The 43,983-nt window shown below is 70.4% G+C and carries 41 protein-coding genes; 20 read left to right on the top strand and 21 right to left on the bottom strand.

Annotated elements, in window-relative coordinates:
• From OF819_RS25875 to OF819_RS25860, 4 genes are all read left to right on the top strand, one after another.
• On the top strand, positions 1-3,508 hold a 3,508-nt coding region (locus OF819_RS25875), incomplete at its 5' end, for a multifunctional oxoglutarate decarboxylase/oxoglutarate dehydrogenase thiamine pyrophosphate-binding subunit/dihydrolipoyllysine-residue succinyltransferase subunit (RefSeq protein ID WP_267246049.1).
• Positions 3,509-3,662: 154 nt separating this feature from the next.
• Positions 3,663-3,842: a DUF6104 family protein gene (locus OF819_RS25870; RefSeq protein WP_152776632.1), complete on the top strand. Its 180-nt coding sequence runs from the start codon at positions 3,663-3,665 to the stop codon at positions 3,840-3,842.
• Positions 3,843-3,994: 152 nt separating this feature from the next.
• Positions 3,995-4,861 (top strand): DUF4097 family beta strand repeat-containing protein, encoded by an 867-nt coding sequence (locus tag OF819_RS25865; protein WP_267246048.1) that lies wholly within the window; start codon positions 3,995-3,997, stop codon positions 4,859-4,861.
• Between the two features lies 1 nt (position 4,862).
• Positions 4,863-5,771 carry a PadR family transcriptional regulator gene (locus OF819_RS25860; protein ID WP_267246047.1) on the top strand — a complete coding sequence of 303 codons (909 nt, stop codon included), beginning with the start codon at positions 4,863-4,865 and terminating at the stop codon, positions 5,769-5,771.
• Positions 5,772-6,109: 338 nt separating this feature from the next.
• On the opposite strand, the gene OF819_RS25855 is transcribed toward OF819_RS25860, so the two are convergent.
• From OF819_RS25855 to OF819_RS25825, 7 genes are all read right to left on the bottom strand, one after another.
• Positions 6,110-6,673, bottom strand: a complete 564-nt coding sequence (locus tag OF819_RS25855) for a Clp protease N-terminal domain-containing protein (protein ID WP_267246046.1) — start codon at positions 6,671-6,673, stop codon at positions 6,110-6,112.
• Positions 6,673-6,882 (bottom strand): helix-turn-helix domain-containing protein, encoded by a 210-nt coding sequence (locus OF819_RS25850; protein WP_240134920.1) that lies wholly within the window; start codon positions 6,880-6,882, stop codon positions 6,673-6,675. Before OF819_RS25850 ends, OF819_RS25855 begins: the two co-directional genes overlap by 1 nt.
• Before the next feature lie 33 nt (positions 6,883-6,915).
• Positions 6,916-8,373 (bottom strand): glycoside hydrolase family 5 protein, encoded by a 1,458-nt coding sequence (locus OF819_RS25845; RefSeq protein WP_267246045.1) that lies wholly within the window; start codon positions 8,371-8,373, stop codon positions 6,916-6,918.
• A gap of 60 nt (positions 8,374-8,433) precedes the next feature.
• On the bottom strand, positions 8,434-9,399 hold the full coding sequence (locus OF819_RS25840) for a zinc-binding dehydrogenase (RefSeq protein WP_267246044.1): 966 nt from the start codon (positions 9,397-9,399) through the stop codon (positions 8,434-8,436).
• A gap of 77 nt (positions 9,400-9,476) precedes the next feature.
• The gene (locus OF819_RS25835; RefSeq protein ID WP_267246043.1) at positions 9,477-11,048 is read right to left on the bottom strand and encodes an alkaline phosphatase D family protein; all 1,572 of its coding nucleotides are present in this window, start codon (positions 11,046-11,048) and stop codon (positions 9,477-9,479) included.
• Positions 11,045-11,632 (bottom strand): phosphoesterase, encoded by a 588-nt coding sequence (locus OF819_RS25830; protein WP_267246042.1) that lies wholly within the window; start codon positions 11,630-11,632, stop codon positions 11,045-11,047. The genes OF819_RS25835 and OF819_RS25830 overlap by 4 nt, the downstream gene beginning before the upstream one ends.
• A gap of 876 nt (positions 11,633-12,508) precedes the next feature.
• Positions 12,509-13,765: an NAD(P)-dependent malic enzyme gene (locus OF819_RS25825; protein ID WP_267246041.1), complete on the bottom strand. Its 1,257-nt coding sequence runs from the start codon at positions 13,763-13,765 to the stop codon at positions 12,509-12,511.
• 669 nt (positions 13,766-14,434) lie between these two features.
• Here OF819_RS25825 and OF819_RS25820 point away from each other — a divergent pair.
• Genes OF819_RS25820 through OF819_RS25810 form a run of 3 tightly spaced genes read left to right on the top strand, consistent with a single transcriptional unit; the run spans position 14,435 to position 17,249 of the window.
• Entirely contained in the window at positions 14,435-15,403 is a 969-nt protein-coding gene (locus OF819_RS25820; protein WP_267246040.1) for an ABC transporter substrate-binding protein, read from the top strand.
• Positions 15,404-15,459: 56 nt separating this feature from the next.
• On the top strand, positions 15,460-16,458 hold the full coding sequence (locus OF819_RS25815) for an amino acid ABC transporter permease (RefSeq protein WP_416370625.1): 999 nt from the start codon (positions 15,460-15,462) through the stop codon (positions 16,456-16,458).
• Positions 16,455-17,249, top strand: coding sequence for an amino acid ABC transporter ATP-binding protein (locus OF819_RS25810; protein WP_323748966.1), 795 nt, complete (start codon positions 16,455-16,457; stop codon positions 17,247-17,249). Before OF819_RS25815 ends, OF819_RS25810 begins: the two co-directional genes overlap by 4 nt.
• Before the next feature lie 121 nt (positions 17,250-17,370).
• On the opposite strand, the gene OF819_RS25805 is transcribed toward OF819_RS25810, so the two are convergent.
• Positions 17,371-18,138: a class I SAM-dependent methyltransferase gene (locus OF819_RS25805; protein WP_267246039.1), complete on the bottom strand. Its 768-nt coding sequence runs from the start codon at positions 18,136-18,138 to the stop codon at positions 17,371-17,373.
• 92 nt (positions 18,139-18,230) lie between these two features.
• On the opposite strand from OF819_RS25805, the gene OF819_RS25800 reads away from it, so the two are divergent.
• Positions 18,231-18,860, top strand: a complete 630-nt coding sequence (locus OF819_RS25800) for a CGNR zinc finger domain-containing protein (RefSeq protein WP_267246038.1) — start codon at positions 18,231-18,233, stop codon at positions 18,858-18,860.
• Here the strand turns inward: OF819_RS25800 and sodX are convergent.
• A complete protein-coding gene (gene sodX / locus OF819_RS25795) occupies positions 18,764-19,183 on the bottom strand; it encodes a nickel-type superoxide dismutase maturation protease (RefSeq protein ID WP_267246037.1) in 420 nt (139 codons plus the stop codon). The two genes, OF819_RS25800 and sodX, sit on opposite strands and share 97 nt — an antisense overlap.
• A gap of 192 nt (positions 19,184-19,375) precedes the next feature.
• Here sodX and sodN point away from each other — a divergent pair, with 192 nt between their 5' ends.
• On the top strand, positions 19,376-19,771 hold the full coding sequence (sodN, locus tag OF819_RS25790) for a superoxide dismutase, Ni (protein WP_267246036.1): 396 nt from the start codon (positions 19,376-19,378) through the stop codon (positions 19,769-19,771).
• Positions 19,772-20,021: 250 nt separating this feature from the next.
• Here sodN and OF819_RS25785 read toward each other — a convergent pair whose 3' ends face one another.
• Entirely contained in the window at positions 20,022-20,825 is an 804-nt protein-coding gene (locus OF819_RS25785; protein ID WP_267246035.1) for a putative protein N(5)-glutamine methyltransferase, read from the bottom strand.
• 206 nt (positions 20,826-21,031) lie between these two features.
• Complete coding sequence (locus tag OF819_RS25780) at positions 21,032-21,994, bottom strand: LysR family transcriptional regulator (protein ID WP_267246034.1); 963 nt, start codon at positions 21,992-21,994, stop codon at positions 21,032-21,034.
• Positions 21,995-22,193: 199 nt separating this feature from the next.
• Here OF819_RS25780 and snpA point away from each other — a divergent pair, with 199 nt between their 5' ends.
• Positions 22,194-22,853, top strand: a complete 660-nt coding sequence (gene snpA / locus OF819_RS25775; protein ID WP_267246033.1) for a snapalysin — start codon at positions 22,194-22,196, stop codon at positions 22,851-22,853.
• 131 nt (positions 22,854-22,984) lie between these two features.
• On the opposite strand, the gene OF819_RS25770 is transcribed toward snpA, so the two are convergent.
• The 3 genes from OF819_RS25770 to OF819_RS25760 all read right to left on the bottom strand — a co-directional run bounded on the left by OF819_RS25770 (position 22,985) and on the right by OF819_RS25760 (position 26,178).
• Positions 22,985-23,431, bottom strand: a complete 447-nt coding sequence (locus tag OF819_RS25770) for a DUF6304 family protein (RefSeq protein ID WP_267246032.1) — start codon at positions 23,429-23,431, stop codon at positions 22,985-22,987.
• A gap of 126 nt (positions 23,432-23,557) precedes the next feature.
• Entirely contained in the window at positions 23,558-24,592 is a 1,035-nt protein-coding gene (locus tag OF819_RS25765) for a family 2 encapsulin nanocompartment cargo protein polyprenyl transferase (RefSeq protein ID WP_267246031.1), read from the bottom strand.
• Positions 24,593-24,759: 167 nt separating this feature from the next.
• Complete coding sequence (locus OF819_RS25760; RefSeq protein ID WP_267246030.1) at positions 24,760-26,178, bottom strand: family 2B encapsulin nanocompartment shell protein; 1,419 nt, start codon at positions 26,176-26,178, stop codon at positions 24,760-24,762.
• Positions 26,179-26,357: 179 nt separating this feature from the next.
• Between OF819_RS25760 and OF819_RS25755 the strand changes: the two genes are divergently transcribed.
• The 5 genes from OF819_RS25755 to OF819_RS25735 all read left to right on the top strand — a co-directional run bounded on the left by OF819_RS25755 (position 26,358) and on the right by OF819_RS25735 (position 30,479).
• On the top strand, positions 26,358-26,801 hold the full coding sequence (locus OF819_RS25755) for an RrF2 family transcriptional regulator (protein ID WP_267246029.1): 444 nt from the start codon (positions 26,358-26,360) through the stop codon (positions 26,799-26,801).
• A 63-nt stretch (positions 26,802-26,864) separates the two neighbouring features.
• Positions 26,865-27,710 carry a globin domain-containing protein gene (locus OF819_RS25750; RefSeq protein WP_267246028.1) on the top strand — a complete coding sequence of 282 codons (846 nt, stop codon included), beginning with the start codon at positions 26,865-26,867 and terminating at the stop codon, positions 27,708-27,710.
• A gap of 74 nt (positions 27,711-27,784) precedes the next feature.
• Positions 27,785-28,729, top strand: a complete 945-nt coding sequence (locus OF819_RS25745; protein WP_267246027.1) for a 1-aminocyclopropane-1-carboxylate deaminase/D-cysteine desulfhydrase — start codon at positions 27,785-27,787, stop codon at positions 28,727-28,729.
• A gap of 326 nt (positions 28,730-29,055) precedes the next feature.
• Positions 29,056-29,469 carry an anti-sigma regulatory factor gene (locus tag OF819_RS25740; protein WP_240134896.1) on the top strand — a complete coding sequence of 138 codons (414 nt, stop codon included), beginning with the start codon at positions 29,056-29,058 and terminating at the stop codon, positions 29,467-29,469.
• Complete coding sequence (locus OF819_RS25735; protein WP_416370624.1) at positions 29,466-30,479, top strand: RNA polymerase sigma factor SigF; 1,014 nt, start codon at positions 29,466-29,468, stop codon at positions 30,477-30,479. Before OF819_RS25740 ends, OF819_RS25735 begins: the two co-directional genes overlap by 4 nt.
• Positions 30,480-30,558: 79 nt before the next feature.
• Here the strand turns inward: OF819_RS25735 and OF819_RS25730 are convergent, their stop codons facing one another.
• Positions 30,559-31,008, bottom strand: coding sequence for a hypothetical protein (locus OF819_RS25730; protein ID WP_267246026.1), 450 nt, complete (start codon positions 31,006-31,008; stop codon positions 30,559-30,561).
• A 94-nt stretch (positions 31,009-31,102) separates the two neighbouring features.
• On the opposite strand from OF819_RS25730, the gene OF819_RS25725 reads away from it, so the two are divergent.
• Together OF819_RS25725 and OF819_RS25720 are read left to right on the top strand one after the other, a co-directional pair.
• Positions 31,103-32,071: a diacylglycerol/lipid kinase family protein gene (locus OF819_RS25725; protein WP_267246025.1), complete on the top strand. Its 969-nt coding sequence runs from the start codon at positions 31,103-31,105 to the stop codon at positions 32,069-32,071.
• Positions 32,072-32,385: 314 nt separating this feature from the next.
• Positions 32,386-32,643: a WhiB family transcriptional regulator gene (locus OF819_RS25720; RefSeq protein WP_003953983.1), complete on the top strand. Its 258-nt coding sequence runs from the start codon at positions 32,386-32,388 to the stop codon at positions 32,641-32,643.
• A gap of 186 nt (positions 32,644-32,829) precedes the next feature.
• On the opposite strand, the gene OF819_RS25715 is transcribed toward OF819_RS25720, so the two are convergent.
• The 6 genes from OF819_RS25715 to OF819_RS25690 form a co-directional block, all read right to left on the bottom strand.
• Entirely contained in the window at positions 32,830-34,314 is a 1,485-nt protein-coding gene (locus tag OF819_RS25715; RefSeq protein ID WP_267246051.1) for a PAS domain-containing sensor histidine kinase, read from the bottom strand.
• Between the two features lie 386 nt (positions 34,315-34,700).
• Positions 34,701-35,783: an SIS domain-containing protein gene (locus OF819_RS25710; RefSeq protein ID WP_267246024.1), complete on the bottom strand. Its 1,083-nt coding sequence runs from the start codon at positions 35,781-35,783 to the stop codon at positions 34,701-34,703.
• A gap of 30 nt (positions 35,784-35,813) precedes the next feature.
• The gene (locus OF819_RS25705) at positions 35,814-37,361 is read right to left on the bottom strand and encodes a glycoside hydrolase family 3 protein (RefSeq protein WP_267246023.1); all 1,548 of its coding nucleotides are present in this window, start codon (positions 37,359-37,361) and stop codon (positions 35,814-35,816) included.
• 9 nt (positions 37,362-37,370) lie between these two features.
• Positions 37,371-38,207, bottom strand: a complete 837-nt coding sequence (locus tag OF819_RS25700) for a carbohydrate ABC transporter permease (protein ID WP_267246050.1) — start codon at positions 38,205-38,207, stop codon at positions 37,371-37,373.
• Between the two features lie 119 nt (positions 38,208-38,326).
• Complete coding sequence (locus tag OF819_RS25695; RefSeq protein WP_267246022.1) at positions 38,327-39,337, bottom strand: carbohydrate ABC transporter permease; 1,011 nt, start codon at positions 39,335-39,337, stop codon at positions 38,327-38,329.
• A gap of 133 nt (positions 39,338-39,470) precedes the next feature.
• Positions 39,471-40,769: a sugar ABC transporter substrate-binding protein gene (locus OF819_RS25690; protein ID WP_267246021.1), complete on the bottom strand. Its 1,299-nt coding sequence runs from the start codon at positions 40,767-40,769 to the stop codon at positions 39,471-39,473.
• A gap of 302 nt (positions 40,770-41,071) precedes the next feature.
• Here OF819_RS25690 and OF819_RS25685 point away from each other — a divergent pair, with 302 nt between their 5' ends.
• The 3 genes from OF819_RS25685 (at position 41,072) to mctP (ending at position 43,934) form a co-directional block, all read left to right on the top strand.
• On the top strand, positions 41,072-41,845 hold the full coding sequence (locus tag OF819_RS25685) for a GntR family transcriptional regulator (RefSeq protein WP_267246020.1): 774 nt from the start codon (positions 41,072-41,074) through the stop codon (positions 41,843-41,845).
• Positions 41,846-42,066: 221 nt separating this feature from the next.
• Positions 42,067-42,309: a DUF3311 domain-containing protein gene (locus OF819_RS25680; RefSeq protein ID WP_267246019.1), complete on the top strand. Its 243-nt coding sequence runs from the start codon at positions 42,067-42,069 to the stop codon at positions 42,307-42,309.
• Complete coding sequence (gene mctP / locus OF819_RS25675; RefSeq protein WP_267246018.1) at positions 42,306-43,934, top strand: monocarboxylate uptake permease MctP; 1,629 nt, start codon at positions 42,306-42,308, stop codon at positions 43,932-43,934. The genes OF819_RS25680 and mctP overlap by 4 nt, the downstream gene beginning before the upstream one ends.
• Positions 43,935-43,983 lie beyond the last annotated feature (49 nt).

Genomic DNA, 43,983 nt, shown 5'->3' with positions numbered 1-43,983 from the left:
AGCGCCGGCCGCCAAGCCCGCCGCCGCGACCCCGGCTCCCGCGAAGGCCGCGCCCGCCCCGGCGAAGCCCGCCGCCGCGAAGGCCGTGCAGGCCGCCAAGCCGGCCAAGGCGGAGAAGCCCGCCGCCGAGGCCCCGGCCGGCCCGGAGTTCATCACCCTGCGCGGCCCCTCCGCCGCCGTCGCGAAGAACATGGACGCCTCGCTGGAGGTGCCGACCGCCACCTCGGTCCGCGCCGTCCCGGTGAAGCTCCTCTTCGACAACCGCATCGTCATCAACAACCACCTCAAGCGCGCCCGCGGCGGGAAGGTCTCCTTCACCCACCTCATCGGGTACGCGATGGTGCAGGCCATCAAGGCCATGCCGTCGATGAACTGGTCCTACGCGGAGAAGGACGGCAAGCCGACCCTGGTCAAGCCGGAGCATGTCAACTTCGGCCTCGCCATCGACCTGGTGAAGCCGAACGGCGACCGCCAGCTGGTCGTCGCCGGCATCAAGAAGGCCGAGACGCTCAACTTCTTCGAGTTCTGGCAGGCGTACGAGGACATCGTCCGCCGCGCTCGGAACAACAAGCTGACGATGGACGACTTCACGGGCGTCACCGTCTCGCTGACCAACCCCGGCGGTCTGGGCACCGTCCACTCCGTGCCGCGGCTGATGCCCGGCCAGTCCGTGATCATGGGCGTCGGCTCCATGGACTACCCGGCCGAGTTCCAGGGCACCTCCCAGGACACCCTGAACAAGCTGGGCATCTCCAAGGTCATGACGCTGACGTCGACGTACGACCACCGCGTCATCCAGGGCGCCGCCTCCGGCGAGTTCCTGCGCATCGTGGCGAACCTCCTCCTCGGCGAGGACGGCTTCTACGACGACATCTTCCAGTCGCTGCGCATCCCGTACGAGCCGGTCCGCTGGCTCAAGGACATCGACGCCTCGCACGACGACGACGTCACCAAGGCGGCGCGCGTCTTCGAGCTGATCCACTCCTACCGGGTCCGCGGCCATGTCATGGCCGACACCGACCCGCTGGAGTACCGCCAGCGCAAGCACCCCGACCTGGACATCACCGAGCACGGGCTCACCCTGTGGGACCTGGAGCGCGAGTTCGCGGTCGGCGGCTTCGCCGGCAAGTCGATGATGAAGCTGCGCGACATCCTGGGCGTGCTGCGTGAGTCTTACTGCCGCACCACCGGCATCGAATTCATGCACATCCAGGACCCCAAGCAGCGCAAGTGGCTGCAGGACCGGGTGGAGCGTCCGCACACCAAGCCGGAGCGCGAGGAGCAGCTGCGCATCCTGCGCCGGCTGAACGCCGCCGAGGCGTTCGAAACCTTCCTGCAGACCAAGTACGTCGGCCAGAAGCGGTTCTCGCTGGAGGGCGGCGAGTCCGTCATCCCGCTGCTCGACGCGGTGATCGACTCCGCGGCCGAGTCCCGTCTCGACGAGGTCGTCATCGGCATGGCCCACCGCGGCCGCCTCAACGTCCTGGCGAACATCGTCGGCAAGTCGTACGCGCAGATCTTCCGGGAGTTCGAGGGCAACCTCGACCCGAAGTCGATGCACGGCTCCGGCGATGTGAAGTACCACCTGGGCGCCGAGGGCACCTTCACCGGCCTCGACGGCGAGCAGATCAAGGTCTCCCTGGTCGCCAACCCCTCCCACCTGGAGGCCGTCGACCCGGTCCTGGAGGGCGTCGCCCGCGCCAAGCAGGACGTCATCAACAAGGGCGGCACGGACTTCACCGTCCTGCCCGTCGCCCTGCACGGCGACGCGGCCTTCGCCGGCCAGGGCGTCGTCGCCGAGACGCTGAACATGTCGCAGCTGCGCGGCTACCGCACCGGCGGCACCGTCCACATCGTGATCAACAACCAGGTCGGCTTCACCGCCGCCCCGGAGTCCTCGCGTTCGTCCATGTACGCGACCGATGTGGCCCGCATGATCGAGGCCCCGATCTTCCATGTGAACGGCGACGACCCGGAGGCCGTGGTCCGCGTGGCCCGGCTCGCCTTCGAGTTCCGCCAGGCGTTCAACAAGGATGTCGTGATCGACCTCATCTGCTACCGCCGCCGCGGTCACAACGAGGGCGACAACCCGCAGTTCACCAACCCGCAGATGTACAACCTGATCGACAAGAAGCGCTCGGTGCGCAAGCTGTACACCGAGTCGCTGATCGGTCGCGGCGACATCACGCTGGAAGAGGCGGAGCAGGCGCTCCAGGACTTCCAGGGCCAGCTGGAGAAGGTCTTCGCGGAGGTCCGCGAGGCCACCTCGCACCCGGCCCCGGCACATGTCCCGGACGCCCAGCCCGAGTTCCCGGTGCACGTCGACACCGCGGTCTCCCAGGAGGTCGTCAAGCGGATCGCCGAGTCCCAGGTGAACATCCCGGACGGCATCACCGTCCACCCGCGGCTGCTGCCGCAGCTCCAGCGCCGCGCCGCCTCCGTCGAGGACGGCACGATCGACTGGGGCATGGGCGAGACGCTGGCCATCGGCTCGCTGCTGATGGAGAACATCCCGGTGCGGCTCGCGGGCCAGGACTCCCGCCGCGGCACCTTCGGCCAGCGCCACGCCGTCCTGGTCGACCAGGAGACCGGCGAGGAGTACACCCCGCTGCTCTACCTGAACAACGAGGAACAGGCCCGCTACAACGTCTACGACTCGCTGCTCAGCGAGTACGCGGCGATGGGCTTCGAGTACGGCTACTCGCTTGCCCGCCCGAACGCGCTGGTGATGTGGGAGGCGCAGTTCGGCGACTTCGTCAACGGCGCGCAGACGGTGGTGGACGAGTTCATCTCCTCCGCCGAGCAGAAGTGGGGCCAGACCTCCGGCGTCACCCTGCTGCTGCCGCACGGCTACGAGGGCCAGGGCCCGGACCACAGCTCCGCCCGCCCGGAGCGCTTCCTCCAGCTCTGCGCGCAGAACAACATGACGGTCGCGATGCCGACCCTGCCGTCGAACTACTTCCACCTGCTGCGCTGGCAGGTCCACAACCCGCACCACAAGCCGCTCGTCGTCTTCACCCCGAAGTCGATGCTGCGTCTGAAGGCCGCGGCGTCGAAGGCGGAGGAGTTCACGGTCGGCGGCTTCCGGCCGGTCATCGGCGACGACTCCGTCGACCCCGCGGGCGTGCGCAAGGTCGTCTTCTGCGCCGGCAAGGTCTACTACGACCTGGAGGCGGAGCGTAAGAAGCGCGGCGTCACGGACACGGCGATCATCCGGCTGGAGCGGCTCTACCCGCTGCCGGGCGCGGAGCTGCAGGCCGAGATCGCCAAGTTCCCGAACGCCGAGAAGTACCTGTGGGCGCAGGAGGAGCCGGCGAACCAGGGTGCGTGGCCGTTCATCGCGCTGAACCTGATCGACCACCTGGATCTGGCGGTCGGCGCGGACATCCCGCACGGCGAGCGTCTGCGCCGGATCTCCCGGCCGCACTCCTCCTCCCCTGCGGTCGGCTCGGCGAAGCGCCACCAGCAGGAGCAGCAGCAGCTGGTCTCCGAGGTCTTCGAGGCCTGACCTGCGCGGATGCTGCGCTGATCCACCGCGTCTGAGGGCCCGGGCTGCACTGCGGTGCGGTCCGGGCCCTCTGCGTTGCCCGCCATACTTGTATGTGCATCTACGCACTTGTACGTACAAGCACGTAACCCGTTTTTGCCTACTGGAGCTGGACGTGTACTTCACCGACCGAGGCATCGAAGAGCTGGAGAAGCGGCGCGGCGAGGAGGAGATCACCTTTGAGTGGCTCGCTGAGCAGCTGCGCACGTTCGTCGATCTGAACCCGGACTTCGAGGTGCCGGTGGAGCGGCTGGCCACCTGGCTGGCGCGGCTGGACGACGAAGACGAAGAGTGACGGGAGACGGCGTGACGGCGTGACGGCGTAACCCGGGTGACGGCAGAGACGGTGGAGCGCACCACCCGCCTTGACACCCGGCAACCGCGATATATCGTGTTACCAGGAGACGCGATATGTTGCGTTGCTACGGCTGCCGAGGAGGCCCCGTCATGCCCCACTCGACCTGGGAAGTCGCCGAGCCTGCCAAGCTTGTCTTCGACGATCCCGTGACCGCCCTCAACGTCCGCATCGTCAACGGCACGGTCAATGTCGTCGGCACGGACAAGGGCCCCGCCCGGCTCGAGGTCTCGGCGCTGGACGGCCCGCCGCTGATCGTGACCCAGCAGGGCTCCACCCTCACGGTCGCCTATGAGGACCTCCCCTGGAAGGGCCTCCTCAAATGGCTGGACCCCAAGGGCTGGCGGCGCGAGGCGGTCGTCTCCCTCACCGTGCCGGCGGACGCCGCCGTCGAGGTCGGCGTCATCGGGGCCGGGGCCGTCGTCTCCGGCATCCGCGGCGACGCCACTGTGCGCGGCGTCAGCGGCGACACCACGCTGGTCGGCCTGACCGGCGCCGTCCGCGCCGAGTCCGTCTCCGGCAGCCTGGAGGCCCAGTCGCTGGCGGGCGATCTGCGCTTTGAGTCCGTGTCCGGCGACCTCACGGTGATCGAGGGCCTGGGCCGGTCCGTGCGGGCGGAGTCCGTCAGCGGCGACATGGTGCTGGACCTCGCCCCGGCCGCCGGCGCCGCACCGCCCGACATCCGGCTCACCACCGTCTCAGGCGAGGTGGCGATCCGGCTGCCCCAGCCCGCGGACGCACAGGTCGGCATCAACACCACGGGCGGCGCCGTCTCCAACGCCTTCGACGACCTCCGGGTCAGCGGCCAGTGGGGCGCGAAGAAGATCACCGGCACGCTGGGCGCGGGCACCGGCTCCCTCAAGGTGACGACCGTCTCCGGCTCCATCGCCCTGCTGCGCCGCCCGCCGGCCGACCCCGGCAGCGAACCGTCCGACGCCGCTGCCGGGAAGGTGCTCTGACATGCCCCCCGTCTTCGCCCACGGCCGGCTCCGCCTGTATCTGCTCAAGCTGCTGGACGAGGCGCCGCGCCACGGCTACGAGGTCATCCGGCTGCTGGAGGAGCGCTTCCAGGGCCTGTACGCGCCCAGCGCGGGCACCGTCTACCCGCGGCTGGCCAAGCTGGAGGCCGAGGGCCTGGTCACCCATGCCACGGAAGGCGGCCGCAAGGTCTACTCGATCACGGACGCGGGCCGCGAGGAGCTCGCCGGGCGCACCGGCGAACTCGACGACCTGGAGCGGGAGATCCGCGAGTCGGTCTCCGAGCTGGCCGCCGAGATCCGCGACGACGTCCGCGGCGCGGCGGGCAAGCTGCGCAGCGAGATGCGGGCCGCGGCGACCGAGACCCGGCAGACGCCGAAGGACGCGACGGGCGAGCAGTCGTGGCAGGCCGCCAAGGAGGAGCTGCGCCGCGCCAAGCAGGAGTGGAAGGAGCAGACGCGCCGGGCGAAGGACGAGTCGCGCCGGGCGCGGGAGGCGCAGGAGACGGCGCGTCAGGAGATGCAGCGCATCGCACGCCAGGTGCAGGAGCAGGTGCAGGACCACTTCGCGCGGGGCGACTGGCCGACCGGCGTACGGGAAGGGCTCAGCGAACTCAGCGCGCAGCTGGGCGGCCTGGCGAAGAGCGCGGCCTGGCCGCCGTACGTCCGGCCGGAGCCGGCGGAGGAGACGGTCCCGGAGTGGGCGAAGGACACCCGGGACTCGGGTGATCCGGCGCGGGACCTGGACCGGCTGCTCGACCGCTTCCGCGACGACATCCGCGATGCGGCGCGGGACCACGGGGTGACGGCGGCGCAGCTGACCGAGGCGCGCCGCCATCTCTCGACGGCCGCGGCCCACATCTCGGCGCTCCTCAGAGCCCCCAAGCCGTAGGCCCCTGGGGCTCCGCCCGCACCCCGCACCCCGCGCCTCAGAGGCCGGCGAGGCCGGATGTGCAAGTCCTTGCGCCTCGGACGCCGCGGGGCCGGGATGCCCAGGCCCCCGCGTCTCGAACTCCCCCAGCTACCTCCCCCAGACTCCTCCCCCAGCTACCGCTGGGAGGTGCCCCCAGGGGCACCCCCACGGAGGCGCCCCCAGGCGGGGCTGGATTCGGCTGCGCCGGAACAGCCCGTCTGAAAGGCGCATCCCGGAAGGAGTCTGGGGGAGTTTGCGGACGGGGGGGTCCGGGGGCGGAGCCCCGGTTTCGGGAAGGGCCCGGCGGGGGCGGCCCGTCACGAGCCGCGTGGACCGGACCCGAACATCGCACGCTGCGCGGACTCATACGTCGCCCCGTGGTCCGCGAGGACCTCCGCCACCACCCCCGGCATGGCCGTCAACGCCAGCAGCAGGTGCTCGCCGCCGATATGGCGGTCGCCGCGGGCCACAGCGATGCGAAGAGACTTCTCCAGGGCGTCTTTCGCGGCAGGGGTGAAGCCGCGGCGTCCTGACGTCCACCGCCGTCTCGGCCTGCCGCCAGACCGCAGCGCTCCCTCCCCGTGCACGGCCTCGACCTTGGAGACGACCTCGGTCACATCGATGCCGAGTCCGGCCAGCGCGTCCGCGTCCGCGCGGGAGAGCCCGCCGCGGCGTCGGGCCGCCGCGAGGGCCGCCTCCACCGAGGCGCGCCGGTCGGCGACGCCGAGCGCCGCGAAGGCGAAGGCCGCACGCGTGCCCTCCTGGTCCAGCATGGCCAGCAGCAGATGCTCCTCGGTGACGGAGTCCGCCCCGGTCCGCTCCGCCAGGGCCACGGAGCAGGTCACCACATCGCGCGCGTCCTTGCTGAAGCGTTCAAACATCACTGCCTCCCGTACTTCTTGTGGACGGCCTGCCGGCTGACGCCCAGCTCCCCCGCGATCTCCTGCCAGGACCAGCCCTGATTGCGCGCGCTGCGCACCTGCACCGCTTCGAGCTGCTCCAGCAGCCGGCGCAGCGCGGCGACGGCACGCAGCCCCACCCGTGGATCGCGGTCGCCCGCACGCTGGGCGAGATCGGTTGCCTCACTCATACCTGTCAACCTACATTGACAGGCCGAAGACCGTCAACCCTGGTTGACATCGCCACGGGTGACCATGACCTCGACCTCGGCCCCCGGCGCCGCGAGCACCCACACCGTGCACGCCCTCCCCGGCGCCGCGGCCTCAGTCGGCGTCCAGGCGCGGCCCGTCACCGCGATCCGCCATCCGGCCGGAGCCGGGGGCAGTGAGAGCTCGCTGACGCCGGCCCCGCGGCCCGTCGCCCGGTATCGCAGCCGGTACGTCCCGCCCCCGGGGTCGTACGCGTCGACGGCGACCCGCCCCGCGACCGCCGCCGCGTACGGGGCCGCCGTCTGCTCCTTGTTGGCACGGAAGCGGCCCTCGGCGTCGACCGCGCAGTAGCCGCCGCCGTAGCACCACACATAGCCCGCCCAGCCGGAGCTGTAGCGGCTCAGCGAGGCGAGCGCGTCACGGTAGAAGCGGGACATATTGGGCAGCGCGTTGTTCAGCGGCCCCCACTCCCCCACCACCACCGGGATGCGCTGCCGCGCGGGGTAGACCGTGACGGCTGCCTCGTACGCCTCGATCCAGCCCGCGTCCGGGTCGTAGTCCGCCCCCGCCTCCATGGCGGTGTTGTAGAAGTGGGGCGCGTAGACGACCTTCGGATCCTCGATCCGGCCCAGGCCCGTCGGCACACCCTCGCCGACGATCGGCGTCGGCTCGACGAAGAGCCAGCTGTCGCGGTCGACCGAGCGGACCGCGTCCGCGAGGCGGTTGTACATCGGCGTGAGCTGCTCGCGCTCGATCCGGCGGGCCGCGGTCGCCAGGTCCTCGCCGTCCCGCAGCTCCCCCATCGGCTCGTTGATCAGGTCATAGCCGAGGACGGCCGGATGGCCGCCGAAGCGGGCCGCCAGAACGCGCCACATCCGCGCCTGGGCGCGCCGGAGGTCCGGGTCCTCGTAGAGATGGGTGAAGGCCCGCTGCACGGCGGGCTCGAAGTACTCGGAGAACCAGTCGTCGGGGTGCGGGGTGAAGGGCAGGCCGTCGGTCCTGGCAGCCCACTCGGGGATGCCGCGGCGCCCGAAGGCCGGTCCGAAGACGTCCTGGTGGGCGTCCAGCACCACCTGGATGCCGTGCCGGTGCGCCCAGTTCAGGATGCGTTCGATCCGGCGCAGATACTCCTGGCTGTACCGGCCGCGCCGCGGCTCCAGATCGTCCCAGAAGACCAGCAGCCGGGCGGCGTTGAACCCCTTCGCCCGCATATCGCGGAAGTGCTTCTCGGTGACGGCCGTCAGGGCCGACTCGCCCCGGCCGGTCTTGTCCTCGACGTTCCAGCCACGCAGGGTGATCACCCGGCCGCGGTCGTCGGTCAGCGGCGGGATGCCGTCCGGGCGGTCCGCGGCGCGTGCGGCGGGGGCGGGGCCGCGGGCGGCGGGGGCCGCGGCGGCCGGCGTCAGCCCCGGCACGGCCAGACAGGAGCAGAGTGCCAGGGCCGTCACCAGCAGACGGAGAATCCGGCTCATACGCGGGTTCACCCGCACCAGTCGCATGAGCCGGATCCCATCAGCAGAACTGACGGCCCATCAAGAGGTCGTCAGCACGATCTTTCCGAACAGCTCGCCGCTCTCCATCTTCTCGAAGCCTTCCCGCGCCCGGTCCAGCGGCAGCACCTCGTCGATCACCGGCCGCACCCCCGTGGCCGCGCAGAAGGAGAGCAGGTCCTCCAGTTCGTCCTTGGTCCCCATGGTGGAGCCGACGACCTTGAGCTCCAGGAAGAAGATCCGGGTCAGCTCGGCATGCGCGGGGCGGTCGCCGCTGGTCGCGCCGGAGATCACCAGGGTGCCGCCGGGGCGCAGCGACTTGACCGAGTGGGACCAGGTCGCCGCGCCCACGGTCTCAATGACGGCGTCCACCCGCCGCGGCAGCCGGGCCCCCGGCTCGTACGCCTCCTCCGCGCCCAGCTCGACGGCGCGCCGCCGCTTGGTCTCGTCGCGGCTGGTGGCGTACACCCGCAGCCCGGCGGCCTTGCCGAGGACGATCGCGGCGGTGGCGACGCCGCCGCCCGCGCCCTGGACGAGCACCGAATCCCCCGGGCGCACCCCGGCGTTGGTGAAGAGCATGCGGTACGCGGTGAGCCAGGCGGTCGGCAGACAGGCGGCCTCCTCGAACGACAGCTCCTTCGGCTTGGGCAGGATGTTCCAGGCGGGGACGGAGACCTGCTCGGCGAAGGTGCCCTGGTAGCGCTCGGTGAGGATGGAACGGGGCTCGTCGGGGCCGACGCCGTGCCCCGTCTGGCCGATGACGGAGTGCAGCACCACCTCGTTGCCGTCCTCGTCGACGCCCGCGGCGTCACAGCCGAGGATCATCGGCAGCTTGTCGTCGCCGAGGCCGACGCCCCGCAGCGACCACAGGTCGTGGTGGTTGAGGGAGGCGGCCTTGACGGTGACCGTCCGCCATCCGGGGCGGGCTTCAGGCGCGGGGCGTTCGCCCAGTTCAAGTCCCTTGAGCGGGTTCTCACGGTCGATGCGGGCAGCGTAGGCAGCGAACATGCGCCTGAGAGTAGGCCGGGCCGGTGCGCGGCGGTACCGCGCACCGGTGTGATGTGCGTCCTGGCGTGACCGTCCCGTCAGTCCCGGCGGTACTGGGCCGGGGAGTTCTTCGTCGCGGGGTCCTCGTACGAGCCCGCCCTGCCCCGGTCCACATGGAACGTGGTCAGCGTGGACACCGGCGAGGCGGGGTCGCGGCGGTCGGCGATGACCCGCATATGGGCGCTGAACCGTTCCGGCGTGACGGTGTAGACGTCATAGCCGTAGCGGTTGCCCTCGAAGTACTGCAGATGGGGGTTGGCCGCGCCCATGACCGGGCCGTTGGTCTTGTTCCAGTCCGCGGAGTACGCGCCGGAGGTCACCGAGTGCGCGGTGAACTCCGTGCCCACGACCGGCGACGACGTGTCGTCGAAGTCCGGCCGGAGGTCGTCCACGAACGCGGAGTGCCAGTCGCCGGTGACCACGACCAGATCCTCAAGACCGGAGCTGTGCACATGTCCGAGGACCTCCTTCCGCTCGGCGAGGAAGCCGTCCCACTGGTCGGTGAACATGTACCAGCCGCCGGGGCTGCGGCGGAGCTGGCTGAGCATGATCGAGTTGGCCCAGACATGCCAGGCGTCGGGGGCGTCGGAGATGCCCCGCTTCAGCCACGACTTCTGCTCGGCGCCCAGAATCGTGCCGTCCGGCAGGTTCTGCGCCGAGCGGTACGAGCGCAGGTCCAGCACGGTCAGCTCCAGCAGATCGCCCCAGCGGCGCACCCGGTGGATCTCCGGGTCGGGCAGCGCCGTGCCGCCGGTGACGCCGCTGTCCCGGTGCGGCATGTTCTCGTACCACGCCTGGTACGCGGCCGCCCGGCGCCGCATGAAGGGCGCGCCGCCCGCGCCGCCGCTGTAGTCGTTGACCACCTCGTGGTCGTCCCAGGTCAGAAACCACGGGTGCGCGGCGTGCGCCTCACGCAGGGAGCGGTCGCCCTTGTAGAGCGCATGGCGGCGGCGGTAGTCGGCGAGCGTGAAGGTCCCCGGGCCCTCGTGGTCCCGCACATGGTCCTCGGGGACCCCGCCGACCTGGCCGTGCTCATAGATGTAGTCGCCGAGGTGGACGACGAAGTCGACGTTTTCGCGGGCGATGCCGCGGTGGGCGGCGTAGTAGCCGTCGTGGAACGCCTGGCAGTTGGCCGCGGCGAAACGGACCTCCGAGACCCGGCCGGCGGGCGCGGTCCTCGTCCGGCCGACACGGCTGACAGCGCCGAGCGCCTTGAACGCGTACCAGTAGCAGACGCCCGCGGACAGCCCTCCCACGGGCACATGCACGCTGTGGCCCAGCGTGGCGGAGGCGGGAACGGTCCCGCGGGCCACCACCTGGCGCAGCGAACGGTCCCTGGCCACCACCCACTCCACCTCGACGATCTCCGGCAGATCCTGCTCCGGCGCGAGGGGCTCGGGGGCGAGCCGCGTCCACAGCAGCACGCTGTCCGGCTGCGGGTCGCCCGAGGCGACGCCGAGGGTGAACGGCCCGGGGTCGTAGTCCGCGCCGAGCGCCTCGGCGGCCTCACGCGCCTGCGCGGGCGTGAGCCCCGCACTCAGCGGCCAGGCGAGATTGAGCGCGCCCGCCGCGGCGGCCGTCTTGAGCAGATCACGTCGGTTGAGCTTCACTTGCGTCCCCTCGCAGTGGCCGTGGCGGCGTTGAGCGTGAGCGATATCCCGTCCGCGTAGCCGTCGTTGGACGTGCCTCCGGCACGGGTGAAGACCAGCAGCACACGGGCGCTGCGTGCACCCGGGGGCACGGTCGCGGACGCCGTGCGCTCCACAAGCGCGGTACGGGACAGCCGCTCGGCGGCCGTGACCGGGCCGAGGACCGACAGCGCCACCGGGGCGCCCTGCGCGTCCCGGAACTCCACGGACAGCCGGACGCCGTCCTCCTGGCCCGCGTAGCCGCCGAGCCACCCGGCGACCGTGTACCGCACGGCGCCCCTGTCGACCGCCCGCCGGCCCGTCGTACCCCGCTCGGGCAGTGCGACGTCCTGCAGCAGCGCCGTGCGGGGACTGTTCCCCCCGGAGAAGAACCGGCTCCCGCGGTCGGCGGGTCCGGGGTCGGCGGCGGTCGGATAGCCGCCGCCGTAGCTGTACGAGATGAGCGCAGGAGCCCCCTGCACGATCCGCCAGCCCGTCACATCCTGCACGGGCTCGGCGGTGCCGCCGGGCCCGCTTTCGGCGTCGCCGTTGACCACGAGATTCACACACGCCTCCAGGTTCGAAATGGCGTGCGCATACCAGCAGCTGACGGTGAACCTCGGAAGACGTCGGAGGAAAGCCCACGGGGCGGACTCCCCGGTAACCCCCGGGGCACCGGACGCCCCTGGGCACCGCCCCACTCCGCGCAGGCACCCGGGGCCCGGGCAGGCGCCTCTCCCACCCACCTCCCCCTTCGCCCTGGGGGCGTGGGGGGACCCGCACGGTTCCAGCACCCCACCGCGCTCGGGAAGGCGGGAAGGAGCGCGGCACCCCAGCCAAGCGCGGGCGGGCGGAAAGGTCCGACGCCCTGTCAGACGCGGGAGCTGGGCGAGGTCCCCGCACCGTGCAGGGAGCCGCCATGCGGGTAACGGGACCCGCATGGCGCGGAGGGGCCGACCGGGGTGACTGGGCACCTGTCTGGCTTGGCGGGGCCCGACTTCGGGGGACCGAGACCCCTCAGGTGCGGAGGAGCCGACTGCGGGGAGCCGCGCCCGTCAGGAGCGGAGGGGCGGGACGCCGGGGGCCGTGCCCGTCTGCGGCGGAGGGGCGGGACGCCGGGGAGCCGCGCCTGTCTGCGGCGGAGGGGCCGTGCAGGGTCGCCCCCGCAGAGGACCGGCGGCAAGACCGGGGTGGCCCTGAACAGGACCGGTCACGCCGCCGGCCTTGAGGAGGTGAGCCCGGAGGGGCCCCGACCACCCGAGGCACGACAAGACCCCGCACCCCAAGAAACCCGAAAGCGCGCCCGCGCCTCACAGGACGGAACAAGCACAGGAACGGCGCGCAGCGCCGCCAGGGGGTGCAAGGGGGCGAAGCCCCCGCACACCCAAAAGGGCGGGAGGGCGGGAAAAGAACCCGCACCCCCCGCGCAAGGCGTCACGGCGTCACCGCCGCGCCACCCCCTCCTCCCTCGCCGCCGCCGCCACCGCCGCCGTCACCGCGGGCGCCACGCGCTCGTCGAACGGCGACGGGATGACGTACTCCGGCGCGAGCGCGTCGCCCACGACATCCGCCAGCGCGTTCGCCGCCGCGATCTTCATGCCCTCCGTGATCCGGGACGCCCGCACCTGGAGCGCCCCCGCGAAGATCCCGGGGAAGGCCAGCACGTTGTTGATCTGGTTCGGGTAGTCGCTGCGGCCGGTCGCGACCACGGCCGCGTGCCGGTGGGCGACGTCCGGGTGCACCTCGGGGTTCGGGTTGGCCATGGCGAACACGAATGCGTCCGGGGCCATCGAGGCCACCGCCTCCTCCGGCACCGTGCCGCCGGAGACGCCGATGAAGACGTCCGCACCGGCCAGCGCCTTCTCCAGCGATCCGGTGAGCCCCGCCCGGTTGGTGATCTCCGCCAGCTCGCGCTTGACCGGCGTGAGGTCTTCGCGGTCCCGGCTGACGACGCCCTTGCGGTCGGCCACGGCGACATCGCCGATGCCCGCCTCCAGGAGGAACTTCGCGATGGCCACGCCCGCCGCGCCCGCGCCTGAGATGACGGCGCGCAGCTCGCCGAGCTCGCGCCCGGTCAGCTTCGCCGCGTTGCGCAGCGCGGCCAGGGTGACGATCGCCGTGCCGTGCTGGTCGTCGTGGAAGACGGGAATGTCCAGCCGCTCCTGGAGCCTGCGCTCGATCTCGAAGCAGCGGGGCGCCGAGATGTCCTCAAGGTTCACTCCTCCGAAGGACGGCGCGAGGCGGACGACGGTCTCGACGAGCTCGTCGACATCGGTCGTGGCGAGCGCGATCGGCACCGCGTCGACGCCGCCGAACTGCTTGAAGAGGATCGCTTTGCCCTCCATGACCGGAAGCGACGCCTCCGGGCCGATGTCCCCCAGTCCGAGCACCGCGGTCCCATCCGTCACAACCGCGACGACCTGGGACTTCCAGGTGTAGTCGTGGACGAGCTCGGGCTGCTCCGCGATCGCCGTGCACACCTTGGCGACACCGGGCGTGTATGCGAGGGACAGGTCGTCCTTGTCGCGGACGGGCACCGTGGCCTGGACGGCCATCTTCCCGCCGCGGTGCAGCGCGAAGGCCGGATCGAAGGGCTCGCCGGGAGCTTCCGCGGCGTCTGTGCCGCTGCCCCCGGCGGAGCGCTCACGGTCGCGTTCCGTGTCACTGTCGCTGCGAGGATTGACGATCTCCGCTGCCATGTTTCGTTGACCCCTTAAGTCTTCATCAGTTGAGGGTGGCCACTCCTGGTTGAGGAGGGGTGGGCGGGCACCGCGTCCGGTCCCCGCTCGGCGGTTGGCCCGCCTCGCGGAGGAGGTTCGTACGCGCGGGCGCGCCGCACAACGCGCCCTGAGCCCCGGATGAGGGGTGTAAACGTCCTTCTTACCGGACCGGCCATGGGCCCGACGAGTCCATTTGTGATCGATCACAAGCCGCGTGACGCGCCTCATAGGACCTCACGGACGGAAATCCCAGATATCCCGGAAATACGGACAAGCCCGCTTTGCGCAGTGAATAACGCCGACAACGCACGACGGACAGGAGATCTTCCGGTGGGAAGAAGGTAATCCCGCGAAAGGTCCGGCCTTGATGTACCGGCCTGTGGGGGTTCGGGGGTGACCCGTTATCCGATTTTGACATGCGAAGCCCCCTGCTTGGGCTAGTCCGAATGGCAAGATGCCCAAAACACACAAGGTCGCGACACTCGAAGATGAGTACACGGACGAGTGCACGCGCCCGTGCCGCAACGGCCACCGCACGGCAACCGCACGGCCACGGACGACGCACCCGGACGCGACGACCCCCCACGTAAACCCCCGAGTGGACCAGCGACTGGCAACTCCCTCATCACGCCGCCGGAGGCACCGACTATGACCGCAAGCACCACCCGCCGCGCCTTCGCCGCAAGGACTCGCAGCACCTCCCGCCTTGCCGCGATCAGCGCCGTAGCGGTCGCTGGAACCCTGCTTCTGACCTCCTGCGGGGATCAGACCGACAAGGGCAGCGAGAGCGGCGGCACCGGCAAGGAGACGCCCGCCGCCTCCGCCGCCCCGCTGTTCGACCAGCTCCCGGCGAAGTACCAGGAGTCCAAGGTCATCAAGGTCGGCTCGGACATCGCGTACGCGCCGATGGAGTTCATGGACGAGAGCAACCAGCCGGCCGGCGTCGACATCGACCTCGGCAAGGAGCTGGGCAAGGTCCTGGGCGTCGAGTTCAAGTTTGAGAACGCCACGTTCGACCAGCTCGTCCTGGGTATGAACAACGGCCGCCACGACATCGTGATGTCCTCCATGACGGACACCAAGGAGCGCCAGCAGGGCGCGAGCGAGGACGCCAAGGGCGGCGCCGACTTCGTGAACTACTTCAAGGCCGGCTCCGCGATCCTGACCCACAAGGGCAACCCGAAGAACATCAGCACGCTCGACGACCTGTGCGGTCTGACCGTGGCCGCCCAGCGCGGCACGGCCAACGAGGACCTGCTCAAGGCCCAGCAGCAGAAGTGCGGTGACGAGAAGATCAAGGAGTTCATCTCCGACCAGGACACCGACTCCATCACCCAGCTGCAGACCAAGCGCGCCGACGCCGTGATCACCGACTTCCCGGTGGCCCTCTACAACGAGCTGGAGGCCGGCGGCGGCAACCTCTTCCAGGTCGTGGGCGAGCAGATCGACGCCGCACCGTACGGCATCGCGGTCAGCAAGCAGAACCCGGAGCTGCGCGACGCCCTCAAGGCCGCCGTCCAGAAGATCATCGACGACGGCGCTTACGGCGAGGTGCTGAAGAAGTGGAAGGCCGAGTCCGGCGCCATCGAGACGGCCACGGTCAACGCGGGCAAGTGAGCGGAACACCGCTCGCCGCTCCTCCACTCCGCACGGCATAACGTAAGGCAACCGAAGTGACCGACCCTCTCGACAAGGTCCCCACCCCGGACCCCCAGGGCTCAGACCCGAAGGACGGCGGCAGCGGCGGCGGCCACGGCGCAGCCGTGGCCGCCGCCCGCCCCGAGGCGATCAAGGCCATCCCCGTCCGCCACTACGGGCGCTGGATCGGCAGCGTCGTCGTGCTGGCGCTCCTCGGACTGCTGGTGAAGGCGTTCGCCGACGCCCAGATCCAGTGGAGCGTCGTCGGCGACAAGCTCCTCGACGGCACCTTCGCCTGGGGCGCCTGGGAGACGCTCAAGATCACCGTGCTGTCGATGACGATCGGCGTCGTCCTCGGCGCGATCCTGGCCGTGATGCGGCTGTCGCCGAACCCGGTGCTGTCGTCCGTCGCCTGGGCGTACATCTGGTTCTTCCGCGGCACCCCGGTGCTGGTGCAGATCTTCCTGTGGTTCAACCTCTCGCTCGTCTTCGCGACGCTCGATCTCGGGCCGATCTACAAGAACGAGATGAACGACGTCATGACGCCGTTCGTGGCCGCGCTGCTGGCGCTCGGCCTGAACGAGGCCGCGTACATGGCGGAGATCACCCGGGCCGGCATCCAGTCGGTCGACACCGGCCAGACCGAGGCGGCCCACGCCCTGGGCATGAAGGGCTCCCAGACGATGCGCCGCATCGTGCTGCCGCAGGCGATGCGGGTGATCATCCCGCCGACCGGCAACGAGTTCATCAATATGCTGAAGACCTCGTCGCTGGCGTTCGCCATCGGCTACGGGGAGCTGTTCCTGCGCGGCCGGCAGCTCGGCTCCCGGACGCTCGCCGTCATGGAGTCCCTGATCATCGTCTCCATCTGGTACCTGGCGCTGACCACGGTGTTCAGCATCGGCCAGTACTACCTGGAGCGTTACTACGCCCGCGGCAGCAACCGCACGCTGCCGCCGACACCTCTGCAGCGACTCAAGGCCCAGCTCACCTCGTTCCGGGTTCCGAGCCAGGTGGGAGGCAAGACCGTATGAAGTCCACCGATGTGAAGACCCCCGACTCCGGCCGGCCGATGGTCAAGGCGGAGGGCGTCCACAAGTCCTTCGGCCATATCGAGGTGCTCAAGGGCATCGACCTGGAGGTGGCGCCGCGCGAGGTGTTCTGCCTCGTGGGGCCGTCCGGCTCCGGCAAGTCGACGTTCCTGCGCTGCATCAACCACCTGGAGCAGATCAACGCCGGTCGGCTGTACGTCGACGGCGAGCTGGTCGGCTACCGGCAGAAGGGCGACAAGCTCTACGAGCTGCGGGACCGGGAGGTCGCGCTGAAGCGCCGGGACATCGGCATGGTCTTCCAGCGCTTCAACCTCTTCCCGCATATGACGGCGCTGGAGAACGTCATGGAGGCGCCCGTCCAGGTCAAGCGGGAGTCCAAGGCCGCCGCCCGGGAGCGGGCCGTGCGGCTGCTGGACCGCGTCGGCCTGTCGGACCGGGCCGGGAACTACCCGGCCCAGCTCTCCGGCGGCCAGCAGCAGCGCGTCGCCATCGCCCGTGCGCTGGCGATGGAGCCAAAGCTGATGCTCTTCGACGAGCCGACGTCGGCGCTCGACCCCGAGCTGGTGGGCGAGGTGCTCGATGTGATGCGCGGTCTCGCCGAGGACGGCATGACGATGATCGTCGTCACGCACGAGATGGGCTTCGCCCGTGAGGTCGGCGACTCGCTGGTGTTCATGGACGGCGGTGTGGTGGTCGAGTCGGGCCACCCGCGCGATGTGCTGACGAATCCGCAGCAGGACCGTACGAAGGCGTTCCTTTCGAAGGTTCTCTGACGGTTATATGAAGGCGCCGGGGCGGACGGGGACTGCTGTTCCCCGTCCGCCCTCTGCCGTCTCGGCGCCGTCCGCCCGCCTCCCCGACCGTCTCTCCGCCCGCGAGTCACCTGACCGCGAGTTACCTGACCGCGAGCATCAGCGTGTCACTGGGCGAGGCCCATACGGCCCGCGCCTCCGCGAAGCCCGCCGCGCGCAGCGCCTCGGCGTGCCACTGCGGCGAGGGGGTGTCGCCGTCGGCGTGCTCGCCGTAGATCGCGAAGCGCTCCGCGGTGGGTCCGGCGAGCTGCGGGTCCCGGGCGGCGAGCTGCCACCACTCGCTCCAGCCGAGGGCTCCCGCCGCCTTGGCGCGGTCCATCCGGGCATGCCGCTGGGCACGCTCGGCGGCGTTGATGCGGGGTGTGGCGGGGTCGATCATATGGTCGGCGTTCATCAGGACGCCGCCCTCCCGCACCAGGCCCGCGAGCTGTCCGTACAGCGCGGCGAGCGGTTCGCTGCGCAGCCAGTGCAGGGCGGTCGCGGTGAGCACGGCGTCGTACGAGTCATGGGGCAGCCGCTTCACCCATTCGGGGTCTTTGAGGTCGGCCGTGACGAGCGTGACGCGGTCATCGCCGGCGAAGTGGCCGCGGGCGATGGCCAGCAGCGCGGGGTCGAGGTCGACGCCGGTGCTGACCGCTTTGGGGAACCGCTTGAGCAGCCGGTCCGTAATACTTCCCGTGCCGCACGCGAGGTCCAGCACCCGGGGTTCGGGACCCACCATGGCCTCGACCATGTCGAGCATGACGCGGAACCGCTCCTCGCGGTCGGGCATGTACCACTCCTGCTGGCGGTCCCAGCTGTGCTGCCAGGCCTGCCAGTCGGCGTCCTGGCCGGTGACTGTCTCGGACATGGGATTCCTCCGGATCGCATCGCGGTGCGTAATACCCTCGAAACAGAGCCATCTATTACCTCGACATTAGACCGCCGCCGTAAGGACTACAAGTGGAACTGGCCTATTACTCGGACTTCGCAGTGCGTCTGGTCAACACCGAGGAACCGGCGCGCAACAAGGACAGCCTGACGTCGGTCGAGGCCGTCCGGGCGCTCTTCGGCGCGTCGTCCCAGACGGCGCGGCGCGCCACGGACGCGGATGTGTCCCGGTTCCGGTCGGTGCGCGGCAGACTGCGCGCGGTCTTCACGGCCGCGGACTCCGGCGACCAGGCTCAGGCCGTGGACCTGCTGAACTCCCTGCTGATGGAGTTCCCGGTGAGCCCGCAGATCTCCGGCCATGACTATCTGGACGACGAGGGCCACCCGCGCTGGCATATGCACCTGGCGGAGCATCCCTCCAACGCCACCGCCGGCTATGCCGCCATCGCGGCGATGGGGCTGGCCTTCCATCTGACGGAGTACGGGGTCGACCGGCTCGGCCTGTGCCAGGCGCCGCCGTGCCGCAACGCCTACCTCGACACCTCCACCAACCGCTCCCGCCGCTACTGCTCGGACCGCTGCGCGACCCGCGCCAACGTGGCCGCCTACCGCGCCCGCAAACGCCTGGAGGCGGAGCGGTCACAGAAGACCGGCCGCACCGCCGAGAAGCCCCAGGAGAGCAGCGCCCGCACCGAACGCTGACCGGCCGGCCGCGGCCGGTACCGCCCGCGCACCCGCCCGAGCACCAGCTCCTCGGGCACGCTGCCGAAAAGCCTGCTGTCACCCTCGGCACCCGGATTGTCCCCGAGCACCCACCACCCGTCCGGGCGCAGTTCGACCAGCCGCTTGACGATCAGCAGATCCTGCTGGAGCGGATGGCGCAGCACCGCGACATCGCCGGGCCGCACCACCGCGCCGTAGTGCACCAGGAGCTGATCGCCGTGGTACAGCGTGGGCACCATGGAAGGCCCCGTCACCTCGGCGACCCCGAACGGCGCTTTCGGCTCCCGCCCCTGCTCAGTCATCAGCTGCCTCCGAGTCCCTCGACTCCCCCGGTACGTCCTTCCCCGTCCGCCCCCGCGGGCGTGGGGGATTCCCCAACCAGTCCCATACTGACCCCGGACTTTCGTCCTAAGCCCTAGGGGGCACTCGCGAAATCCCTTCTCTCACGGAGTAATGTCCCACCTGAGAAGACGATCACGAGGAAGGACAGCTCAATGCTCTCCCGCCTGTTCGCGCCCAAGGTCAAGGTCAGCGCCCACTGCGACCTTCCCTGCGGCGTCTACGACCCGGCCCAGGCCCGCATCGAGGCCGAATCGGTCAAGGCCATCCAGGAGAAGATGGCGGCCAACCAGGACCCGCACTTCCAGGCCCGCGCCACGGACATCAAGGAGCAGCGCGCCGAGCTCGCCAAGCACCATGTCTCGGTGCTCTGGAGCGACTACTTCAAGCCGCCGCACTTCGAGAAGTACCCGGAGCTGCACCAGCTGGTGAACGACGCGCTGAAGTCCCTGTCCGCGGCGAAGGCGTCCACGGACCCGGCGACGGGCCAGAAGGCGCTGGACTACATCGCCCAGATCGACAAGATCTTCTGGGAGACCAAGAAGGCCTGACCGAGGCGCGTCCTGCAGACCGCGGGGGCCTGATCCACAACAGGGATCAGGCCCCCGATTCGTTGGGACCGGCAACTGGCGAGCGCCGTTCCGGTCGCGGGAGCTGACCGGCGTCGACACTCCGTCGTACGAGACCTTCAGCTGAGCCCCAGCGCGTCATCCGCTGACTCGGGCTGCTCCCGCACCCGGTTCCGCGTGCGCCTGTGCGGCGTGCGGAGCCGGGTGCGGCCGTTTTCCGGCAGGAGTGCGTTCAGCGGGATCGGCGGGCTATGCCGATGACGACCGTGGCGTACAGCTCCTCCGATTCGGCGATGCGCGGGACCAGTCCGCCGTCCTCGACCGCCCGGGCCGTGGACGGGGCCTGGTCCTCGCTTGTCTCGATGAGCAGTGCGCCGCCGGGGGCAAGCCAGTCGGGCGCCGCCGTCGCCACGCGGCGCTGGACGTCGAGGCCGTCCGCGCCACCGTCCAGGGCGAGCAGGGGTTCATGGTCCCGTGCCTCCGGGGGCAGCAGGCCGATGTGGTGTGTGGGCACATAGGGGGCGTTGGCGATCAGTACGTCGACGCGGCCGCGCAGGTCGGCGGGGAGGGGGGCGTAGAGATCGCCCTCGTGGACCCGGGCGCCCGCGGCGGCGAGGTTGCGGCGTGCGCAGCGCACCGCGGCCGGTTCGACGTCGGACGCGTGCACCTCGGCGCCGGGCACGGCGGCAGCGACGGCCGCGGCCACCGCGCCCGTGCCGCAGCACAGGTCGACCACGACGGATCCGGGGCGGGCCAGCGCGGCCGCCTCGCGGGCGAGGAACTCGGTGCGGCGGCGCGGTACGAAGACGCCGGGTTCCACCGCGATCCGCAGCCCGCAGAACTCCGCCCAGCCCAGGACGTGTTCGAGCGGCACGCCGCCGGCCCGGCGCGCCACGAGTGCGGCGAGTTCCGTCCGGGTGCGGGCGGCGGAGAGCATCAGACGGGCCTCGTCCTCGGCGAAGACGCAGCCTGCGGCGCGGAGGGTGTCGACGACAAATCCGGCGACGGGGGAGGAAAGAGGGGAAGGAAGGGACATCGGAGCCTTTCGGATCGCCTGAGGCGCTCTTCCGGTCTCCCGGTCTCCCAGACTCCTGGTCACCTGTCTCCGGCGGACCCCGTATGGGCATCGTGAAAGGAGAGCGCCCGTCCTGCCACTGCGGTAATGGGTCTCACCTCCAAGGTCGTGTCCGGCCGTGGGCAGCAGGCCCACGCGCGGGACGGCCACCCTACCCCACGCACCGATCATGCCGCGGGCGCGCCGAGCAGCGGACTTCCGTGCCGTACCAGCCATGACCGGTACGCCGCCGAACGCAGCGCCGCATCGCGGTAGGCCGCGACGAGGTCCTCGTACACCGCCGCGTACAGTTCCTCGCACCCGCGGCGGCGGGTGAACAGCAGCAGCCGGACGGCGAGGGGGTCGCCGCGCAGCGGACGGATCGCCATGTCGTCGCGTGGTCCGGAGGTGGGCTGGCAGGGTGCGACGGCCTCGCCGACGACGATCAGCGAGGCGGCGGTGTGGTAGTCCCCGTGCAGCACCTGGGGGGTGATCCCGGCGGCGGCGAGCACGCGGTTCAGCCCGTCCCACTCGCCGTCCACGGTCGGGTCGACCATCCAGCGGTCGCCCGCGAGGTCGGCGAGGTCGACGACGGGTGCGGCGGCCGCCGGGTGGTCGAGGGCCATGGAGACGAACTGCGGTTCGCGGTCGAGGAGGACCCGTGCGGCCAGCCCGTCCGGCCGCCGCAGCGGGCAGCCCTCCACCTCGTGCACAAAGGCGACGTCAAGCTGGCCCGCGGCTGTCATCCGCAGCAGGGCGTTGGCGGAGACGTCCATCTGGAGCGAGATGTCGGTGGCGGGCAGCCGCTTGCGCAGCCGACGCAGCCAGCCGGGCAGCGCACGGCTCGCGGTCGAGCCGATGCGCAGCCGGGGGCCGCCGGTGCGGGCGGCCGCGGCCCTGGCCTCGGCGACGAGGGCGTTCATCTCGGCCACCAGCGGGCGGCCCCGGATCAGTACGGAACGGCCCAGCGGGGTGGGCCGGCAGCCGCTGCGCTCACGGCTGAACAACTCGCCGCCGAGGAAGTTCTCGATGCGGCGCAGCTGTGTCGTCAGGGACGGCTGGCTCACGCCCAGCCGTCGGGCGGCTTTGTGCAGGCTGCCGGTGTCAGCGATGGCGCACAGGGCGCGGAGGTGCCTCACCTCGAGCTCCATGAGCCGAGGGTAGGGGGACCCCAACAGCCACACCAGACACCTGAGTCGGTGCAGAGCGGGGCGCACCGAGGCATCCGGCGGGGGCTGATGCCCTGGTGTTATCAGCCGTTGACATCATTCCGGCGACATGACATGTCCCCGACACTCTGACTGCCGAACCGTTCACCGAACCCGTTCATCGGACGAGCAGGAGCCCCCTATGCGCCACCTCAGATCGTTACTCGTCGCCGCCGCCGGCCTCGCTCTTTCCGCCTCGCTCGGCGCTACGCCCGCGGCCGCCGCACCGCAGCCCGCCGCCCCGTCGCCCGCCGCACCGCCCTCGTATGCCGCCTACGAAGGCTCCGCCGAGGACGCCGCCGCGACGAAGGCGTTTTTCGAAGCCGTCGTGAAGTCGGTGGCCGAGAAGCGCGCCGCGAACCCCGGCGCGCAGGCCGTGACCGTCGTCTACAACGCCTCGCGCGCACCCAGCTTCCGCAGCCAGATAGCCCAGAGCACACAGATCTGGAACGGCTCCGTCAGCAATGTGACGCTGCGCGAGACCTCGGGCCGCGGGGACTTCGCGTACTACGAGGGCAATGACCCGCGGGGCTCGTACGCGAGCACGGACGGCCACGGGCACGGGTACATCTTCCTGGACTACCGGCAGAACCAGATCTACAACTCGACCCGCGTCACCTCGCACGAGACCGGGCATGTGCTGGGTCTGCCGGACCACTACTCGGGCCCGTGCAGCGAGCTGATGTCAGGCGGCGGCCCTGGACCGTCCTGCCAGAACGCCTACCCGGACGCACGTGAGCGTGCCCGGGTGAACGCGCTGTGGGCCAACGGCCTGGCGGCCGCCCTGGAGCGTGTCTCCTGAGAAGGCCCGACAAAGCCTGAGAAAAGCGGAGAAAGGCGGAGAAGCCTGAGCGAGGGGCGTGCCGCCGTCGTCCTCGGCGGGACGCCCCTCGCCGTTCGCCGCGGCTCCGGCTCACGCGGCCGGAAGGACCGTCAGGCCTCCACCGGGGCCAGGCTGCTGCCCAGCTCCGTGCCCGGCGGGAGCTGGCGGCGGATGACCGACAGCGCATCGTCGAAGTCGCCGCCCACGACGCCGGATTCATAGGCCGCGCCGCCGAGATGGAGGGTGAGGCTGAGATCCGTGCGGTCCCTGGAGCCGTCCCCGCGCACCTCGCCCAGCGTCAGCAGACAGCTCAGCGTGGCGTGCTGCACGGACCCGTCGGGCGTGTGCACCGGGAGGGGCATATCCCACTCCAGCACACAGGGCGGCAGCGGGGCTCCGCCGGCCGCCGGCCCTATCGCGGCAAACGACCCGCCCGTGTACTCGGATCCCCTGATCAGTGTGCGCAGTTGACCCGCGCGGGCCGTGATGGTCACAGCCTCGGCACCCCGTCGGTCGCGGTACCAGCCCGCCCAGACTTCAGTCGACTCCAATGGCATGCGCGGACTGTAGCGAAGATCCTTCGCGAATCCAGCAATGCGTCTCAGCACTTGTGGGCATACCGGGTGAGATGCACCCGCGTCGAGGGAGCACGCGGCTTTCTCAGGTCTCTCTCGTCGGCTCTCTCATCGGCTGCGCCGGGTGACGTACTCCGCCAGGGCCAGCAGATCGCCCGCGGCCTTGAGATCGGGGACCGCCTGGGACAGCTCCTGTACGGCGCGGGCCATCCGGTCCGCGGCGTGCAGCTGCGCCCAGTCCCGGCCGCCCGCGCGGTCGACCGCCTCGGCCGCCCTGCGCACAGCTGAGGGGGTGTTCATCGCTCCGCGGTACAGCTCGGCCAGCTCCGTCCCCGCAGGGGTGCCGGAGGCGAGCGCCGCCACCACCGGCAGCGACTTCTTGTGCGCCGCGAGATCCGCGCCCACGGGCTTGCCCGTGCGGTCCGGGTCGCCCCAGATCCCGATCAGATCGTCGATCAGCTGGAAGGCGAGCCCGGCCTCCCGGCCGAAGGCGTCCATGGCGGAGGCCTCTTCTTCGCCCGCGCCGGCGTACAGCGCGCCCAGCGCGCAGGCGCAGCCCAGCAGCGCCCCGGTCTTGGCCGTCGCCATGGCCAGGCACTCGTCCAGGGAGACCTCGTGCGGCGCCCGCTCCTCGAAGGCGCAGTCCGCCTGCTGTCCGGCGCACAGCTCGATCACACAGGCGGCGAGCCGCGCCGTGGCCGCGCCGGAGGCGGGGTGCCGGTCCTCGGCGAGCAGCCGCAGCGAGAGTGCCAGCATGGCGTCGCCGGCCACGATGGCGTCGGCCGTGCCGAACACGGTCCAGGCGGTGGGACGGTGACGGCGGGTCGCGTCCTCGTCTATGACGTCGTCGTGGAGCAGGGTGAAGTTATGCGCCAGCTCCACGGCCGCGGCGGCCCGCACCGCCTGCTCGGCATCCCCGCCGAACGCCCGTGCCGCGGCCAGCACCAGCGCGGGCCTGATCGCTTTTCCGGCCGAGCCCGCGGCCGGTCTGCCGTCGGCGTGCTCCCAGCCGAAGTGGTACATCGCCACCCGCCGTATGGAGCCGGGCAGCGTCTCGACGGAGGCACGCAACCGGGGGTTGACGACGCTCTTGGTGCGCTCCAGCAACGCGACGGCCTCGCGGGCCTCGACGGATTCCGCCATGGTCAACTCGATGGTCCTTTCCGTGGGACGCGGACGCGGCTGTGCGGACGCCGGCCGCCCCCTCGTGGACGCGCGCGGACCGCGGGGCCGCGAGGCCGCAGGGACCGGCTCGGCTCGGCTCGGCCGGGCGTGCGCCGAAGCGCGTACGCCCGGCCGAGCCCGGTCCATCAGCGCCAGCGGCCGATCTCGACGTTCTCCAGCACACCGAGAGCGTCCGGGACCAGCACCGCCGCCGAGTAGTACGCCGTCACCAGATAGGAGATGATCGCCTGCTCGTCGATGCCCATGAAGCGCACCGACAGACTCGGCTCGATCTCATCCGGGATGCCGCTCTGCTGCAGTCCGACCACACCCTGCTCCGACTCGCCCGTACGCATGCAGATGATGGACGTGGTGCGGTTCTCACTGATCGGGATCTTGTTGCACGGGAAGATCGGCACACCGCGCCAGGCGGGCACCTGGTGACCCGCGACGTCCACGGTGCCGGGGACGAGGCCGCGCTTGTTGCACTCGCGGCCGAAGGCGGCGATGGCCTTGGGGTGGGCGAGGAAGAGCTTGGAGTTCCGCCGCCGGGAGAGCAGTTCGTCCATGTCGTCGGGGCTGGGCACGCCGTCGTGCGGCTGGAGCCGGTGTGCGTAGTCGCAGTTGTTCAGCAGGCCGAACTCGGGGTGGTTGACGAGCTCGTTCTCCTGGCGCTCGCGCAGCGCCTCGACCGTCAGCCGCAACTGCTGCTCGGTCTGGTTCATCGGCTCGTTGTAGAGATCGGCGACGCGGGTGTGGACCTTCAGCACGGTCTGGGCGACGCTCAGTTCGTACTCGCGGGGGGATGCCTGGTAGTCGACATACGTATGCGGCACGACGGCCTCGCCGACATGGCCGGCGGCCAGATCGATCGCCGCCTCGCCGTACTTGTTGGTGCGCTGGTGCGGAATGGCGGCGACCCTGGCCAGATGCGCCCGCAGACCGTCCGCCCGCTCGGCGAGGTTGAGCACATCCGCCCTGGTGAGGGTGAGAACGGTGCACGCGGTGGCCGCGCGGGCGGTGAATGCCCAGGTGGCGTCGCCGTCCAACAGCGCCTGCTCGCCGAAGTACGCGCCGTCGGCGAGGACGCCCAGATCCGCCTCGTCCCCGTACGGCCCGACGCCGACCTTCTCCACCCTGCCGTGCGCGAGCAGGAAGACCCGGTCCGTCGCCGTCCCCCGCTCGGCCAGCACCTCGCCGGCGGCGAACTCGCGCTGCTCGCAGCGCTGCGCCAGCTCCCGGAGCGCGTCGTCGTCGGCGAAGCCGCGCAGCGCCGGGAGCTCGCCGAGCTCCGCGGGGATGACGGCGACCTGGCCTGCGGTCTGCACAAAGGTGACGCGGCCGTCGCCCACTGCATAGCTGAGGCGGCGGTTCACCCGGTAGGTGCCGCCCTTGACCTGCACCCACGGCAGCATGCGCAGCAGCCACCGTGAGGTGATCTCCTGCATCTGCGGGGCCGATTTGGTGGTGGTCGCGAGGTTCCGCGCGGCGGCTGTGCCAAGACTCTGCTGCTCGCGCGGCTGGCGGACCTCTTCGCCGACCGAACCGACCGAATCAACCGACATAGGACTCCCTCTCGATCAACAAGTTCAGACCTGCCAAGGGAGCCTGTCATCACAGTGAGTCGTCGCACCATTACACAAACGGATGGGACTACATTTCCCTCACCCGGGAAGCTGGCCGCACAACTCGCACAGCGCGGCATAAGTTGCATCTCATTTGCACATTTTTCTACGCTGCCGCAATGCGGCTGACAAGATTCACCGACCTGGCGCTGCGCGTGCTGATGCGACTGGCCGTCGCAGAGGGCGAAGACCCGCCCACCACCCGGGAGGTGGCCGGGACCATGCAGGTCCCGTACACCCACGCCGCCAAGGCCGTGGCCCGCCTCCAGCACCTCGGCCTCGTCGAGACGCGCCGGGGCCGCGGCGGCGGGCTCACGCTCACCCCGGCCGGCCGGGCCGCCTCGGTCGGCACCCTGGTTCGCGAACTGGAGGGCCCCGGCGACGTCGTCGAGTGCGAAGGCGGCGCCCCTTGCCCGCTGCGCTCCGCCTGCCGGCTGCGCGGGGCGCTGCGCCGGGCCCAGGAGGCCTTCTACACCGCCCTCGACCCGGTCACGGTCGGGGAACTCGTCGGCTCCCCCACCGGACCGCTGCTGCTCGGCCTCGGCCCCACCCGCGGCGCGTAGCGCCCCCAGCCCGCGCTGCCCGGCACCGCATCCCCAAAAATGCGCATCCAATATTCCAATTATTTGGTTCGAACAAGACAAGGGAACGCCCATGTTGTCCGAGTCATCGGCCGCGAGCTGTTCAACCGCGGCAACCAGGCCTCCGGCGCCCAGCGCCAGGCCCTGGCCGGCTCCATCGCCGCGTTCGCCGCGCATCTCGCGGAACGCCCCGACGACCGTCCGGACGCCATCCTGGCCCGCATCGCCCACAAGCACGCCTCGCTGGGTGTGACCGCCGAGCAGTACCGCACCGTGCACACCCCTCTCTCCGCGGCCGTCGCCGAGGTGCTGGGCGACGCCGTCACTCCGGAGGTCGCGGCCGCCCGGGACGAGGTCTACTGGCTGATGGCGGACGCGCTCATCTCCCTGGAAGCCCGGCTGTACGCACGACAGGGCGTCCGGGCGGGCGACGTCTGGCGCGAGTGCGCCGACACGCCCCTGCTGCTCGTCTCCGCCGGGATCGGAGTGACGCCCATGGCTGCGATGCTGCAGCAGCTCGCGGCCGACGGGCACCGCGGACGGGTCACCGTCGTACACGGCGACCGGAGCCCTGCCGCGCACGCCCTGCGGGCGGACTGCGACCTGCTGATCGCCAAGCTCCCGGACGCGGTCGCGCACTACTGGTACGAACAGCACGAGGGGTGCGAACAGCACGACGGCCGCGAGCGAGCCGCCCACACCCCGGCGGCCGTCCACACCGGGCTCGTCGATCTGGCAGGGATTCCGCTGCCGCCCGGTGTGCGCGCCTGGCTGTGCGGTCCGCTGCCCTTCATGCGCGCGATGCGCGGGCAGCTACTCGGCCGGGAGGTGCCCGCGGCCGACATCCACTACGAGGTCTTCGGCCCCGACCTGTGGCTCGCCGACCGCTGAGCGGCACACGCAGACGAAGCGATTCGACACAGCAGGTCGATGAAGCGACAAGACGAGACAGCGACAATGGACGGGTGACCGAAGAAGCGCCGCCCTCCCTGTCCGCCGCCCTGCGGCCGGTGCTCCCCTCCCCGCTCCAGGAGACCGGGGACGAGCGCTTCACCTCCCGCGGGCTGCGTCTGCTGCTCAAGCGCGACGACCTGATCCACCCGGACCTCCCCGGCAACAAATGGCGCAAGCTCGCGCCCAACCTGAAGGCGGCGGCCGGCCGCCCGGTGGTCACCTTCGGCGGCGCGTACTCCAACCATCTGCGCGCGGTCGCGGCGGCGGGCCGACTGCTGGGCTTCGACACCGTCGGGGTGGTACGCGGCGACGAGCTGGCCGGCCGCCCCCTCAACCCTTCCCTGGCGCAGTGCGCGGCGGACGGGATGCGGCTGCACTTCACCGACCGGGCTGCCTACCGCGCGAAACGCGACCCCGCGGTGCTGGCCCGCATCCTGCGGGAGGCCGCCGGGGACATCGCGCCGGACGAGGTGTACGTGGTCCCCGAGGGCGGCAGCAACGCCCTCGCCGCCCTCGGCTGCGCCGACCTGGGCCGGGAGCTGGGCGGCGAGCTTGGCAGGGCGGGCGGCGACGCCCTCGTCGTCGGCGTCGCCTGCGGCACCGGCGGCACACTCGCCGGACTGGCCGCCGGGCTCCCCCGCGGCGGGCGGGCCATCGGCTTCCCCGTCCTTCGGGGCGGCTTCCTCGGCGAGGAGATACACGCCATCCAGCGCGCGGCCTTCGGCGGGCCGGCCGGGAACTGGTCGCTCGACGAGCGCTTCCACTTCGGCGGATACGCCCGTACGCCCCCCGTGCTCGACGCCTTCGCCGCCGACTTCGAACAGCGGCACGGACTGGCCGTCGAGCGGCTGTACGTGGCCAAGATGCTGTACGGGCTCACCGCCCTCGCCGAAGAAGGGGCCTTCCCTCCCGGCGCCGCGGTGACCGCCGTGATCACCGGCCGTCCGGCTCCGTGACTCAAGGGCGCCGACGACGCAAGGACGCCGACGCCGACAGGACACCGACGCCGACACCGGGCCCGACAGGACGGTTCGATCGCCCGGCGCATGGGTACGTCAACCCTCCGCCGGTTCCTCTCAATTGGTTCCGGCAAACCTCTAGCCACTGTCCGTACTCATAGCCTTACCATGAGTGACAGCCATCGGTTGGGGGTCCGGCGACACGGCATCATGGATCGCGATAGCGTCGCCAGGCAGTACCGCCGCGTACTGACATATGCCCCACGGCTTCGGGACCTCCCCTCCCGCGGCCCCGAAAGAGCTTGTGCACCTTGGAGGTGAGGGTGTCCCAGATCGCAGGCGAGCCCGGGACTCAGGACTTCGTGGAAGTCCGTCTGCCCGCTGCGGGCGCCTACCTTTCCGTGCTGCGTACGGCCACGGCCGGTCTGGCCGCGCGCTTGGACTTCACCCTCGACGAGATCGAGGATCTCCGGATCGCGGTCGACGAGGCGTGCGCGATCCTGCTGCAGCAGGCCGTCCCCGGGTCGGTCCTCAGCTGTGTGTTCCGGCTGGTCGACGACTCTCTCGAAGTGACGGTCTCGGCCCCGACGACCGACGGGCGCGCCCCGGAGCGCGACACCTTCGCCTGGACGGTGCTCTCCGCACTGGCCGGCAAGGTCGACTCCTCCGTGGCGGACGACCAGACGGTCTCCATCAGCCTGTACAAGCAGCGCGGCGCGGGACCCGGGCCGGCGTGAGCGAAGGAAACGGGGACGGTCCGATGCAGGAGGACGAGGAGCGCAACCCCAGGGTGCTGAGCTCGTCGGCCGGCATCCCCGAGCAGCAGGCACGGCCGCACCCGGCGGTGGACGGACCGGGCGGCCGGCCGGCGGCCGCGGAGGAGCAGGCCCAGGCCCAGGCAGATCAGGCGGACCAGGCGGACCGTATGAGCGAGCACAGCGAGCACATGCCGGAGCAGCGGCAGGAGCAGCAGCACGAGCAGCCGCTCGACCCTAGGGACCGCAGCGGGGCGCGGGCGCTCTTCATCGAGCTGCGCAAGCTGCCCGCCGGGTCCCCGCAGCGGGCGGAGCTGCGCAATCAGCTCGTACGGATGCATCTGCCGCTGGTCGAGCATCTGGCGCGGCGCTTCCGCAACCGCGGGGAGCCGCTCGACGATCTGACGCAGGTCGCCACGATCGGCCTGATCAAGTCGGTGGACCGCTTCGACCCCGAGCGGGGCGTGGAGTTCTCCACCTACGCCACCCCCACGGTCGTGGGCGAGATCAAACGGCACTTCCGCGACAAGGGGTGGGCGGTGCGGGTGCCGCGCCGCCTCCAGGAGCTGCGGCTCTCCCTGACCACCGCCACCGCCGAGCTGTCCCAGCAGCACGGCCGCTCCCCCACGGTCCACGAGCTTGCCGAGCGACTCGGCATCTCGGAGGAGGAGGTCCTTGAGGGCCTGGAGTCCGCCAACGCGTACTCCACCCTCTCCCTGGACGTCCCCGACACCGACGACGAGTCCCCCGCGGTCGCGGACACCCTCGGCGCGGAGGACGAGGCGCTGGAGGGCGTCGAGTACCGGGAGTCGCTCAAGCCGCTGCTGGAGGATCTCCCGCCGCGGGAGAAGCGGATCCTGCTGCTGAGGTTCTTCGGCAATATGACGCAGTCGCAGATCGCGCAGGAGGTGGGCATCTCCCAGATGCACGTTTCCCGGCTGCTGGCGAGGACGCTGGCGCAGCTGCGCGAGAAACTGCTGGTCGAGGAGTGACCGAGGAGTGACCGGGGGCTCTGTCCCCGGACCCCGTTTGGGGGAGCTGAGCCCCCGGGCCCCCGCTCCTGCCCGCCGGCTACGCGTCGCGCGTCGCGCCCGGCCCGCGGATGCCCAGCGCCTGGGTGGCCGTCGGGTTGACCAGAAGCACCAGGCCGGTCACGGCGACGGCCGCCAGCGCGATCCCGAGGGGGATCAGCGCGCCCGAGGCGCGCAGCAGCGTCCATGCCGGGATGAGCGCCATCAGATGTGTGATGATCGCGGGGCCGCGGCTCCAGCTGCGCATCCGCAGCAGTCCGCGCGCCGCCGCCAGCGGGATCAGGGCGAGCGCGAGGAGGGTCATCCCGCCCATGAGGGCCTGGGTCCGGCCGTCCGGCTGCCCGAGGAGCGCCTCGACGAGCATGTATCCACCGCCCGCCGCGAGGGCGAGGCCCTCCACGCCGGACACCGCGGCCGCCGCGGTCAGCCGGGCGGGACGCGGTGGCCGGGGGCTGCTCTGCTCAGGGCTGGTCTGGTCTTCGGCACTCACCCCAGCAGGGTAGCCGCCCGCCGCGCCCCGGTGTCGTCCACAGGGCGAAGCCCCGGACTGGGCTGGGTACCCCCCAGTAGGTACGCTGCTGCGCATGCGTGCACTCCTCGTGGTCAATCCGGCAGCCACCACCACCAGTGCCCGCACCCGTGATGTCCTCATCCACGCGCTCGCCAGCGAGATGAAGCTGGAGGCCGTCACCACCGAGTACCGCGGCCATGCCCGCGACCTCGCCCGCCGGGCCGCGGAGTCCGACGACATGGACATGGTCGTCGCCCTCGGCGGAGACGGCACGGTCAACGAGGTCGTCAACGGCCTGCTGCACCACGGCCCCGATCCGGACCGGCTCCCGCGCCTCGCCGTTGTGCCCGGTGGCTCCACCAATGTCTTCGCCCGCGCGCTCGGGCTGCCGAACGACGCCGTGGAGGCGACCGGCGCGATCCTGGACGCGCTCCGTGACCGCACCGAGCGGACGATCGGCCTCGGCCTCGCCGCCGGCACGCCCGGCACGGAGGACGAGGGCGTGCCGCCCCGCTGGTTCACGTTCTGCGCGGGGTTCGGCTTCGACGCGGGCGTGATCGGCCGGGTCGAACAGCACCGGGAGCGCGGCAAGCGGTCCACGCACGCGCTCTACATCCGCCAGGCGCTGCGCCAGTTCCTGGAGGAGCCGCACCGCCGGCAGGGGATGATCACCCTGGAGCGGCCTGGCGCGGAGCCGGTCTCCGATCTGGTGCTGTCCATAGTCTGCAACACCTCACCCTGGACCTACCTGGGCAATCGCCCGGTGTACGCCTCGCCGGACGCCTCCTTCGACACCGCGCTCGACGTGCTCGCGCTCTCCCGGCTGTCGACGCCTGCGGTCGCCCGGTATGCCACCCAGCTGCTGACCTCCTCCCCCGAGCGCGGCCCGCGCGGCAAGCATGCGCTGGCGCTCCATGACGTCACAGACTTCGCCTTGCATTCAAAGGTCCCCCTCCCGTTCCAGATGGACGGCGACCACCTTGGAGTGCGCACCAGCGTGACGTTCACAGGCGTTCGCCGTGCACTGCGTGTGATTGTGTGAGTAGAAGGGCCGAAAGTCCTTTAACTCGAACGTACGGACTGGCTCCCACCCCATAGAAGTACGGCTGTGACCTAGTCGACACCGAGGAATCAAAAAAAACTTTCCGGAAGGGGTTGTATCCGCCGCCGAGGTTTGCGAATCTCTACTTGGCGATCGGGACAGCCCGCACCACCGGCCCCACAGATCGCCAGAACCCCTCCTCAAACCCAGGACCACGCCGGGCAACCGGAAGTCGGCCCTTCCCTTGCGGGGGGATTCGTGAAAGCGTTCACATTCACAAGCAACCTGTGTGTAATCAAGGAGAGGTAGCAGCCATGGACTGGCGTCACAACGCCGTTTGCCGCGAGGAAGACCCCGAGCTGTTCTTCCCCATCGGCAACACCGGTCCTGCGCTGCTGCAGATCGAGGAAGCCAAGGCCGTCTGCCGTCGCTGCCCCGTCATGGAGCAGTGCCTGCAGTGGGCGCTCGAGTCCGGCCAGGACTCCGGCGTCTGGGGTGGCCTCAGCGAGGACGAGCGCCGCGCTATGAAGCGCCGCGCCGCTCGCAACCGGGCGCGCAACGCAAGCGCCTGATACGCCCCCGCTACGACCTCAAGGCCGGCGGCGCGTACAGCGAGTACGCATTCCACCGCCCCCGAGCCGCAGCCGCGCAGTACCCCGAATGCGCATCGAGCACCACCTCATAGAGCTTCGAGCCCCGGACCGCTCTCCACGGTCCGGGGCTCATCGCCGTCAGCGCTTCTCTTTCGCGCTTCTCTTTCAGCGCTTCTCTTTCTCCGCCTGCAAGGGGATGTCGAGCACGACGCGAGTGCCGCGGTCCGGCGCGGGCACGGGGAGCATGTCGAACGTACCGCCCAACTCCCCCTCCACCAGGGTCCGTACGATCTGCAGGCCCAGATTGCCCGCGCTCTGCGGGTCGAAGCCCTCGGGCAGACCGCGGCCGTCGTCCTGGACCGTGATCAGCAGCCGTCCGGCGCCGGGCCGCAGACCGCCGCGCACCGCCGAGACCTCCAGCGAGCCGTGTCCGTCCTGGGGGAAGGCATGCTCCAGGGCGTTCTGCAGCACCTCCGTCAGCACCATCGACAGCGGGGTGGCGACCTCGGCGTCGAGGATGCCGAAGCGGCCGGTGCGGCGGCACTCGACCTTGCCCGGTGAGATCTCGGCGACCATGGCGATGACCCGGTCGGCGATGTCGTCGAACTCGACCCGCTCGTCGAGATTCTGCGAGAGCGTCTCATGCACGATGGCGATCGAGCCGACGCGGCGCACCGCCTCGTTGAGCGCTTCCCTGCCCCGTACCGAGTCCATCCGGCGGGCCTGCAGACGCAGCAGCGCGGCGACCGTCTGGAGGTTGTTCTTCACCCGGTGGTGGATCTCCCGGATGGTGGCGTCCTTGGTGATCAACTCGCGCTCGCGGCGGCGGAGTTCCGTGACGTCGCGCAGCAGGACCAGGGAGCCGATGCGCGGCCCCTTGGGCTTGAGGGGGATGGCGCGCAGCTGGATCACGCCGCCGTTGCCCTCGACCTCGGTCTCCCGGGGGGCATAGCCGGAGGCCAGCTTGACCAGGGCCTCGTCGACCGGGCCGCGGGAGGGCGCCAGCTCGGCGGTGATCTGGCCCAGATGCTGGCCGACGAGGTCGGCGGCCAGGCCGAGGCGGTGGTAGGCGGACAGCGCGTTGGGCGAGGCGTACTGGACGACCCCGTCGGCGTCGAGGCGGATCAGCCCGTCGCCGGCGCGCGGCGAGGCGTCCATGTCGACCTGCTGGCCGGGGAAGGGAAACGCGCCGGCGGCGATCATCTGGGCGAGGTCGGAGGCGGACTGGAGGTAGGTGAGCTCCAGCCGGCTGGGGGTGCGCACGGTCAGCAGATTCGTGTTGCGCGCGATGACGCCGAGGACGCGGCCCTCACGGCGTACGGGGATCGACTCCACCCGCACCGGAACCTCCTCGCGCCACTCCGGGTCGCCCTCCCGCACGATCCGCCCCTCGTCGAGCGCGGCGTCCAGCAGCGGGCGGCGGCCGCGGGGGACGAGATGGCCGACCATGTCGTCCTGGTAGGACGTGGGTCCGGTGTTGGGGCGCATCTGGGCGACGGAGACATAGCGGGTGCCGTCGCGGGTGGGGACCCACAGGACGAGGTCGGCGAAGGACAGATCGGAGAGCAGCTGCCACTCCGAGACCAGCAGATGGAGCCACTCAAGGTCGGATTCGCTCAGGGCGGTGTGCTGGCGTACGAGATCGTTCATGGACGGCACATCTGTGAGCGTACCTTTGGGGTGAACGGACGGGCCGCCGGGAACTAAGCTGTGCGAACAGATGGACATTCCCAAATGGTCTAGTCCACAATGAAGTGGTTCGCAATGAACCGGTAAAAAGGCCTCCGCCCTCCCCGCACAGGAGGGTGGATCGAGGCACCGGGCGCTCTCTGCCCTGACTGCGCCGATGCCTCCCCACGGCCGCCCGGGCCCGCACACCCGGCGGCCGGCGCAACTCCGGGCTGCGGTGCCGTACGGGTTGAGGGTCCCGTCGCGGCGCCGCGGCCCGCGGGTGCTTTTCGGGGTGCGGGGCGAACCGGTGCCGCATGACCCAGCCGCGCCCCGAGGGCGGCAGGCGCGACCGCCCGGGAGAGGCCTCAGTGCGTCTGGGTGACCTTGGCCAGCGCCCTCGGCGCGTCCGGGTCCTGGCCGCGTGCGATCGTGACCTCGTACGCCAGCCGCTGCAGCGGCAGGATCTCCAGGATCGGCTGAAGCTCCTCGGGCAGGTCCGACGTCGGCAGGACGAAGCCCGCGGACGCGGCCGCGACCTGCGCCTCGGGGCCGATGACCACCAGATCCGCGCCACGCCCCCGCAGCCGCTCCAGCACCGGCCGGAGCGCCTCGCCGCCCTTGCCGTCCGTGACGACCGCGATGACGGGCGAGATGTTGTCGACCATGGCCAGCGGCCCGTGCAGCAGATCCGCCCCGGAGTACGACAGCGCCGGGATGTAGCTCGTCTCCATGAGCTTGAGCGCCGCCTCCTTCGCCGTGGGGTAGCCGTATCCCCGCGAAGTGATGACCATCCGCTCGGCGAACCGGTAGCGCGCGGCCAGCTGCCGCACCTCGTCGCCGCGCGCCAGCACCCGCTCGGCCAGCTCCGGCAGCGCCTTCGCGGGCGCGCCGTCCCCGCCCCGCAGGCCCTCCACGAAGAGATAGAGCGACAGCAGCGACGCGGTGTACGTCTTCGTCGCGGGCAGCGCCTTCTCCGGCCCGGCCAGGATGTCGATGTGGTACTCGGACACCGCCGCCAGCGGCGAGTCCGGGTTGTTGGTGACCGCCAGGGTGATCGCCCCGGCGTCCCGCGCGGCCATCGTGGAGGCCACCAGGTCCGGTGACCCGCCGGACTGGCTGACGGTGATGACCAGTACGTCCCTGAGGTCCGGCCGCGCCCCGTACGCCGTCGTGGTGGACATCGAGGTGAGCCCGCACGGCAGCCCCAGCCGCACCTCCAGCAGGTACTTGGCGTACAGGGCGGCGTTGTCGGACGTGCCCCGCGCGGTCAGCAGCACAAAGCGGGGCTTCTTCGCCGCGATGGCCTCGGCGGCCTGACGGATCACCGGCGCGCCGGTTTCCAGGACGCGCCGCAGCACGGCCGGCTGCTCCGCCATCTCCCCGGCCATGATCCGGCCGGGGAGCTCACTCTCCCCGTGCTCAGCGGAGGGGTTCGTCACGGACGACATGCTGGGCGCCTCCCTGACGGCGTCATGAGGTCAGGCTCCGCCGGCGCCGGCGATGACCTCGGCGGCGGCGCGCCCGCACACCCGGGCCGCGCCATGGGTCGCGATATGCAGCGCTCCCCTGGGCTCCGCGCCGTTCACGCCCATCTCCACCACGACCACGTCGGGCCGGGCGGCGACGAGGGCGTCGAGTGCGCGCACCATCCAGGGGTGGCGGTGGGCATCGCGTACCACAGCGACGATCCTACGGTCCCCCGCCGCGGCCAGCACGTCGTCGGCCAGTCCGCGGGCGTCGTCCGTCTCCCCGTATGAGCCGCTCGCGGTGCCGGGCAGCAGGGCGTCCAGCTCAGCGGCCACGCCCCAGGGGGTCTCGTCGCCGACGGCGATGTTCGCGACCGGGGCGAGGGCGGCCACATACGGCGCGGCCGCGGGAGGTTCGTACGGAAGGCGGGCGGCCGTCAGCTTCACCGCGCGCCGGGCCGCGACCAGCCCGATGTCCGCCCCGCTGCCGGAGCCGGGCGCGGTCCCCTCCTCTGAAGCCGCGCCCGGCTCCCTCTCAGCCCCCCTGGCCCGGCGCGTCCAGTCGGCGAGGGCGCGCACCCGCGCCGCAGCGTCGACGAGCCGCTCCTCGGGCAGGTCGCCGTTCCGCACCGCCGTGACCAGCGCGTCGCGCAGCCGCAGTACGGTCTCCTCGTCGGCCAGGCCGCCGCCGACGCAGATGGCGTCGGCGCCCGCGGCGATCGCGAGGACGGAGCCGCGCTCGATGCCGTACGTCGCCGCAATGGCCTGCATCTCCATGCCGTCGGTGACGATCAGCCCCTGGTAGCCCAGCTCTTCACGCAGCAGTCCGGTGAGGATCTGCGGGCTCAGGGTCGCCGGGCGGTCGGGGTCGAGCGCGGGAAGCAGGATATGCGCGCTCATCACGGCTTTGGAACCCGCGGCGGCGGCCGCGCGGAAAGGCCCCAGCTCACGGGCGTGCAACGTGGCGAGGTCCACATCGACGCGGGGCAGCGCATGGTGCGAGTCGACATTGGTGTCGCCGTGTCCGGGGAAGTGCTTGGTGCAGGCGGCGACTCCGGCCGACTGGAGCCCCTCGACATAGGCGGCGGTGTGACGTTCAACCAGTTCCCGGTCCGCGCCGAAAGACCGTACGCCGATAACCGGGTTGTCCGGGTCTGAGTTGATGTCAGCGGAGGGGGCCCAGTTGAGGTCGACCCCGCAGGCGGCGAGCCGCCGGCCGAGCTCCGCGGCGACGGCCCGGGTCAGCCCGGTGTCGTCCACGACTCCCAGCGCGTGATTGCCGGGGAAGGAGGAGCCGGTGTGCACCTCAAGCCGGGTGACGTCGCCGCCCTCCTCGTCGATGGCCACCAGGACGTCGTCCCGCTCGGCCCGCAGCTGCGCGGTGAGCGCGGCGAGCTGCTCGGGCGAGGCGATGTTGCGGCCGAACAGACCGACCGCGCTCAGCCCTTCGCCGATGCGGCGGAGCAGCCAGTCGGGGGCCGTGGTGCCGGTGAAGCCCGGCTGGAGCACGGCGAGGGCGTCGCGGGTGAGAGTGTCGGATGTGCTCACAAGCGTCGTCATAGGACGGTGTTATCCCTTCACTGCGCCCGAGGTGAGCCCCGCGGCCATCTTCTTCTGGATGACCATGAAGAAGGCCACGACGGGGATGGCGATGAGCGTCGAGGCGGCCATCAGCGCGCCGTAGTCCACTCCGCGCGAGGTGGTGAAGTTCGCCAGCCACACATTGAGCGTGTATTTGTCGTTGTCCTGGAGCACGACGTAGGCGAGCAGATACTCGTTCCAGGCGTTGATCAGGGAGTAGATGGAGGCGGCGGCGAGACCCGGCGCGAGCAGCGGGAAGACGACCCGCCAGAAGGCGCCCATCTGGCTGCAGCCGTCCACCATGGCGGACTCCTCCAGCTCCCTGGGGATGTTGATCACGAAGCCGCGGATCATCCAGGTGGCGAACGGCAGGGTGGAGACGAGATAGACGATGATCACGCCCCAGTACTCGTTCAGCGCGCCGAGGTCGTTGAGCTGGAGATAGATGGGGATCAGCATCGCGGTCGGCGGCAGCAGCTGCACCAGGATCAGCACGATCATAAAGATCCTGCGGCCCTTGAAGCGGAAGCGGCCGATGGCGTACGCGGCGATGGTCGCCATGATCATCGCGCCGACCACCGCGGTGACGCAGACGATGAGGCTGGACTTGACCGCGGTGCCGAAGTTGGCCTGGTCCATGGCCCGGCTGAAGTTGTCGAAGGTGATCGACGAGGGCCACAGGGTCTGGTCATAGCTGCGGATCTCGGCGTTGGGCCGGAGCGCGCTGATGACCAGCCAGTACACCGGGAAGATCATGACGACGAAGGTCAGCAGCCCGATGAGGTTGTAGAGGTGCCGGGATCTGTTCTTGCGGTCCGGGCGGATCGCGGCGGACGCGGGCCGCGGCGATCCGGCCGGACCGGCGGAGGACGCGGTCTTCGCGGTCTTCGCGGTCTTCGCGGTCTTCGCGGTCTTCGGGGCCTTCGGGGCGGAGGCGGTGGCGCTCACTCGACCTCTCCGATCTTGAGCAGCTGGCGCAGGTAGTACACGGCGACGCCGGACAGCAGCAGCACCGTGATCAGGGAGATCGCCGCGCCCTGGCTGAAGGAGTTGGACTCGAAGGCCTTGTTGAAGGCGTAGAGGCCGAGCACCTCGTACTCCGGCTCGGGCTTGGTGCCGCGCATCAGCCAGACCTGGCCGAGGACGTTGAAGTCCCAGATGACCGACAGGGTCGCGACCATCTGGAAGACCGGTTTGATGACCGGCCAGACGACGAAGCGGAAGTTGCCGAAGGCCCCGACGCCGTCGATGGCCGCGGCTTCCTCCAGCTCCTTGGGGACCTGGGTGAGGGCCGCGTACAGCGTGATGGCGACAAAGGGGACCGCGCCCCAGACGACGACCGCGCCGATGACGACGAAGCCCTGCTTGTAGTCGAGGAACCAGTTGTGGCCCTGGAAGTCGAGCCCGAGGTACTTGGCGAGGACCATGTTCCAGACGCCGTAGTCGGAGTCGGAGAACCAGCGGAAGATCGACGCGGCCACCATCAGCGGGATGGACCAGGCGGCGATCAGCGCCGCGGTCACCAGCAGCCGCGCCCATGCCGACATGCGCTGCATCATCAGCGCGACGGCGAGCCCGAGGGCGAGGGTGGCGATCACACAGGCGGCCATGAAGACCACGGTGAGGACGACGGAGTCCCAGAAGGCGCCGTCGGCGAAGATAGTGGTGAACTGCTCGAAGCCGACCCAGGGGGCGGCTTCGCCCGTCCACAGCTCCTTGCGGCCGACGTCCTGGAAGGACATGATCACCGTCTTGACCAGCGGCCAGAGGAAGACCGCGGCGATGGCGACGATGGTCGGGCCTATCAGCAGATACGGCAGCAGCTCACCGGCTCTTCGGGATCGGATGCTGCGGGCCTTGCGCGCCGTGCCCTCGGGCGGCTGCGGGCCGGTGACCTCGGTGCGCCGCGAGGCGGGCGCCGCCGGGTCGGCTGCTTTCATATCGGCGGCACTCATGGTGCTGAGCCTTCCGTTCAGGTGTGACGACCGGGAAGTACCGGGGGCGGGGGCGGCGGACCTGCGCCGGAGCAGGTCGGCCGCCCCCGCGACAGACGAAGGGGACCGAAGCCGTCGAGAGTCCCGGGTCAGGTCAGGACTGCTCGTTGATCAGCTTGTCGATCTCCTCGTCGGCCTTCTTGGTGGCCTCCTCGACGGATGTGCCCTTGATGATGTCGAGCAGCATCAGCTCCAGGACCTCACTCTTCTCGACCGCGGCCCAGCCGGGGGCGATCGGGGTGAACCAGGCGTCCGGGACGGCGTTGGCGATCGGAGCGGTCTCCGGCTTCGCCTTCAGCGGCTCAAGCTGCTTGGTGTTGTTGGGCAGGATGTTCTTGGAGGCGAGGACGGCCTGGGACTTCTCGCTGGTGAACATGGAGATCCACTCCTCGCCCAGGTCCTGGATCTTGGACTTGGAGATGGTGGCGAGGTCGGAGCCGCCGATGAAGGACGGCAGCGCCTTGCCGTTCGGGCCGGGCATGCCCGCGGTGCCGATCTTGTCCTTCAGCTTCTCGTTGCCGTTGGCGGCCGGGTCGACGACACTGCCGGCCTCCCAGCCGTTGCCGTAGAGAAGAGCGGTCTTCTCATTGGCCATCACGTTGGCGTGGTCCTGCTCGTCCTTCGTCTTGTCGCCGTGGTTGTACTTGTTGACCAGGTCGACGAAGTGCTTGATGCCCTGCTGCGCCTCGGGGGTGGAGAGGGTGGCCTTCCACTTCTTGCCGCCCTCGTCGTACTCGGCGATCTGGCCGCCGTACGCGGCGACGTAGGACATGGCGGCATACCAGTAGCGGCCGGGCAGATAGAGCGGAGAGAAGGCCTTGTCGTCGCCGTACTTCTGCTGGACCTTGTCGAGGGCGGCGGTCAGCTCGGCTTCGGTGGCCGGCAGCGCGTCGGAGCCCGTGCCGGCCTTGAACATGTCCTTGTTGTAGATCGCGACACGGGCGCCCGCGTAGTAGGGGACGCAGTAGAGCTTGCCCTCGAAGGAGCAGGTGTCCTTCAGGCCCTTGATCCAGGTGTCGGAGTTCTCGTACTTCTTTTCGTCGATCTCACCCAGGGCGCCGTTGAGGATGTACGTCATGGTCTCGGTGTTGCCGAGCTCGACGACGTCGGGGAACTTGTCGCCGGCGAGGGCGGCGTCCAGCTTCTTGGTCTTGTCGCCCCACTGCTGGTACTGGACGTTGACCTTGACCTTGGGGTACTTGGCGTTGAACTGGGCGTTGACATCCTTGACCAGCTCGGGCCAGGTGGACTGCGCATCGACCATCAGCCAGACGGTCAGCGTCTCGTCGCGGTCCTTGGGGTCCTTCGCGGCCTTGGTGCTGTCGGAGCCGCATGCCGCGATCGACGCGGTCATCGCAGCCACACCCACCGCAGCTATGAGCTTACGCTTCACGCCACCCTCCTCAAGGGATGCAAGAGTTACCCCCCACCACCCGGGAGTCGCGCAGAACTTGAGGTCGCGCATCGGAGTCTGCCCTGGGGCCGGGATCTGGTCTTTAATGGTTTAGACCAGTACCGGGAGCTTGGCCTAGACCTTTAGGGGTGTCAAGGGTGTATAAGAAGGGCTGTCGCGTCCGTTACCGGACCGACATCTGAGGGAGGTCGACGACCTGTGACCGGGCCGTGCCACCATGTGAGCCGCGACAGACGGAGGTGCCGGTGACGGCAGCAGGGCAGAAGGCGGAGAAGCGGGCCATGACCACAGACGGGAGCGGCACCGAGACCGAGAACGGCAATCAGGCCCGCACCGCGCGCGTGCCCAAGTACTACCGCCTCAAGCGGCATCTCCTGGAGATGACCGAGACCATGCCGCCCGGCACCCCGGTGCCGCCGGAGCGGACGCTCGCGGCGGAGTTCGACACCTCCCGCACGACCGTGCGCCAGGCCCTCCAGGAGCTCGTCGTCGAAGGCCGCCTGGAGCGCATCCAGGGCAAGGGCACCTTTGTCGCCAAGCCCAAGGTGTCCCAGGCCCTGCAGCTCACCTCGTACACAGAGGACATGCGCGCCCAGGGTCTGGAGCCGACCTCTCAGCTGCTCGACATCGGCTATGTCACCGCCGACGACACTCTCGCCGGACTGCTCGACATCCCCACGGGCGGCCGGGTGCTGCGCATCGAGCGGCTGCGGCTCGCGAGCGGCGAGCCGATGGCCATCGAGACCACCCATCTGTCCGCGAAGCGCTTCCCCGCCCTGCGCCGCAATCTGATGAAGTACACCTCCCTCTACACCGCCCTGGCGGAGGTGTACGACGTACGGCTCGCCGAGGCCGAGGAGACCATCGAGACCTCACTGGCCACCCCGCGCGAGGCCGGACTGCTCGGCACGGACGTCGGGCTGCCGATGCTGATGCTGTCCCGGCACTCCATCGACACCCAGGGGGAGCCGGTGGAGTGGGTGCGCTCCGTCTACCGCGGCGACCGCTACAAGTTCGTCGCCCGGCTGCAGCGCCCCGGCGGAAACGCCGAATAAGTTCCCGCCGTTCAACTGACCTGACGGAATAGATCCGTTATCTGGACAGGGGGTGTCGCGGCGCGCCCCCCTCCCCTAGATTTCGTGCGCATTACACAGGCGTTCGGCAAGGGGACGGAGTTCGCCGTATGTCAGAAGTGCCCAAGGCGTCACAAGCGCCGGATTCAACGGAAGCGACAGGAGCCACGGGAACCACGGGAGCGACGGATCGTCAGCAGCCCGTGGTCACACCCGTACGGGTCGTCGTCGCCCTCTGTCTTATCGCACCGTTCATCGCGATGCTCTGGGTGAGTTCCTATGCCAGGGTCGAGCCGACATTCGCGGGCATGCCGTTCTTCTACTGGTACCAGATGCTCTGGGTCGTCATCTCGACCGGGCTCACCATGATCGCGTACTGGCTGTGGCAGCGCGACCAGCGCGCCCGGGCCGCCGCCGCTTCCCGGAAGGAGGGCGGGGACCTGTGAAGGACGGCGTGAACGGCGTCGCACTCGCCGTCTTCCTCTTCTTCTTCGTCGCCGTGACGGTCATGGGCTTCCTGGCCGCACGCTGGCGCAAGGCCGAGAACGAGCACAGCCTCGACGAATGGGGCCTGGGCGGACGCTCGTTCGGCACCTGGATCACCTGGTTCCTGCTCGGCGGCGACCTCTATACGGCGTACACCTTCGTGGCCGTCCCGGCGGCCATCTACGCGGCCGGAGCGGCGGGCTTCTTCGCCGTCCCGTACACCATTCTCGTCTATCCGCTGATCTTCACCTTCCTGCCGCGGCTGTGGTCGGTCTCCCACCGGCACGGCTATGTCACCACCTCTGACTTCGTCCGCGGCCGCTGGGGCTCCAAGGGGCTCTCGCTCGCCGTGGCGCTCACCGGCATCCTGGCGACGATGCCGTATATCGCGCTCCAACTGGTGGGCATCCAGGCCGTGCTGGACGTCATGGGCGTCGGCGGCAGCGAGCACACCAACTGGTTCGTCAAGGACCTGCCGCTGCTGATCGCCTTCGGGGTGCTCGCGGCCTACACCTACTCCTCCGGGCTGCGCGCGCCCGCGCTGATCGCGTTCGTCAAGGACACGCTGATCTATATCGTCATCGCGGTCGCGATCATCTACATCCCGATCAAACTCGGCGGATTCGACGAGATCTTCGCCAAGGCGGGCGCGGCATACGAACAGATCAACCCGGCCACCGACAAGCCGCGCGGCTCGCTGATCCCCGGCGACTCGGCCCACTGGGGCTATGCCACCCTGGCCTTCGGCTCGGCGCTCGCGCTCTTCATGTACCCCCACTCCATCACGGCGACGCTGTCCTCCCGCAGCCGCGACGTCATCCGGCGCAACACCACGATTCTGCCGCTGTACTCGCTGATGCTGGGCATGCTCGCCCTGCTCGGCTTTATGGCGCTCGCCGCCGGCGTGACCGTGAGCAACGGCCAGCTGGCGATCCCCCAGCTCTTCGAGAACATGTTCCCCGACTGGTTCGCGGGCGTGGCCTTCGCCGCCATCGGCATCGGCGCGCTGGTGCCGGCGGCGATCATGTCGATCGCGGCGGCCAATCTGTTCACCCGCAACATCTACAAGGACTTCATCCGCCCCGACGCCACGCCGGAGCAGGAGACCAAGGTCTCCAAACTGGTGTCACTGCTGGTGAAGGTGGGTGCGCTGGCGTTTGTGCTGACCATGGACAAGACGGTCGCCATCAACTTCCAGCTGCTGGGCGGCATCTGGATCCTCCAGACCTTCCCCGCGCTGGTGGGCGGCCTGTTCACCCGCTGGTTCCACCGGTGGGCGCTGCTCGGGGGCTGGGCGGTCGGCATGATCTACGGCACGGCGGCGGCGTACGGGGTGGCCAGCCCCACGCAGAAGCACTTCGGCGGCTCGTCCGCGACGATCCCCGGAATCGGTGAGATCGGCTACATCGGGCTCACAGCGTTTGTGCTGAACGTCATCGTGACGGTGGTGCTGACGTTCGTCATGCGGGCGGTGAAGGCGCCGGAGGGTGTGGACGAGACGAGGCCGTCGGACTACACGGCGGATGCGGGGGAGCCTGGGGTGCGGCGGGAACCGCCGAAGGTGGGCGCGGACGCGGCGCGCTGAGCGTTGCGCGTGCGGGGACCTTCCCCTGCCCTCCCCCTACGCCCTGGGA

The sequence above is a fragment of the Streptomyces sp. PR69 genome (assembly GCF_026420845.1).
Taxonomy (GTDB): Bacteria; Actinomycetota; Actinomycetes; order Streptomycetales; family Streptomycetaceae; genus Streptomyces.
This window is presented reverse-complemented; position numbering and strand designations above follow the sequence as displayed.

What these genes read in the sequence shown, in the direction of transcription:
- sodX (WP_267246037.1), bottom strand. Translation starts at nt 19,183, where the DNA reads ATGACTGAGCAGGGGCGGGAGCCGAAAGCGCCGTTCGGGGTCGCCGAG.
- OF819_RS25705 (WP_267246023.1), bottom strand. Translation starts at nt 37,361, where the DNA reads ATGACGACGCTTGTGAGCACATCCGACACTCTCACCCGCGACGCCCTC.
- OF819_RS25715 (WP_267246051.1), bottom strand. Translation starts at nt 34,314, where the DNA reads ATGAACGATCTCGTACGCCAGCACACCGCCCTGAGCGAATCCGACCTT.
- OF819_RS25785 (WP_267246035.1), bottom strand. Translation starts at nt 20,825, where the DNA reads ATGTCCCTTCCTTCCCCTCTTTCCTCCCCCGTCGCCGGATTTGTCGTC.
- OF819_RS25685 (WP_267246020.1), top strand. Translation starts at nt 41,072, where the DNA reads ATGACCACAGACGGGAGCGGCACCGAGACCGAGAACGGCAATCAGGCC.
- OF819_RS25850 (WP_240134920.1), bottom strand. Translation starts at nt 6,882, where the DNA reads ATGAGTGAGGCAACCGATCTCGCCCAGCGTGCGGGCGACCGCGATCCA.
- OF819_RS25780 (WP_267246034.1), bottom strand. Translation starts at nt 21,994, where the DNA reads ATGGAGCTCGAGGTGAGGCACCTCCGCGCCCTGTGCGCCATCGCTGAC.
- OF819_RS25860 (WP_267246047.1), top strand. Translation starts at nt 4,863, where the DNA reads ATGCCCCCCGTCTTCGCCCACGGCCGGCTCCGCCTGTATCTGCTCAAG.
- OF819_RS25825 (WP_267246041.1), bottom strand. Translation starts at nt 13,765, where the DNA reads ATGGCAGCGGAGATCGTCAATCCTCGCAGCGACAGTGACACGGAACGC.
- OF819_RS25725 (WP_267246025.1), top strand. Translation starts at nt 31,103, where the DNA reads ATGCGTGCACTCCTCGTGGTCAATCCGGCAGCCACCACCACCAGTGCC.
- OF819_RS25755 (WP_267246029.1), top strand. Translation starts at nt 26,358, where the DNA reads ATGCGGCTGACAAGATTCACCGACCTGGCGCTGCGCGTGCTGATGCGA.
- OF819_RS25840 (WP_267246044.1), bottom strand. Translation starts at nt 9,399, where the DNA reads ATGTTCGCTGCCTACGCTGCCCGCATCGACCGTGAGAACCCGCTCAAG.
- OF819_RS25710 (WP_267246024.1), bottom strand. Translation starts at nt 35,783, where the DNA reads ATGTCGTCCGTGACGAACCCCTCCGCTGAGCACGGGGAGAGTGAGCTC.
- OF819_RS25820 (WP_267246040.1), top strand. Translation starts at nt 14,435, where the DNA reads ATGACCGCAAGCACCACCCGCCGCGCCTTCGCCGCAAGGACTCGCAGC.
- sodN (WP_267246036.1), top strand. Translation starts at nt 19,376, where the DNA reads ATGCTCTCCCGCCTGTTCGCGCCCAAGGTCAAGGTCAGCGCCCACTGC.
- OF819_RS25810 (WP_323748966.1), top strand. Translation starts at nt 16,455, where the DNA reads ATGAAGTCCACCGATGTGAAGACCCCCGACTCCGGCCGGCCGATGGTC.
- OF819_RS25845 (WP_267246045.1), bottom strand. Translation starts at nt 8,373, where the DNA reads ATGAGCCGGATTCTCCGTCTGCTGGTGACGGCCCTGGCACTCTGCTCC.
- OF819_RS25805 (WP_267246039.1), bottom strand. Translation starts at nt 18,138, where the DNA reads ATGTCCGAGACAGTCACCGGCCAGGACGCCGACTGGCAGGCCTGGCAG.
- OF819_RS25855 (WP_267246046.1), bottom strand. Translation starts at nt 6,673, where the DNA reads ATGTTTGAACGCTTCAGCAAGGACGCGCGCGATGTGGTGACCTGCTCC.
- OF819_RS25765 (WP_267246031.1), bottom strand. Translation starts at nt 24,592, where the DNA reads ATGGCGGAATCCGTCGAGGCCCGCGAGGCCGTCGCGTTGCTGGAGCGC.
- OF819_RS25760 (WP_267246030.1), bottom strand. Translation starts at nt 26,178, where the DNA reads ATGTCGGTTGATTCGGTCGGTTCGGTCGGCGAAGAGGTCCGCCAGCCG.
- OF819_RS25770 (WP_267246032.1), bottom strand. Translation starts at nt 23,431, where the DNA reads ATGCCATTGGAGTCGACTGAAGTCTGGGCGGGCTGGTACCGCGACCGA.
- snpA (WP_267246033.1), top strand. Translation starts at nt 22,194, where the DNA reads ATGCGCCACCTCAGATCGTTACTCGTCGCCGCCGCCGGCCTCGCTCTT.
- OF819_RS25720 (WP_003953983.1), top strand. Translation starts at nt 32,386, where the DNA reads ATGGACTGGCGTCACAACGCCGTTTGCCGCGAGGAAGACCCCGAGCTG.
- OF819_RS25865 (WP_267246048.1), top strand. Translation starts at nt 3,995, where the DNA reads ATGCCCCACTCGACCTGGGAAGTCGCCGAGCCTGCCAAGCTTGTCTTC.
- OF819_RS25695 (WP_267246022.1), bottom strand. Translation starts at nt 39,337, where the DNA reads ATGAGTGCCGCCGATATGAAAGCAGCCGACCCGGCGGCGCCCGCCTCG.